We start from the raw sequence: 56545 nt of genomic DNA on the forward strand, positions 1-56545 counted from the left end.
GGGCGCTCGAAGGCCGCGGCCACCTCGCGCAGGATGAAGATGGTTTCTTCTTCCAGCGCGTCCAGGTGGCGGTTGCTGAGCTGGTTGAGCACTTGGGAGTCAACACGGGCGTTCATTCGATGTTCCAGTCAAATCTGGCTCCAGCGCTTGTGGGGCAAGCGCAGGCAGCTATCGTTTTTAGTGGGCCAGGTGCAGGCCGCATTCGCGGTTGTCTTCGCCCTTGGTGGGGTCCACGTAGTCAAAGTTGTTGGGCAGGCCGTGCTGCTGGCAGTACTCGTGCAGCTGTTTGGACGACCAGTGCAATAGCGGCGCGACCTTGATCAGGCCGTCGGGGTTGATGCTCACGGGCTCCATCTGCGCGCGCACGGCGGTGTCGGTGGCGCGCAGCGCGGTGAACCACACCCGGGGTGCCGTTTCGCGCAGGGCGCGGGCGAAGGGTTCGAGCTTCACCTCTTCGGTGAACGCGGCGTGGCGCGGGTCGTCCAGCGCGGGCGTCGGGCCTTCGACGGCCTCGCGGTGGGCGCGCGAGCGGCGCGGCAGGTAGATCTTCAGGTTGAGCCCCAGCTGCTTCGTCACCGCGTCGGCAAAGCGGTAGGTGGCCTCGGTGTTGTAGCCGTTGTCCATCCAGACCACGGGCACGCCCGGCTGCACGCGGGTGACCAGGTGCAGGATCACGGCCTCGAACGGGCGGAAGTTGGTGGTGACGATGGGCGTCTGGCCCAGGCCCAGCGCCCAGGCCACCAGGGCGGCGGCATCGTGGCCGTGCTCGGCGTTGACGCGGGCGAGTTCGGCGGCGTTGACCGCCGTGGTGGCGCTCATGCGGCCTCCCGGGCGAACAGCGGGCGCGGCTCCAGCACGTCGCCCTGGTAGAAGGCGGCATAGCGCGCGAACTGGCGTTCGGCCGCGGCCGGGTCCACGCCGGGCGCCAGCACCGCGCTGCTGAAGCCGCTGCGGTGCATGTGCACCAGTTGGTCGATCAGCACGTCGCCCGTGGCGCGGATATCGCCCGCAAAGCGGTAGCGACGGCGCAGCAGCAGGGCCTGGCTGTAGGCACGGCCGTCGGTGAACTTGGGGAACTGCAGCTCGATGCGCTGCACGCCCTCCAGCGCGCCTTCGGCGGCCAGCGCGGCCAGGTCGGCGTCGTTGGTGATCTGCAGGGTTTTGAGGTCGTCAGCGCCCAGGGACAAAGCGCCAGCAGCTATGATTTTCATAGTGTTCGAGATCTTTCGGATGGGGTCAGGCCACGGCTTCTTCGGCCGCCTTGGGATGGCGCGCGCCGTTGGCGGCGGCCTTGAAGGGGTCCTGGCCCACGCGGCGCAGGGTGTCGATGAACAGCTCGTTGCCCTTGCGCAGCGCGCGGTAGGTGTCCAGCAGCGCCTCGATCACGTCGGGCACTTCGGCGGCCGAGAACGACGGGCCGACCACCTTGCCGCCGATGGCCGGGCCGGACAGCTGCGTACCGTCGGAGCCGCCCAGCGTGATCTGGTACCACTCCTTGCCGTCCTTGTCCACGCCCAGGATGCCGATGTGGCCGCTGTGGTGGTGGCCGCAGCTGTTGATGCAGCCGCTCATGTGCAGGTCGATGGGGCCGATGTCGAACAGTTCGTCCAAATCCTGGTAGCGCTCGGTGATCGCCGCGGCGATGGGCAGTGAACGCGCGTTGGCCAGTGAGCAGAAGTCGCCGCCCGGGCAGGCGATCATGTCCGTCAGCATGCCGATATTGGGCTGCGCCAGGCCCAGCTTGCGTGCGGCGTCGTACAGCGCGGGCAGGTCGGCTTCGTGCACCCAGGGCAGCAGCAGGTTCTGCTCGTGCGTCAGGCGCGCCTCGCCGGCGCTGAATTGGTCGGCCAGCTGGGCCAGGGCGTCCAGCGTGTCGCCGTCGGCATCGCCGGGCGCAAAGCCCACGCGCTTGAACGACAGTGTCACCGCCTTCAGGCCGGCCATGCGGTGGCCGCGCACGTTCTGCTGCAGCCAGCGCTGGTACAGCTGGCCGGAGGTGTTCACGCCATGCGGGCGGCCGGCAGGCCGCAGCGGTGGCACGACGAAATGGCCGGTCACGCGGTCCAGCTCTGCCTGGGTGATGGTGTGGGGGGCGCCGTCCTGCTCCAGGATGGCGCGGTATTCGGCCTCCACCGCGTCGATGAACTGCTGGCCTTCGCTCTTGACCAGGATCTTGATGCGCGCCTTCCACTTGTTGTCGCGGCGGCCGTAGCTGTTGTACACGCGCACGATGGCTTCGATGTAGTTCAGCAGCTGGTCCCACGGCAGAAATTCACGCACCACGGTGCCGATGACGGGCGTGCGCCCCATGCCGCCGCCCACCTTGACGGCAAAGCCCACCTCGCCGGCCGCGTTCTTCAGCGCCTGCAGGCCGATGTCATACCAGCCGGTGGCGGCACGGTCTTCCGCGGCGCCGTTGAAGGCGATCTTGAACTTGCGCGGCAGGTAGGTGAACTCGGGGTGCAGCGAGCTCCACTGGCGCGTGATCTCGGCGAACGGCCGGGTGTCCACGATCTCGTCTTCGGCGATGCCGGCGTAGGCCTCGCAGGTGATGTTGCGGATGTCGTTGCCGCTGGTCTGGATGCCGTGCATGTGCACGCTGGCCAGCAGGTCCATCACGTCGGCCGCGCGGGTGATGGGAATCCAGTTGAACTGCACGTTGGTGCGCGTGGTGAAGTGGCCGTAGCCGTAGCGCAGCGGGGGCGCGGCCAGTGTCAGGCCCGGCTGGGCGGCCTGCAGCTGGTCCTGCGTGGCCTGGGCATGGGCCAGCAGCTCGGGCGTGGGGCGGTCGTATTCGCGGGCGATGTGGGCCAGCATGCGCAGCTGAGCGCTGTTGATGTCGCCATAGGGCACGGCGATGCGGGCCATGGGCGCGTAGCGCTGGATGTACCAGCCGTTTTGCAGGCGCAGGGGCAGCAGTTGCTCGTCGGTCAACTCGCCGCGCTGCCAGCGTTCGAGCTGATCGCGGAATTGCTGGGCGCGCAGGTGGACGAACTGGCGGTCGAATTCGGTGTACTGGTACATGGCAGGGCCGTGGGCGTTTCAACACAGGTGCCGCCGGGCCCCGAATGGCGCCCGCAGCATCGATGGGCGCACTTTAAAAGTCTGTCTTATAAAGACAAACTATTTTTTAATGCTTCATATATTCCGTTATTTGTATATGAAATGCATGTCGGGTTCACTGTGGCTCATACCCTAGCCAGCGCTCGCTGCTCAACGCACGCGCCAGAGGGGCGTCCAGCGGCAGGGGCTCACTGTGCAGCCGCGCGGCGATCAGTTCGCCGCACAGCAATGACAGCGTGAGCCCGCGCGCGCCCATGGCAGTGCACAGCCACAGGCCGGGTTGGCGCACCGAGTCCACCGGCCCCACGATGGGGCGGCGGTCCAGCGCGCCGCAGCGCACGGCCGCCCAGGTGCGCACGGGGCCGTCCGGCGTGGTGGCAGCCTGGGTGAAGGCGGCGTCCATGGCAGTGCCCAGGGGGGGCAGCAGCGCGTGCAGTTTGGCCTGGTTGGTGGCCAAGCCCTTGGCGTGGTCGTCAGGGCTGGGGGGCAGGGCGGTCTTCAGGCGCTCGAACGTGGAGCCCAGCACCCAGCCTGCGCCGTCCTGCAGCGGCACACGGGGCACCAGGTTGCCGTTGCCATTGAGCGGCTGGGGCGGCCAGGGAGCGCCCGCGGGGGCCTGGGCATGCAGGCCCCAGGCCAACTGGCCGCGCAGCGGATTCATGGGCCAATGCGCGTGCGTGAGCGGGCCGGTGTGGTGCCCGGCGCAAACCACGGCAAGTTCCGCCTCGGCCAGTACGTGCCCTTCGGCGTCCAGTGCCTGCCAGAGGGGCTGGCCGTCGACGGTGGTGCGGCGCAACTCCGCCACCGCCGCGCTGCCGCGCCAGCGGATGGCCGGGTCGTTCAGCAGGTGGGCGATGAGCTGGGGAGGGCGCACCCAGCCTGCGTGCTCGTGCCAGCAGGCCACCGTGTCTGCCGATAAGCCGTTGGCCTGCAGTTGTGCGGGTGTTGCGGGGCGACTCCAGTCCAGGCCAGGCCCTTCGCTCCAGGCCAATCCTGTGGTGCCGTCCACACGGTGCTCCAGCGTGCCGCACGCGCTCCAGACGGTGCCGCGCGTCTCGGCTGGAAGCTGCGCCAGCGTATTCAGCGTGGTGCGTACCCCCGCGCGCGACAGGCGCGAGATCAGGTTGTCGTCCTGCGAGACGTTGGGCGCGAACACCCCCGCCGGCAGGCCGGATGCACCGGCGGCAGGGTGATCGGCCCGGTCCAGCACCTGTACCTGCCAGCCACGGTGCGCCAGGCTGGCCGCCACGGCGGTGCCCGCCAGTCCTGCGCCCACCACCAGGCAGCGGGCCGGGGCGGCCACCGTGGCGTCTGGCAGCACGGGCTGGCCGGCGCGTGGCTCCCAGCGGGGCGCGTAGGTGGCCTGCAGGTTGTCGCGCTTGGGGCGGACACCCGGCACCTTCTGCACCTCGAAGCCGCACTGCACCAGCCCGTCCCGCACGCCGCGCGCCACCGTCCACGTCGCCAGGCGGGTGCCGCGACGGCAGCAGCGCGCCACGGCCTTGAGGGTGTGGATGTCCCACATTTGCGGGTTGTGCTGGGGGTCGAAGCCGTCCAGGTACACCGAATCCGCCGTGGGCTGCTGCTGCCTCAGCAGGGCTTGCGCGTCACCGATGTACAGCGTGAGCAGCACCTGCCCGCCGTCGAACGAGAGCCGGTGCACGCCCGGCAGCAAGCCCCAGTACTGCGCCGCCAACTGCTGGGCCAGCGATTGCAGTGTGGAATCGATGGGAGCGGCGCGCAGCAGATCGGCCGCGCTCACGGGCCAGGCCTCGCAGGAAACGAAGTGCAGCCGCTGTGGCCGGTGGGGGTCGGCGCGCCACGCGGCCCAGGTCACGAGGAAGTTCAGGCCCAGGCCGAAGCCGGTTTCCAGCACGCGCCACTGCGGCTGGTTCTGCCAGGCCTGGGGCAGGCCGCAACCGGCAAGAAATGTGCCGCGGGCTTGTTCCAGGCCGCCTTGCTCGCTGTGGTACCGGTCTGAGAAGCGCGGGCTGTAGGGCGTGCCGTCTTCCAGCCATTCAATCGGTTCGGACATGGTGTTGGGAGGCGCGAAAAGATTACAGAAACAGTGTCATTCCCAGCGCTGCTGGTACGAGAACACCGGCAGGCGCCAGTGGTAGTGCAGTGCCAGCAGCCGCAGCGCCAGGCCGGCGGCGAAACACACCAAAGTGCTGAGGTTGTTTTCCACTTCCATCGTGCGCAGTCCCAGAAACAGCAGGCACACGGCCAGGGACACGCTGGCGTACAGCTCGCGCCGAAAGACCACGGGCACCTGGTTGCACAGCACGTCGCGCAGGATGCCGCCGCTGATGCCCGTGAGCATGCCGGACATCACCACCACCACGGGCGGGTAGCCCAGTTCCAGGGCCACATTGCATCCGATCAGCGAGAACGCGATCAGCCCCATGGCGTCCAGCAGCAGGAACACGCGCTTGATCCGGTGCAGGTAGCGCGCGACCACCGTCGTCAGCAGGCCTGCGGAAATCACCAGGTACACGTATTCCGGGTGCTGCGTCCAGCCGATCGGGTAGTGGCCCAGCACCATGTCACGGATGGTGCCGCCGCCCAGCGCGGTCACAAAGGCGATCACGCTGACACCGAAGATGTCCATGTTGCGCCGGCCTGCGGCCAGCGCGCCAGACATGGCCTCGGCCGTGATGGCCACAAGGTAGATCACCAGCAGGGTGGTGAACTGTGAGAACTGGAACGAGTCCAGCAATGACACCGACGGCAACATGAATATCTCCTCAGGGAGCCGGGCCTGGGCCGCCTGCCAGGCGCCGTGGGCTACAACGGCAACGCCCCCGCCACAGTGATGCGACGGGGGCGACTGCAAAGAGGCGCTGCTTTGGCGCAGCGCTGCGTCATGCGCCAGGCGGGACGCAGCCAGCCTCAGCGTCTGCGCCGTGCCAAAGAAGTGGTTTTAGCGAAACCGCTTCTTGCAGCGCTGCACTGCGTTACGCGCTGGGCGGCACATAACCCGCCGCAGCGTCTGCGCCGCTGCCGAAGAAGTGGTTTTCCATCTGGCGGGCGAGGTATTGACGGGCGCGCGCGTCGGCCAGGTTCAGGCGGTTCTCGTTGACCAGCATGGTCTGGTGCTTGATCCAGTCGGCCCAGGCTTGCTTGCTCACGTTGTCATAGATGCGTTTGCCCAGATCGCCGGGGTAGGGCGCAAAGTCGAGGCCTTCGGCTTCCTTGCCGAGCTTGATGCAGTGGACGGTACGTGCCATGGAGCGATTCCTTGCTGAAACTTCAGACGTCAATGGAATAACGAACTGAAATCTTATTGGTTTGGATTTTGAAGGGCGACTTCCAGAATGCCTTGCATCGGTGAACCGCACCGACGCACCCTGCAACGAAAGCCCTTCATGAACAATCGCCGCGACTTTATCAAGTTTCCCCTGGCCACCGCCCTGACGGCGGTCATGTCCCTGACGTCTTTGCCGTCGTTCGCCCAGCCCGCGCAGTTCCTCAACGTGTCCTACGACCCCACGCGTGAACTCTATGTGGCCTACAACCAGGCCTTCGCACGCCACTGGAAGGCCAAGACGGGGCAGGAAGTGCAGTTCAAACAGTCGCACGGCGGCTCGGGCAAGCAGGCGCGTTCGATCATCGATGGCATCGACGCCGACGTGGCTACGCTGGCCCTGGGCGGAGACGTGGATGCGCTGGCCCAGCACGGCCTGCTGGCGCCCGCTTGGCAAAAGCGCCTCCCGCACAACTCGGCGCCCTATACCTCCACCATCGTGTTTCTGGTGAGGAAGGGCAACCCCAAGGGCGTGAAGGATTGGGATGACTTGGTCAAGCCCGGCGTGCAAGTCATCACCCCCAACCCCAAGACCAGCGGCGGGGCGCGCTGGAACTATCTTGCCGCCTGGGAATTCGCTAAGCGCAAGTACGGCAGCGACACTCAAGCCAAGGATTTCGTGTCCAAGCTCTACAAAAACGTGCCGGTACTCGACACGGGTGCGCGCGGCTCGACCATCACTTTCGTGCAGCGCGGTGTGGGCGACGTGCTGCTGGCCTGGGAGAACGAGGCGTTTCTTGCGCTCAAGGAGTTCGGCAAGGACAAGTTCGAGATCGTCGTGCCATCGCTGTCCATCCTGGCCGAACCCACGGTGGCGGTGGTGGACAAGGTGGTGGACAAGAAGGGCACGCGCGCGCTGGCGGAGGAGTACCTTGCCTACCTCTATTCCGACGAGGGGCAGGACATTGCTGGAAAGAACTTCTACCGTCCAACCAGCGAGAAGGCCAAGGCCCAGTACGACAAGCAATTCCCCAAGCTCACACTGGCCACCATCGACCAGGCTTTCGGTGGCTGGGCCAAGGCCAATCGGGAGCATTTTGCGGACGGCGCACTGTTTGACCAGATCTACAGCCGGCGTTGATCCGTCTTTGGATGAAAATCGGCGCTAAGCGTTGATGAGTAAGCGCTATAAGCTATCAAAAATATAGTTTGCAAAGCGCCCCGCGCTCCTTTGGCGAAGTGTGGGACGTGGGTCCGGGCCTCGGCGCGAGGGACAGCACACCCATGGCGGGGCACGCCGTGCCGCGGCAGGCGCCAACCCTTCGCGCGCGACTGCACTACCATGCCGCCCATGCTGACCGTTCACCACCTGGAAACCTCGCGCTCCCAGCGCATTCTGTGGCTGCTGGAAGAACTGGGCGTGCCCTACGACATCCGCCGTTACTCGCGTGACCCCGCGACCAGGCTGGCGCCCCCAGAGCTCAAGCGGGTGCACCCGCTGGGCAAGTCGCCCGTCATCACCGAAGGCGACATGGTGGTGGCCGAATCTGGCGCCATCATCGAGTATCTGGCCGAGCGCTACGGCGCACAGGCGCCGGCGGATCTGGCCCATCTGGAACCCGCGCGCGGCACGGCAGAACAGCGCCAGTGCAGGTTCTGGATGCACTACGCCGAGGGGTCCCTGATGAATTGGCTGGTGATGAAGCTGGTGTTTGACACCATTGCGCGCCAGCCCATGCCGTTTTTTGTGCGCCCCATCGCGCGCACCCTGTGCGCCAAAGTGCAGCAAAGACTCATCGGCCCGAATGTGCAAACCGCGCTGGCTTTCATGGACGCGCACCTGGCACAGCACGACTGGTTCGCCGGGGGCCACCTGACCATGGCCGACTTTCAGATGAGCTTTGCCGTGGAGGCGGCCCTCGCGCGCGGGGGCGACGAAACGGCCTGGCCGCACCTGGTGGCCTACCGCCAGCGTATGCGGGCGCGTCCGGCCTACCAGCGGGCGCTGGAGCAGGGCGGCCCCGTGGTGATGCAGGCCTGAGGGGCACTGCCGCGCCATCAGCCAGACCAGTCCTTCCCGTCCCATGCAAGCCAGCGCCCTTGTGTGGCTGCGGCGCGATCTGCGCTGCCATGACCACGCCGCCCTTTACCACGCACTGCGCCGTTTCGAGCGCGTGTACTGCGTCTTCGTCTTTGACACCGACATCCTCGATGAGCTGCCGACCCGGTGCGATCGGCGGGTGGAGTTCATTCACGCCAGCGTGTGCGCATTGGATGAGGACCTGCGCGCGCTGGCGGCGCGCAGCGGCGCCCCCGGTGGCGGCCTGATCGTGCGCCACGGTACGGCGGTGCAGTGCATCGTGCAATTGGCCCGCAGCCTGGGCGTGCGCGAAGTGCTGGCCAATCGCGACTACGAACCTGCAGCCCTGGCCCGCGACCGACGCGTGGCAGACGGCCTGGCGGCGTGTGGCATCGCGTTCAGCGACTACAAGGACCAGGTGCTGCTGGAGCAGGGCGAGGTGCTGAACCAGCAGGGCCAGCCCTACAGCGTCTTCACGCCATACAAACGCACTTGGCTGCAGAAGCTGGATGCCTTCCAGACCAAGCCTTATCCCGTGGAGCGCCACTCACATCACCTGGCCGTGCCCCCGGCGGGGGAGCGGCTGCCCACGCTGGCGGATCTGGGCTTCGTGGCCACCAACCTGGCTGATTTGCAGCTGCCTGTGGGCTCGCGCGGCGCGCAGCAGTTGCTGCAGGATTTCCTGCCGCGCATGGCAGCTTACAAGCTGGCGCGCGACTTTCCTGGGCGCAAAGGCGTGTCCTACCTGTCGGTGCATCTGCGCTTTGGCACCGTGTCGATCCGCCAACTGGCCTCACTGGCCGCGCGACAGGCCGCGCTAGGCTGCGAAGGCGCGCAGACCTGGCTGTCCGAACTGGCGTGGCGCGACTTCTATTTCATGATTCTGTGGCACCACCCGCACGTGGTCACCCAGGCATTTCGCCCCGAGTACGACCGCGTCCAGTGGGATGACGCGCCTGAGTACTGGCAGGCATGGTGCGCGGCGCGCACTGGCTATCCGTTGGTCGACGCCGCCATGCGCCAACTGCTGCAAACGGGCTACATGCACAACCGGCTGCGCATGGTGGTGGCGAGCTTTTTGACCAAGGATTTGGGTATCGATTGGCGCCGTGGCGAGCGCTTCTTTGCCCAGCACCTGAACGACTACGACCTGGCTGCCAACAATGGCGGCTGGCAATGGGCGGCGTCAACCGGCTGTGACGCTCAGCCCTGGTTTCGCATCTTCAACCCGGTGGCGCAGTCGCAGAAGTTTGACCCCGATGGCAGGTTCATCCGCCGCTATCTCCCGGAGCTGGCGTGTGTTCCTGATAAGCACCTCCACTTCCCTGCAAGCATGAAGCCGCTGGAATTGCAGGCCTGTGGACTGCGTTTAGGCATCGACTATCCACTGCCGGTAGTGGACCACGCCAGAGCACGGGAGCGTACCCTGATGCGGTTCCATTTCTTGGGTCGCGGGCGAGAGGCATCCTGAAAGGCGGGGAACCCGGATGTTTCATCTTGGGATCCGTGAGGAAGCATGTTTTTTCAAGGGAACAGTCAGATCTTTGAAAAAGTGTCTATGCAGCATCTATAATGGAGGGCTCCGGAGAGGTGGATGAGCGGTTTAAGTCGCACGCCTGGAAAGCGTGTGTGGGCTAATCCCCACCGCGGGTTCGAATCCCGCCCTCTCCGCCAGTCGTTCCAAGGGTTAGCAGGTACTCATCTGCTAACCCTTTTTCGTTGCGGCTCCTCTGATAACGAGGGCCGCAGCAGAGGCAGCACCCCGGCAAACCATATAAGGTTGGCGTGTGAACCAAGCTATCCCATGGCGACGGGCAGCGTGACCCCGTGGCCAACACCCTGGTTCCGCTGGGCGTGCAGCGGACCAACGGGGTTGAGTTAACCTTTGCCAGCGAAGTGGCGCCCACTTGGCAGATCTGGGCCGGTTATGCCTTCTTGGATGGTGAGATGACCACCTCGCCTGCGACGGATGCGGGCCAGCCTGTACAAGGCAAGCGGCCCACGCTGACTCCCCGGCACAGCGCGAACCTGTGGGTGACCAGGCACTGGGGCACGGTTTGGCCTGGGCGGCGGCCTGAACTATGTGGGAGCGCGGTTCGCCAACCCCGGCAACACGGTTACCTTGCCTGGCTACACCACGGTGGATGCCATGGCCTAACTACCGCCTGGGCGCCTGGGATGTGCAACTCAAGCTGAACAATCTGTTCGATAGTTTTGTCAAACAGAATTTTCAAGCGGCCTGATCGCCGGAAAGCCAGTCCCCATGCGGGTTTAGCGCCCGTGCCACGCTGCCCAAGATGCCCTGCCTGTCTGGTCTAGGAGCCGGATAAGAGCCAAGGGAAAGAACGCCACCGGACAAGCATGGCGTGTTCCAGCGCAGCAGTTTCCCCAAGTCCCCTTTTCCTTTGATGCCCATGTTGGGCGTCCCGGCGTGCCGCCGTCGGGTGTGCGGGCTGCGCCCCGCGCTTCGTGCCGAATCGCGGCCATCCGGCTTTTCCCCCTGACGCCTTCGGCCCTCGGCCGCCGCTATGGAAATTTCCCCGACAGTGTCTGGGAAATCTTCCCCGACGCTTTTGCTCCACGGGCCTGCGCGCTCCGCTTGCCCCAAAAGCCGACTTTGTGCAGTGGGCGGGGTGTAGGCGGTCTTGCTGTCTCCTTCACCGTATCACGTCGTTCTCGCTGTCAAAGGCGGCGCGCGCCATGCGCGCTTGCGTCCTGGCGGCCGTCTTTGACCTTCTGACAGCTTGCGCTGCGCCGTGCTGACCACGGTTCCGGGCAATTCCGCCCGAGCAACCGGAGCACGATCATGTCGCAACTGTCCTTTTCCTCGTTCGATGATGCTTTGCTGGTGCGTGACTCTCACGGGCGCTATGCCCTGGCGTCTGCGGATCAGATTCTGGAAGCCGCGCGCCTGGTCATTGACCAGAAGATGCAGCGTGGTACTTCGTTCACTTCACCGGCGGCCGTCAAGGAGTACCTGTTTGCCAAGCTGTCCGGCTTCGAGCATGAGGTGTTCGCGGTGCTGTTCATGGACACGCAGCATCGGCTGATCGAATACAGGGAGATGTTCCACGGCACGATCGACTCGGCCGAAGTGCATCCGCGTGAAGTGGTCAAGGAGGCGCTTCGGCTCAACGCGGCGGCGCTGGTCATCAGCCACAACCACCCGAGCGGAAATCCCGAGCCAAGCGCAGCCGACAGGGTGCTGACGAAGCGGCTTCGGGAGGCGTTGTCGATGGTGGATGTGCGCGTACTGGATCACATCATCGTCGGCGGCACGAAAACGACATCATTTGCCGAACGTGGCCTGATCTGATCCAGGGGGCTTCGGCCCCCTTTTTTGCTGCGACCGCTACCTGCTATGCCATCGCCCGCAGCCAGTCCAGCAAATCGGCCTGCGGGCCGTCGGGCTGCAAGGGCTGCGGCGACAGCAGGCAGTAGCGCGAACCGTCCTCGACAAAGCCCAGCGGCGCAGTCAGCACACCGCTGTCAAGGTCGTCGCGCACCAGATGCCACGGGCCGATTGCCACGCCCAGGCCGGCCACGGCCGCCTGCAAGCTGAAATAGAAGTGCTCGAAGGTTTGTCCCGCCGCATCCTGTACGGGCTGGCCTGCGGCTACCGCCCATTCCGACCATGCGCCCGGCCGCGTGCGCGAATGCAAGCGCGGCGCGCCGGTCTTGAGCGCGGCGCTGGCCTTTTTCGTGGAGAACCAGGTCGCCACCTTGTCCGGTCGGCAGACCGGGCCGACCTTTTCCGCGAACAGAGATTCGGCGTGGTAGCCCTCGGGCCAGGGGAAGTCGTCGCGGCGGATGGCCAGGTCGATGCCGCTGGCGAAGGAGAACGGCCCGCCGCCGGCGACCAGATGCACGTCGATCCCTGGATGCCGGGCCTGGAAGGCTGGCCAGCGCGGGATCAGCCAGCGCATCAGCAGCGTTGGCTCGCACGACAGCACCCAGCGCCGCCCCTGGCGGGCGCTGGCGCGCAGCTCGCCGACGGCCTGGCGCATCAGATCCAGCCCGTTGCCCACGGCCCGCGCCAGGGTGCGGCCGGCATCGGTCAGGAACACGCGCCGGCTGCGCCGCTCGAACAGGGCCACGCCCAGCTCGTCTTCGAGCAGGCGCACGGCGCGGCTGACCGCGCCGTGGGTCAGGTGCAGTTCGTTGGCCGCGTGGCTGAAGTTCTCCAGCCGGGCCGCCGCCTCGAAGCAGCGCAGCGCGAGCAGCGAAGGCAGGCGCGCATCGTTCGATGGTGAATCAGGCTCACCATTAATGTCAGAAATCATCGTTATTCACTGGGCCTTATTGTCGATAGCATCGCCTTAATACGTTGCTTTTCGACAGGATACGCCATGACCGAACTGATAGCTGTCATCACAATCACCTTGCTGGCCGTCATCAGCCCTGGGCCGGACTTTGCGATGGTCACGCGCAACAGCCTGATGCTGTCGCGCCGCGCCGGTGTGCTGACGGCCCTGGGCATCGGCCTGGGCGTGCTCGTCCACGTCACCTATACGCTGGTCGGCGTGGGCCTGCTGATCCAGCAGTCGTTGTGGCTGTTCAACGCCATCAAGCTGGTCGGTGCCGTCTATCTGATCTATCTCGGCGTGAAGATGCTGCGGGCCAAGCCTGCCGGCCCGCTGGCTGACAGCACCGTGGCGTCGCTGTCGGATGCGGCGGCGCTGCGCACCGGCTTCCTGACCAATGCGCTGAATCCGAAGACCACGGTGTTCATCGTTAGCCTGTTCATGCAGGTGGTACGGCCGGACACGCCGCTGGCGGTGCAGATCGGCTACGGCGCGTTCATCTCGGTGGCGCACATGGCCTGGTTCAGCCTGGTGGCCTTGTGCTTCTCCGCCGGCGCCGTGCGCGATCGGCTGCTGGCCGTGCGCCACTGGATCGACCGCGCCTTCGGTGGGCTGCTGGTCGGTTTCGGTGTCCTGTTGGCGGTAGCGCGCGGATCGCGCTGATCGTCTGGGATTTCCGAGACAGTGTTTCGGAAATTCAGCATGCCAAGGTTTGTGCATGACGTGGGGCGGTCTTGCTGTCCCCTTCACCGTATCACGTCGTTCTCGCCGTCAAGGGCTGCGCGTGCGAGCACGCTTGCGGCCCGTGGCCGTCCTTGACCCCTGACGGCTGCGCTGCGTCGTGCTGGCGACGGTTCCGGGCAATTCCGCCCGTGCAACCGGAGACCGTCATGAACGACAAATCGCACGTTTTCCTCGAACAACACGTTTGCCTGGTCTGCGGCGCTCGCTTCGACACCGGCGCCATCCTGCTGGACAAGCGCCTGCGCGCGAGCATGGAGCGCCACACGGCGACAGGCTGGGGCTTGTGCCCTGAACATCAGAAGCTGTCCGACGATGGCTTTGTCGCGCTGGTCGAATGCGATCCGCAGCGCAGCCGCGCTGCGGCGGGCGCCGCTCGCATGAAGCCCGATCAGGCGCATCGGACTGGTCGCCTGGCGCACCTGAAACGCGAGGTGTTCGCCGATGTGTTCAATGTGCCGATCGAGGACAAGCAGCCATGCGTGTTCGTTGAACCCGGCGTGATCGAGCAGTTGCAGGCGATGACCGCGCACTGATCGCGCGGCATTGATCCGGCGCGTTGTCCTTCGGGATGACGCGCTATTTTTTTGCTGCGTCCGCGTCCTTTGCACCTTCATGCAACGCTGCCTCGAAAAAGCCAGATGGTGTCTGGCGAATCTGCCATGCCGATGTGCATGGACGGAGAGGCGGTCTTGCTGTTCCCTTCATCGTGCCACAGCGTTCGCGCCGTCAAGGGCTGCGCGCCGATGGCGCTTGCGTCCTGGCGGCCGTCTGCGCCCCCTGACTGCTTGCGCTGCGCCGTGCCCCGGAAGGGTCGGGCAATTCCGCCCGGTAATCTTTCAGGAGTTCATGCCATGAGCAGCCATCACGATTGGGTCATCGAAGTCTCGGCGCAGCACGACGCGCGCAAGCCGTTCGCGCCGGAGAACGGTCAACCGCTGCGCTTCAAGGTCGGCGATGCGGTGATCTACACCAATGACTTCGGCGTGCAGTTCCATCGCCGCGTCACCGGGTTCTATCGGCCTGCCGGGCCTTGCGGGCTGTACGCGCTCGGCCGGCGCTACTTCATCAATTCGACCTCGCCCTGGATGCCGGTCGCGGAATCCAGCCTGCGCCCTGACGACGCGGGTTGATGCCTTCGCGCCCCTGCCGGGGCGCTGCGCGCTTCGCTTGCACTCCAGGGGAAGGCCATGCGGCCATCCCCGCCGCGCTGCGCTTGGCGCCCCTCAATGCAGCCGAACCGGCTCGCGCCGGATCGGCACTGTACGGCGTCAGTCGTACATCCTGTCCGGGCGCTCTCGCCGTACTCCGCGTTCGTTGGCTTCCAGCCAGTCGAATAGCGCGTCAATGTCGTGATCCAACTGGAACAGCGATGCCTCGGCCATCATGTGCCAGGTGGCGCATTCGTCGGCATGGTGCGCGTTGTTCACCACGGCATTGAGCTGCTGATGCAGGGCAAGGAGGCGTTTCTTCTCCGCTGCGACTGTCGCGCGGTCGGTCGTCCAGACCATCGAGGGCAGAAAGATGCCTTGGGGTGGCGTGCCGGGCGTTGAAGCATCGGCAGAGGGTGGTGTTGTCATGGGAAGCCCAGGAAGTGATGAAGCCCCCACGATAGGCAGCAGCTTGTCTTTACTCCAGTCGAAATTCGCCCAAAAACGCCCCGATTTCGACATCAGCTCCGACAACAACGCAAAGGCGGAATGGGCGTCCCCGGCCAGGAAACATGGCCGGTCGCGCTGTCGTGCTGCGCATCGAGCCTCGCTACGCGAGTCTCGCCCCTGACGGGCTTCCATCGTTCCCTCGCTCCGCTCGGCTGACGCCTACGGCCCGGCTTCCAGCTTCGGGCCTGCGCGCTTCGCTTGCGTGCGGTTCAGCACACCAGGGCGGCCGTTGCCTTGTCCAGCCATCTCTCCTGACTCCATCACCTTGTTCGCGACCGTAGCCCGCTCCCGTGTGCCGTCAAGGCGCGCAGGGCCGTGTCCTCGGCTGCGCCTGCGGGCCGCACCAACCCTGCGCTTGTTTCCTTGACGGCCCCCGTCCGCGCGCTCCTTTGGCCGCGGGCGATGAACTCAGGAAAGACGGTGGCAACAGGGCCAACCGGGTTCCTCGTGCCAACCGCACCGAACAGCCGAAAGGCTGGGCTCCGAATCTAGGAATCCGGTGTGCGGTGTGAACAGCAAACCCTTTTCGTCAGGAGAAAGACCATGCAACTCGCATCCCGTTTCGCTTCCCGCTCCCCTTCGCTGCGCAGCGACTACCCGCTGTCCGATGACCAGATTCACCGCGTGGCCCCGTCCATCTTCGCGGATGCCCCGCACGAAAGCCGCTCGCAGCGGTACGCCTATATCCCCACCGCCGCCGTGCTGGCCGAGCTTCGCAAAGAAGGATTCCAGCCCTTCATGGTGACGCAAACCCGCGTGCGCGACGAAGGCAAGCGCGAGCACACCAAACACATGCTGCGCCTGCGGCACGCGAGCCAGATCAACGGAGCGGAAGCCAATGAAATCGTGTTGTTGAACTCGCACGATGGCACCAGCAGCTATCAGATGCTGGCCGGCATGTTCCGGTTCGTGTGCAGCAATAGCCTTGTGTGCGGCGACACCGTGGCCGATGTGCGCGTGCCCCACAAAGGCGACGTTTCCGGGCATGTCATCGAAGGCGCTTACGAAGTCTTGCGCGGTTTCGACCGGGTGAAGGATTCCCGCGATGCCATGCGCGCGATCACCTTGGATGAAGGCGAAGCCGAAGTGTTCGCCCGTTCCGCGCTGGCTCTCAAGTACGACCCTACCGACAACAAGCCCGCGCCCATCACCGAATCACAAATCCTGATGCCGCGCCGGTTCGACGACCGCCGCCCGGACTTGTGGAGCGTGTTCAACCGCACCCAAGAAAACCTGACCAAAGGTGGATTGCATGGGCGCAGCGCCAACGGTCGCCGCCAGCAAACCCGCCCGGTGCAGGGCATTGATTCCGATGTGCGCCTCAATCGCGCCCTCTGGATGCTGGCCGATGGCCTGCGCCAGTTGAAAGCCTGATTCCCCACGCGGCAGGGGCAGGCAGCAGCCCTAGCCGCTTTCTTCGCTGCTGCATCCCTGAACCGATAGGAGTTATCACCATGAACGCCATTACCCAAACCGAAGCCCGCGCCATCCAAGCCCCTGCGCTGGAAGCAGCCGACCCGACCAAGAATCTGATTCTGGTTCCGCTGTCGCGGCTGGTGTCGCGCGCGACCGGGCGCAACGTGCGCAAGACCCCGCGCATGTCCATTCCCGAACTGGCCGCATCCATCCAGCGTGTGGGCCTGCTGCAAAACCTGATCGTGATCGCCGCCGCCGATGGCGAGCATTACGAAGTGGTCGCCGGTGGCCGACGCCTCGCCGCGTTGAAGCTGCTGGCGAAGAAGCACCGCATCAGCAAGGAATGGGACGTGCCTTGCCTGCTGGTGGCCGATGGCACCGCCCGCACGGCCAGCCTGACCGAGAACGTGCAGCGCGAAGCCATGCACCCCGCCGACCAGTTCGAGGCATTCGCCGCGCTGGTGGCCGAAGGCCGACCCATCGAGGACATAGCGGCAGATTTCAGCGTGTCCCCGCTGGTGGTGCAGCGCCGCTTGAAGCTGGCGAACGTCTCGCCCCGGCTGCTGGCCGACTACCGCGCCGAAGCCGTGACGCTCGATCAGTTGATGGCCCTTGCCATCACCGACGATCACGCCGCGCAGGAGGCCGCGTTCTACGATGCGCCGACATGGCAGCGCAGCCCGCACAACCTGCGCGACCGCCTGACCGAACGGGAAATCGACGCCTACCGGCATCCGCTGGTGCGTTTCGTCGGGCTGGACGGCTACCAGCAGGCAGGCGGCGGCATCCGCCGCGACCTGTTCGCGGAAGGCGACAAGGGCGTGTATCTGACCGATGCCGCGCTGCTGGAACGGCTGGCGCAAGACAAGCTGGCAGGCATCGCCGCCGAGGTGCAGGCCGAGGGTTGGGCTTGGGTGGATGCCACGCCGAGCATGACCCATGCCGACCTGCAAGCCTTCCAGAGTGCGCCGAGGGAACGCCGCAGCCCGAACAAGCGCGACGCGCAGCGTATCGAGAAGCTGCAAGCCAAGATGCAGGAAGTGGCCGAAGCCGTGGATGCCGCGCTGGACGACGAGGACGAGGAAAAGGCCGATGCCTTGCAGGAGGAAGGCGAGCGCCTGGGCGAGCAGTTGCAGGCGCTGGAAGATGGCTTGCTGGACTATGCGGCCAACGTGAAGGCCGCAGCCGGTGCCATCGTCAGCATCGACCGCGACGGGCAGGCCGTGATTCATCGCGGGCTGCTGCGCGAAGCCGAGGCCAAGGCGCTGCGCACGCTGGAACGGCTGCGCCACGGGTTCGGCAGCGAAGGCGAAGCCGACAACGACGACGAAGGAGAGGAAGCGGACAACGCCCCCAAGACCGCCGCCATGTCCGACCGACTGGCGCAGCGGTTGAGTGCCCACCGTACCGCCGCGCTGCAAATCGAAGTCGCCCGGCATCCGCAAGCCGCGCTGGCCGCCGTGGTACATGGCATGGTGCAGACCGTCTTGCAGGAAAGCTACTACGGCCACGATCTGCCGCTGGGTGTGAGCCTGAAACAGCAAGACCGGCTCGAAAGCCTTGCCCCGGACGTGTCGGAATCGCCTGCCGCCGTGGCGCTGCGCACCTTGCAGGAAGTCGCGGGCGAAGCCTTGCCGGAGGACAGCGCCGAACTGTTCGCCGCGCTGCTGGCGAAGCCGCAGGATGAACTGGTGCGCCTGTTGGCCGTGTGCGTGGCGTCCACGGTGGACGTGGTGACGCCCCGCGCTACGCCGCACCAGCCCGGCGCAGAACTGGCGCAAGCGGTGGGGCTGGACATGGCGGCATGGTGGAAGCCGACCGCAGACGGTTACTTCCAGCATGTGCCGAAGGCCGCGATTCTGGAAGCCGTGGAACAGTACGCCCCGGCGCACGTCACCCGGCTGGCGAAGTTGAAGAAGGCCGACATTGCCAGCGAAGCCGAACGGCTGGCCGATGGCACCGGCTGGATGCCCGCCATCTTCTGCGCCGAAGCCCCGCAGCAGGACGCGCAGGAGGTGGTGACGGACGAGGAAGCCGAACAGCCGGAGGAAGTCGCCGCCATGGCGGATGAGCAGCCGCAGGCCGAGGCACTGGCCGCGTGATCTTGCACCACAGATAGCGCCCCGGCTCCGGCCGGGGCGCTTCATGCCGAGGATTCCCCCATGAGCCACGACACCACGAACCGCCCCCGCATGGCCGCGACCTACGCCCCCGGAACGGTACGCGCCCGCCGCTGGCATGGCGATGGCGACGTGCGCGGCTACCGTCCGCCTCGCGGCTGGACGGCGCGCGCCGACCTGACAGACCTGCATCCCATCACGGGCCGCGCCTTGCCGCGTGCCGTGTGGTGGATCATCGAAACCAAAGAATAGGGAACAGCCCCGCGCCCAAGCCGTTCCGTCTTGGGCGCGGGGAATGCCAAAAAATCCGGGCGCGGCGGTGGCCGCGCCCGGTGTTCAAGGCCCAAAGCCAGAGCGCCCCTGCGCCGCCTTCGGGCAGGCCGCGCAGGGGCGGCGCACAAGTAGCCTTGTGCGCGGGAAACCCTCGAAGCCCATAAGTGCGTCGGCGCACAACGCCGACGACATTCCGAATGCGCCCCGCCCCAATGGTCGGGGCTTGTGGGCCTACGCCCCGGCTTGCTGCCGCAGGTTGCACGAAAGCGTGCCGTCCTCGACGCTGGCGGTTCGTCACCTGTACGTCACGAAGGACGGTTCACCGACACGCCACCCGGCCTTGCAATGGAGCTTCCACGCCACGCCTCAAGCAAGAGGCCGCCTGCTACGTCAGGGGCGCTTTCACCTTGTCGCTGGGCGTTGTCCTTGCCCGTGCCAGGGCGCAAGCCGGTGAAGCCGTCGCGCGGGGAGCCGAGCCGGCCATGTTTCCTTTCGGAGCGGGTCGGCCCAAGGCGTCCTGTCTGTTTGTGAATCCTGGCGGTGGCCGGGCTTCTATGGCTGCAACCTTCCAGCGAAAACAATTTCCCCTGCGCTGTGCGCATTCCTCGCGGGACAAATTCTTTTCGCTTCCAGGCGCTCCACTGCGTTGCGCCCGCAAGCGGTGCAGCCAGCCCGTCCCCCGCCGGTCGGATCACAACAGGACGCGATGGGCGCGAACCCTGTTCAACCGAAAGGAGATTCATCATGGCAAACATCGGCACCTTCACCGCAGAGAAAGACGGCTTCACCGGCACGCTTCGCACCCTGACCCTCAACGTCAAGGTCAAGCTGGTTGCCAACGACAAAGGCGAGAACGAAAACGCCCCCGACTTCCGCCTTCAGGCGGCCGGCCACGACATCGGCGCGGGGTGGAAGAAGACCAGCGAAGCCGGGCGGCCCTACGTGTCAGTGTCCCTCGACGATCCTTCGTTCCCGGCGACGGTCTATGCCCGCCTGATCGAGAACGAGGACGGCACGCACGACCTGATCTGGTCGCGCAGCAAGCCCAAGGCGGCCTGACGGCCGCCCACCGCGCCCCGTCCCTTGCGGCGGGGCGCGATGCTGCTGATCGCAGCGCCGCACGCACAGGGTTTCGGCAGTTGTCTCATGCGCCGCATGTTCAGGGCCGGCATCGCATCGGTGATGGTCGAATGGCTCGAAGCCCGTGGCGACAAGCGCAAGATGGCGTGTCGGCGCTGAAAGCGCCGCCGGGCTTTCGGGCTGCGCCCCGTGCCGACTTCGCCGTCACGGCCATGCGGCTTCAATCCCTCACGCCTTCGCGCCTGCGGCGCTGCGCGCTCCGCTTGCGGCTATGTCTCGAACGCCGCGATCTGGCTTTCCGTCTCGGCCATCAGCACCGCCGTACTGCAATCGAGTGCGCGGGCGATTTTGAAGATGATCGCCAGCGTGGGCATGTGTTCGCCACGCTCGATCTTGCCCATGTGCGAACGCTCGATGCCGGCCAGGTGCGCCAGCGATTCTTGCGCAATCCCTCGCTCCATCCGTAGCGCACGCACCGCCGCGCCGAAGGCTTGCGCCAGGTCGGCATCGAAGGTGGTAACGCCGGCCGGTCGGCCTGGCTGAACGGATCGCTTCTGCATAGACAGAAGCGTCGAATCAAAGGACAATTAAAACCACGTTATCTTTAACTCATTGGCGAAAAAACGGTGTTCCGTGCTTTTACGGAAATCCGTATCTACGGATTCCAACAGAACCGGGGAATCGCATCCGTGTCTTTCCGGCTTCCTACAATTGCGCTTCTGCGCTTGCGTTCTTCCAAGGATGCGATGGCTTGCGCATCCGTGCTTGCGCACGAAAGCACGGAGACGGTTTGGCGGTTCCGTGCTTCGACGCACAAGCGCATCCGCGCATCCTCGGTTTCGTGGAGGTTCCGGCCATGACCCTGCCACTTGTCACCGCTGACGAACGTGCCCGGCTGCTCGCCCACGGAGCGGCGCTCGCCGCTGGCCAGCACCTCGACCCGCTGCCCGTAGTGCGGCTGTTCACCCCCGACGCGCATGTGACCTGGCTGCTGGTGTCGCTCGACCCTGCGGATGACGACACGGCCTACGGGCTGATCGACCTCGGTATCGGGATGCCCTCGCTGGGCACGGTCAAGCTCTCCGACCTAGCCGGCATCGTCGGCCCGCGCAAGCTGCCGGTGCGGCGGGATCGGTATTTCCAGGCGCTGCGCCCACTGTCGGAGTACGTCCGGCTGGCGCAGGAGAACGGCGCGATCACGGACTGATGAAGGCCAGCGCAGCCCGGCCAGCCGGGGCGCATTGTGACTATTTCGGTCTTACCCAAGACCTGTACGGTCTCAATCGGCATTGATGCACCGAAGCGGTGCCAGCATGATGCAAACAGTCATGATCTTTGGCGCGGCCTGCGGCACGGTATCCGGTGCCGCGCACCATTTCCGGGTTGCGCAGCCGTCGCATTCAGACGATTGCCGCAACACGCCGGAGCCAAACGGTCTTGACACCGACAGTTACAGCTTAACCTTTTTTGATGACGACCTGATGGCGTTTCGATAGCTCCCGCACGGCGGAATCCGTGGCGACGCACCCCAAGCACAGGGAGGTCTCGCCATGACTGATCGCAGCGCCGAACACTGGTATCCGACAGCGGCTTATCTCTACGTCCTGCACCTCGACGGCCCCGCACTGGCGTGGGAATACTTGCGCCGAAACCCCGGCTACCGCCGCGACTGGCGGCGCCGTCGCCGGCGGCCGGACGCGGCGCTGGCTTGGGGCCTGCGCCTGCTGGAAGATCCCGCTCTGGATGCGCGCGACGCGCATCCGGCCTGGTTCCCCGATCATGATGCCGTGGTGCAGCTTGTTCCCGATGCCGACCCGCCGCCCGAAGCCGCTGCCTTCGAGTTCTGGCGCGTGCCTGGCCGCAAGCAACTGATCCATGATGGCAAGCGCCTGGTGCTGGTGTCGCACTGGCCCGGCTGCTGCCTGCGGCTCGCGCTCGCGCCCGGCCTGGAAGACGGCATGGCCTACCTGTACGCCACCCGTGCCTGCGCCGCGCCTTGCGCGCGCTACCGCACGCTGGCGACCGAGCTGGATGCGCTGTCCGCCGCGACCGTGGCCGCGCCTGCGGCAGCGGCGCGCTCCCGGCCCACGCCGGCCGCGGTGCTGGAACTGCACACCTTGCAGGCGCTCGACGCGACCCTGGCGGGCGCGTCCTTGCGCGAAGTCGCCGAAGGACTGTTCGGCGCGGATGCCGTCGTGGCCGACTGGCACAAGGACAGCGCCTTGCGTGCCCGCGTGCGGCGGCTGGTCAGGCGTGGCGAGGCGCTGATGCGCGGCGGCTATCGCAGTCTGGCGCAGGTCTCGCCAGTTGCATCGTAGTAAGGGGGGACGTTTTGCAGTCCCTGCAATTCGTCCCTTAGCAAGAAGCCCATCTTTCTTGAAAGTGCCTCTATCCGGCCGCGTGGTGTGGCCGGGCTTGATGGAGGTACATCCCATGCGACCCGCTCCCTTGCGGCCTGCCGCCGCTGCTGTCCCTGCGCCCGCGCAGCCCCAACGCTACCTGACCAACGACGAGGCCGCCGACTACCTGCGCCTGTCGCCGCGCACGCTGGAGAAGCAGCGCGTGATCGGCGGTGGCCCGAAGTTCCGCAAGTTCGGCCGCCGCGTCATGTATGCGGTGAGCGACCTCGACGCCTGGGCCGATGCGCGCAGCTACGCGGCCACTTCCGACCCGGAATATGCCGAACGGCATGCGGGCGACTACCGTGACGGCCGCTGACCATCGGCGCGTGGGTGGCCTTCGCCATGTCCAGCCCGCCAGGGCAAGCCTTGCAGCAGCGCGAACAGCTCGACCTGTTCCGCGCGCTGCCGGGCGACATGGCGCCACGCGACAGCCAGGACTTGATGGCCTTTCCGTTCTTCTCGCTGGCGAAGTCGCGCCGCACGGCGCCGATCGACTTCCGGGCAGGCGGCATCACCATCCGCGTGGAGGGGACGCAGGAGCATGGCATAGCGACCATTTGGGATGCCGACATCCTGATCTGGGCGGCCTCGCAGATCGTGGAAGCCCGCGACGCGGGCATCCCGACCTCGCGGCTGATGCAGGTGCGCCCTTACGAAATCCTGCGCTTCATCGGGCGCGGTACGTCGCTGCGCGACTACCAGCGCCTCAAGGCCGCGCTCGACCGGCTGCAATCGACCACGGTGGCCACGTCCATCCGCGAAACCACGGGAAGGCGACTGCATCGCTTCTCGTGGATCAACGAGTGGAAGGAACTGGCCGATGCCAGCGGCACGCCGCTGGGCATCGAGCTGATCCTGCCGGACTGGTTCTACGCGGGCGTGGTGGACGCGGCCCTGGTGCTGACCATCGACCCGACGTACTTCCGGCTCACTGGTGGCATCGAGCGGTGGCTGTACCGCCTGGTGCGCAAGCACGGCGGACGGCAGGAACACGGCTGGCAATTCGATTTCCAGCACCTGTACCGCAAGTCGGGCAGCGTGGCGCGTTTCTACGACTTCGCCGCCGACCTGCGCGCGCTGGTGGCGCGGCAGTCGCTGCCCGGCTACGTCCTGGGCATCGAGCGGATGCCTGGCGAGAAAACCGAACTGCTGACCTTCCGGCCCGTGCTGCATACGGCACGGGGATAAGTGCGGGAAAACCTGTTAATTCACTCGTGCTATCAGGCAACAGTGGACTCGTGCTATCAGGCAACAAATCCTCGTGCTATCAGGCAACAAAATCGGCCGCAAACCCGCGCCGCTGCTGGGTTTTCTCGCCCCTTAACTTCCCTAACAGTAAATACATAACTTTTAGTAGAAGCGCGCCGTTTCGGTGGACAACCACCCAACGGCACGAAATGCAGGAGCGAAAGACCGGCTTTCCAGCAGGGAGGGCCGCGCCATGATCCTTGCTCTGCTCAACCAGAAAGGCGGCGTCGGCAAGACCACGCTCGCCACGCACATCGCCGGCGAGCTGGCGATGCGCGGCCAGCACGTCATCCTGCTCGATGCCGACCCGCAGGGTTCATCGCTGGATTGGACGCAGCGCAGAAGTCAGCAAGGCTTGCCGCGGCTGTTCAGCGCCGTCGGCCTCGCCCGCGAAACGCTGCATCAGGAAGCGCCAGAACTCGCCAGGCGGGCCGATCACGTCATCATCGACGGCCCGCCGCGCATCGCGGCCTTGGCGCGCTCCGCACTGCTGGCGGCCGAGCGCGTGCTGATCCCGGTGCAGCCCAGCCCCTACGACGTGTGGGCCAGCGCCGAGATGGTTTCGCTGATCCGCGAGGCACAGGTGTTCCGGCCTGCGCTGCGCGCGGCCTTCGTCATCAATCGGCGCGTCAGCACCACCATCATCGGGCGTGAGGCACGGCAATCGCTGGCCGAACAGCCGTTGCCCGCGCTGCGCTCGGAGGTGCATCAGCGCATCGTGTTCGCCGACAGCGTGGCCGCTGGCCGGCTCGCCCGCGAGACAGCGCCCGACAGCGCCGCCGCCCGCGAAATCACCGCCCTGGTGGATGAACTGCTGCGGTGGCCGACATGACGGCGAAGCCACCACCACGCGGCAAGCGTGTCGGCATCGGCGCACGTCCGCCCGCGAATCCGCACGCAGAAGCGTGGATTCGCCAGGGCGATGCCGATGCGCTGGGCAAAGGCGACCTCTACACCGCGCGCCTGACCCTGGACATCACGCCCGCCATGCGGGCGCGCATCAAGGTGTCGGCCTTCACGCAAGGCGTGACCGTGGCCGACCTGCTGCGCGGCCTGCTGGAGCGGGAGTTTCCCGATCACCACAGGGAGAACACACCATGACCGCATCCGCTTTGCCTGCCGCGAACGCGGCACCGGCTATGCCGCTGCCTGCGCTTTCGGCACTCGCCGGACAGGCCGGCAACGTGCCGCTGACGCGCGTTTCGCTGGCCTACATCGAGGCCCGTTTCAAACTCTACCTGCGCTTTGGAGAACCTGCGCGCACACTCCAGCTAGACCGCTGGCGGCGCTGCGCAGTGTTCCTGCCGGGCGCGATGCTCTGCCGCATCCGCTGGCAGGCCAACGATTACGGCACGATCCGATGGCAGCTCATGGTGATGCAAACGTGCACGCCGCTCGATGCCGTGCAGCGCATCCCAGGCGTGCAGCCAGGCGCGCGCCTGCTGCTGCACGCAGAAGGCGATGCCAATGTGCGCGCCGTGCTGGAACGCATCGACGCCATCGAAGCGCTGGGCATCGCCGCCATCGACGTGTCGCCCGCGTACTGGCGCACGCTGGGCAACCGTCTGGCGGCCCGCCTTGCGCTGCCCGAATACACCGCCGAGCGGCACGCCGCTTGGCTGGCCGGGAAGGTGCTGCCATGACGGCCCCGACCAACACGGGCGGCGCGTCGGCCGTTGCGCCGCGTCCTCGCTTGTACCCACGTTCACGTTTGCGCGCTCGCGTCGTCGTGGCGACACTGGCCGCCATCGGTCTCGCTGCGCTGGCCTGGGCGGCTTTCGTGCAACCACCGCCGCGCCTGATCTACAACCCGTCCGACAGCGTGGCGGTCGGCTGGTATCGCATAGAACCGTTCGCCCCGCGCACCGCCTCGCTGCCACGTCCGTTGTCCGTGGACAGCATCGTGCTGGTGCCACTGCCCGACAGGGCCGCCATGCTGGCTGCGCAGCGCGGCTACCTGCCGACGCGCGTGCCGCTGCTCAAACGTGTGGGCGCGGTCGCGCCGCAACACGTCTGCATCGTCGCCGGGCAGGTACGCATCGACGGCGTGCCTGCGGCCGCCGTGCTGCCTGCCGACCGGCTGGGCCGGCCGCTGCCATCCTTGCAGCTTTGCCGCCGCCTCGAACCGGGCGAGCTGTTCCTGTTGAGCGTGACCAACCCGGCATCGTTCGACAGCCGGTATTTCGGCCCGGTCAGCGCATCCGCCGTGATCGGCGTCGCGCATCCGGTCTGGCTGGAGACACGCCCATGATGGCCGCCAATTCGCTGCGCTCCGGCGTGCCATCGGGCATGTCGTTCTACTGTTCGTCGCCGTGTCGTCGCGCCTGCCGTGCCGGTGCATTCGCACCGCACGTCGCGCTGCCTTCGGCGAAGCCGTCCAACGTGCAGGCGTCTTGCCTCGAACGCGCCCGGCCTGCGGCCTTCATGGCGTCAGTTCGCGCGTTCGCCGGCGCGCTGGCTGCTCCCGCAGCAGCGCCGCCGGGCCGCCGGTGCCTGGAGCGACAGCGGAAGGCAAAGGCGGAAGGCAAGATTGAAGGGTGCGGCACCAGGGTGCGCGCAAAGCCAGTCTGCACGTGGGGGTGGCGCGGCACGCGCCTTATGGCGGCTTCGTGCCGCGACAGCAGCCAATGCCTTGCAGCCATTGGAGAATCCGCGTGCCTCGCCCGCCAGGGTGCGACGGGCTTGCCTGGAGCCACGCCATGAACCAGCGCGGAAACTCCCCCGGTGACGACCATTTCCGCATCCGGCCCGGCAAGCCCAAGCAGCGCGGCGACACCTTTGTTTCGCAGGTGCTGCGCCAGGCCGGCAAGGCGGCCAACGCGACCGGCGGCAAGCGGGGCAAGGCGCCCGGTTCACGCCTGGGACGCGGCCATGTGGCGGCCCGCTTCACCGGCCAGTCGCTGACGGCAAACTCACGCCGCGCCACGGTCAAGGTGCGGCTGGTGTATCTCCAGCAGGCCAGCGGCCGCTCCACCGTCCAGCACCTGCGCTACATCGAGCGCGAGGGCGTGGACAGGCAGGGCGGGCCGGGCCATGCCTACGGGCCGGCGACCGACGAGGCCGACACCGCCGCCTTCGAGGAACGCGGCCGGGGCGACCGCCATCAATTCCGCTTCATCGTCTCCCCCGAAGACGCGGAACAACTCGACGACCTGCGCACCTACACCCGGCACCTGATGCAACGGATGGAGGCCGACCTGGGCACGCGACTGGACTGGGTGGCGGTCGATCACTGGAACACCGACAACCCGCACACCCACGTCGTGCTGCGCGGCAAGGACGACACCGGCAAGGATCTGATCGTCTCGCAGGACTACATCACGCGCGGCATGCGCGAGCGGGCGATGGAACTGGCGACCGAGTGGCTGGGGCCGCGCACCGAGCTGGAGATACAGCGTACCCTGGCCCGCGAGGTGGAACAGGAGCGATGGACAAGCCTGGATCGCACCTTGCAGCGTGAAGCCGTCGATGGCCTGGTTCACACGGAACGGCTTGCCGAACCCAGGCTGCAACGCCGGCGCCTGCTGCTCGTCGGTCGCCTGCAACACTTGCAGCGCATGGGACTGGCGACGGAAACGGCGCCGGGCACCTGGGCCATTCATGCAGAAGCTGAATCCACCCTGCGGGCGATGGCCGAGCGCGGCGACATCATCCGCACCATGCAGCGGGCGATGGGCGGCAGGCAGCGCGAGCTGGCCGTGTTCCAGCCCGGCCAGGACGATGGCGAAAACGGCCACACCATCGTGGGCCGTGTCGCAGGCAAAGGGCTGGCCGACGAGTTGTACGACCGAGGCTATCTGGTCATCGACGGCGTGGACGGCAAGGCGCACTACGTGGCGCTGCCGCCGCGCACCGAGCTGGAGCAGTACCCGGCCGGCGCCATCGTGGAAGTGAAGGGTTCGACCGAGGTTCGCGCCGCCGACAAGAACATCGCCGCGCTGGCGAGTGATGGCCTGTACCGTGCCGACCATCACCTTGCCATCGAACAGGGCCGGGCCAAGCCCGGACGCGACCCGCAGGAGGTTGTCGCCGCCCACGTCCGCCGGCTGGAAGCCCTGCGCCGGGCCGGCATCGTGGAGCGCGTGGCCGAAGGGCTATGGAAGGTGCCAGACGATCTGGCCGAGCGTGGTCGCCAGTACGACGCGCAGCGCCTGGGTGGCGTGGCGGTGGAGCTGAAATCGCATCTGTCCATCGAGCGGCAGGCCCGCGTCATCGGCGCGACCTGGCTTGACCAGCAACTGATCGGCGGCGACCGTGGGCTGGGCGACCTGGGCTTTGGCGGCGAGGCCAAGCAGGCCATCCAGCAGCGCGCCGACTTCCTGGCCGAACAGGGGCTGGCCGAGCGGCGCGGGCAGCGCATCATCCTGGCGCGCAACCTGCTTGGCACGCTGCGCAACCGGGAACTGGCGCAGGCCGCCAAGGACATTGCCGCCGAAACCGGACTGGCGCATCGCCCGGCGGCGGATGGGCAGCGGGTCGCCGGTATCTACCGGCGCTCGGTCATGCTGGCGAGCGGGCGCTACGCGATGCTCGATGACGGCATGGGGTTCAGCCTGGTGCCGTGGCGACCCGTGATCGAGCCACGGTTGGGGCAGCAGATCGCGGCGACGGTGCGTGGCGGCGGGGTGTCGTGGGAGATCGGAAGGCAGCGAGGGCCGACAGTTGGATGATCAATGCTCAGCCGGTAATCCATTCGCCTGGCTCGGCCCGCGGACGCTGAGGTCGATCACGTTGACGGCAAGCGGTCAATTGATTTCGCAGACTGGTCGGTGTCCAGGCTGTCGAACGACGGCGCTCAGCCTCGCCATATCGGGATCATTAACGAGGCAAGAGCAGTTCCAGAAACAACTTCTTGTGAAGCTCGTGCATTTTTTTCAGCGACAGGCCCGTTTCTTCAGCGCGCTCGCCCAGCAGCACGCATTTGGCCAGCCAATACACGACAGGGCAAAGCACGATCTCGAAATGTTCTGTCAGCGCGCTTTGACGCATCACTCCCCGGCGTACGCATTCGTCGACCAAGGCCTGCGAACTCGCGCGCATCTTCAACAGGATGTTGGCGTGCCATCGTTCGATGAGGCCGGGTACCCGCTTGCTCTCCGCGATCAGCAACTGGAAGGTCGGAACGGCAAGCGGACTGTCCAGGCGTGCATAGAGCTTGTCGATGTAGGCCTCTGCTATCTCCTGGATCGAGCCATTGGCCTCGGACAGAAACACGCTGAAAGAATCTTCCGTCGTAGGCAAGGCTGCCATCAACAGTTCTTCGAAGACCTGATCCTTGCTGCCGAAGTGCGCATAGACCCCTGACTTCGACATGCCTGCGCGTATGGCGATTCCCTCGACAGTGGTCTTGGTAAACCCATGTGCGAGGAACTCGATCAGTGCAGCATCCAGGATTTCCCGCTTTCGCTCGGCTCCTGGCAAATAACGGCGCCGCCGACCGCCTCGGTGAGACGAGCTACTCAAGATATCTCCCGGCCTAGGCCTGCTTCAACACGCTGCGAAATTGTTGCGGCAATTCTAACGCGGCTCGCCTGGCGCAGTCTCGCCATTCTGCTTTCAGAGCTGCAATCAAGGCAGCACGGAGCTTCACTTCAACGCCCACCCGTGCCGCACCCCTTGTCGTAGAGCGGCCCATGCGTACGCCCACGTGACCGATCGAGCCGCGGATAAGCGCTTCGCATTTGGGGAATTGATGCTATAGTCCAAAACGACGCACGGGTCGTTTCTTGCGTAATTCATTGATCGTCATAGGAAGAGGACGCGTTTTGATGGCGAATGAAGGTGAAGTCTCGATACAGATGGATGCGTTGGCCCGCGCTGTCCAGGCCGCTGCCAGCGCGTCCATCTCGCCGCAGTCTCTCCTGCTGGCGTGGACGGATTGGGCTTCGCATCTGGCCTCCTCGCCGGGCAAGCAGTCCGAGTTGATGTCACTGGCGGCCGAACAGGCGTCCGCGCTTGCCGGCTATCTGCGCGAATGCCTTCTGGCCGGCACGGGAGAAGCCCGCGATTGCATCGAGACACCGGTGCAGGATCGGCGCTTCGCTGCCCCGGAATGGCGCCATTGGCCGTTCAACCTGTTGCATCAGGTCTTTCTGCTCAACCAGCAGTGGTGGTCGCAGGCCACCCATGGCGTATCCGGCGTGGACAAGCACCACGAGAACGTGGTGGCCTTCGCGGCCAGGCAGTGGCTGGACATGCTCTCTCCCGGCAACCACCTGCTGACCAATCCAGAGGCGCTGGCACGTACCGTCGCCGAGGATGGCGCGAACCTGCAGCGCGGCCTGGCGCATCTGCTTGACGACATCGAGCGCTCGCTGGCCAAGCTGCCGCCCGCAGGAGCGGAGGCGTTCGTGGTCGGTCGCGATGTGGCCGCCACGCCGGGCAAGGTGGTGCTGCGCAACCAGTTGATGGAGCTGATCCAGTACGCGCCCTCGACCGAAACGGTGCACCCGGAGCCGGTGCTGGTGATCCCCGCCTGGATCATGAAGTACTACATCCTCGATCTTTCTCCGCACAACTCCCTGATCAAGTATCTGGTAGGCCAGGGCTATACGGTGTTCTGCATCTCCTGGAAGAACCCGGGCCAGGCCGAGCGCGATCTGGGCATGGACGAGTATCTGGAGCAGGGCTTCCATGCAGCGCTGCAGGCCGTCAACGCGATCGTTCCCAAGCGCAAGGTGCACGCCACCGGTTATTGCCTGGGCGGGACGCTGCTGGCGATTGCCGCTGCGGCGATGGCGCGCGATGGCGATGAGCGTCTGGCCTCGTTGAGCCTGTTCACGGCGCAGACCGACTTCAGCGAACCCGGCGAACTCGGGTTGTTCATCGACGAAAGCCAGGTGTCCATGCTGGAAGCGCAGATGGCCGAGGCCGGTTATCTGCGCGGCGACCAGATGGCCGGCGCCTTCCAGATGCTGCGCTCCTATGACCTGCTTTGGTCGAAGATGGTGCAGGAATACCTGCTCGGCGACCGCAGGCCGATGAACGACCTGATGGCCTGGAATGCCGATCTGACCCGGATGCCGGCGAAGATGCATTCGCAGTACCTGCGGCGGCTGTTCCTGGACGACGATCTCAGCGAGGGGCGCTACCCGGTCGGCGGCCGTCCGGTCTCGCTGGGCGACATCGGTCTGCCGACGTTCGCCGTCGGCACGCTCACCGACCACGTCGCGCCCTGGCGCTCGGTGTACAAGCTGCATTACCTCACGCCCACCGAGATCACCTTCGCGCTGACCAGCGGCGGGCACAACGCCGGCATCGTCAGCGAACCGGGCAGGCCCAGACGCAGCTACCGGATCGGTACGCGTGCGGCCGGCGCCAGCTACGTGCCCCCCGACCGTTGGCTGGAGCAGACGCCGGTACAGGACGGGTCGTGGTGGCCGGCCTGGATCGCGTGGCTGCAGGAACGCTCGGGAACGCCCGTCAAGCCGCCCGCGATCGGGGCGCCCTCCAAGGGCTACAAGCCGCAGTACGCGGCGCCGGGCCACTACGTGCTGGAGACATGACATGAACGATATGCCAGCCGTCGCCACAGGTGGCAAGCGCCGTCCGCCGCCGCTGCGGGCCCGGCCGATCCTGGCCAGCACCGCGCTGGCGCTGCTGGCCGGCTGCGCCAGCCTGGCGCCGGAGTATGAACCGCCCGTCGCGCCGGTACCGCAGAGCTATGCGTCCGCCGTGGGCGCATCGACGCCAGGGCGCGAGGATCTGCCGCCCTGGCGCGACTACTTCACCGATCCGCTGCTGCAGCGCCTGATCGAGACGGCGCTGGGCAACAACCGCGACCTGCGCGTCGCCGCGCTCCGGGCCGAGGAAGCCCGGGCCGCATTCCAGATCCAGCGCGCCGATCAATTCCCGGGCCTGGGCCTGGGCGTGCAGGGCGCGCGCGCGCGGGTGCCGGGCGATCTCAACTACTATGGGCAGTCCGTGGTCGGCAGCGAATACCGCGCCGAAGTCGGCCTGAGCAGTTGGGAACTGGACCTGTGGGGCCGCATACGCAACCTGAAGGATGCGGCACTGCAGCAGTGGCTGGCCACCGATGCCGGCCGTCAGGCGGTCGAACTGGCGCTGATCGTCCAGGTCGCCGATGGCTACCTGGGGCTGCGTGAACTGGACGAGCGCGTGGCGATCGCGCGCCGCACCGTGGATTCGCGCGCGGAGTCCTACCGCATCTTCCAGCGCCGCCAGGAAGTCGGCTCGACCTCCCGGCTGGACCTGACCCAGGTGCAGACCCTGTTGACCCAGGCGCAGGCGCTGCTGGCCCAGCTCGAACGCGCGCGCGCCAGCCAGTACCACGCACTGGCCCAGTTGGTCGGCGCCGATCCCGGCGCACTCCCAGCCCGCGCGCCGTTCGACGAGGACACGGTGCTGGCGGCGCTGCAGCCAGGGCTGCCTTCGGACCTGCTGGTCCGTCGCCCAGACCTCATCGCCGCCGAGCATCAGCTGCGTGGCGCCCATGCCAACATCGGCGCCGCGCGCGCGGCGTTCTTCCCGCGCATCGCCCTGACCGGCAGTTGGGGCACGGCCAGCGCCGAGCTCGATGGCCTGTTCGATTCCGGCAGCCGCGCGTGGACCTTTCTGCCGACGCTGTCGCTGCCGATCTTCGACGCGGGCCGTCGCCGCGCCAACCTGGAGCTCAGCGAAGTGCGCCGCGACATCGCGGTGGCCCAGTACGAGAAATCCATCCAGACCGCGTTCCGCGAGGTCGCCGACGCGCTGGCGGCCCGCCACTGGCTGGCCGAGCAGTTGCAGGTGCAGACCGTCGCGCGCCAGGCCCTGGCCGAACGCTCCCGGCTGGCCCAACTGCGCTACGACAACGGCTCGGCCGCCTATCTCGAAGTCCTCGACGCGCAGCGCAACCTGCTGGACGCCGAGCAGCAACTGGTGCAGGTGCGCCGTGCGCTGCTGTCCAGCCAGGTCGCGCTGTACGGCGCGCTCGGAGGCGGGCCTGGCCAGCGCTCCGGTGGCGCTGAAGCAGGCCTTTCCACCCATTCGCAACGGGCGTCGGACATACCATGAGCAAAGCATCGTCCCTTTTTTCCAAGAAACGCATCGTCCCCGCCACGCTGGTCGTCGCCGTCGCGGTGCTGGCCTGGTGGGGCTGGCAGCGCTGGTCCGACCACGGTCCGGGCGAGGGATTCGCCAGCGGCAACGGGCGCATCGAGGCCACCGAGATCGACGTGGCCACCAAGTTGCCCGGCCGGGTGGAGGAGATCCTGGTGCGCGAGGGCGACTTCGTGCAGGCCGGGCAGACGCTGGCGCGGATGCAGACCGACACCCTGCGCGCCCAGTACGACCAGGCCGAGGCCGGGCGGCAACAGGCCGAGCACGGCGTGGCCGCGGCCCAGGCGCAGATCGCGCTGCGGCAGAGCGAGGTGGCCACCGCGCAGGCGCTGGTCGCCCAGCGCGAGGCCGAGCTCGATGCCGCGCGCCGCCGGCTGGCACGTTCGGAGACGCTTTCGGTGGAGGGCGCCTCCTCGGCCCAGGAACTGGACGACGACCGCGCGCGGGCACGCGCCAGCCAAGCGGCGGTCGCGGCGACCCGGGCCCAGGCCGCCGCTGCTCAGGCGGCCGTGCGCGCCGCCGAGGCACAGCTGGTCGGGGCGCAGTCCACGGTCCGCGCGGCCGAGGCCGCGGTGGCGCGGATCCAGGCCGACATCGACGACAGCGCGCTCAAGTCGCCGCGCGCCGGCCGGGTGCAGGTGCGCGTGGCGCAGCCGGGCGAAGTGCTCGGCGCCGGCGGGCGCGTGCTCAACCTGCTCGACCTGTCCGACGTCTACATGACCTTCTTCGTGCCCGAGACCAGCGCCGGCCGCATCGCCATCGGCAGCGAGGTGCGGATCGTGCTCGACGCCGCGCCGCAATACGTGATCCCGGCCACGATCTCCTTCGTCGCCAGCCAGGCCCAGTTCACGCCCAAGACGGTGGAGACCGCCAACGAGCGCCAGAAGCTGATGTTCCGCGTGCGTGCGCAGATTCCCGAGGATCTTCTGCGTCGGCATCTGGAGCAGGTCAAGACCGGAGTGCCCGGGGTGGCCTGGATCCGGCTCGACAGCGACCAGGCCTGGCCCGCCGATCTGGTTGCCAATGTGCCGGTGGAGTAAGCGGACATGACCAAGCCGAACGCGCCCACCGTCGTGCAACTGCAGGGCGTGCGCTTGGACTACGGCAAGGTGTCCGCGCTGGATGGCGTCGATCTGGACATTCCCGCCGGCCGCATGGTCGGCCTGATCGGCCCGGACGGGGTCGGCAAGTCCAGCCTGCTGGCGCTGGTGTCCGGCGCCCGCCGGATCCAGGCCGGCCGCGTCGAGGTGCTGGGCGGTGACATGGCCCGGCGCGGCCACCGCAACGCGGTCTGCCCGCGCATCGCTTACATGCCGCAGGGCCTGGGCCGCAACCTGTATCCGACGCTGTCGGTCGAGGAAAACCTGCAGTTCTTCGCCCGCCTGTTCGGCCACGGCGCGGCCGAGCGCCGCCGCCGCATCGACGAGCTGACCCGGGCCACGGGCCTGTATCCGTTCCTTTCGCGCCCGGCCGGCAAGCTCTCGGGCGGCATGAAGCAGAAGCTCGGGCTGTGCTGCGCGCTGATCCACGACCCCGACCTGCTGCTGCTCGACGAGCCGACCACCGGCGTCGACCCGCTGGCGCGGGCGCAGTTCTGGGACCTGATCGCGCGGATCCGGCGGCAGAGCCCGGAGATGAGCGTGGTCGTGGCCACCGCCTACATGGACGAGGCGCAGCGCTTCGACTGGCTGGTGGCGATGGACGACGGCAAGGTGCTGGCCACCGGCACGCCGGCCGAACTGCTGGCGCGGACCGGCTCGGCTTCGCTGGAAGAGGCCTTCATCGCCCTGTTGCCGGAAGAAAAAACCCGCGACCACCAGCCGGTCGTGATCCCGCCATTGAGCGGCGATGACGGCGACATCGCCATCGAGGCCCAGGACCTGACCATGCGCTTCGGCGACTTCGTGGCGGTCGATCATGTGTCCTTCCGCATCCGCCGCGGCGAGATCTTCGGCTTCCTCGGCTCCAACGGCTGCGGCAAGTCGACCACGATGAAGATGCTGACCGGCCTGCTGCCGGCCAGCGAGGGCCGCGCCTGGCTGTTCGGCAACGAGGTCGACCCGCACGACATCGACACCCGCCGCCGGGTGGGCTACATGTCACAGGCGTTCTCGCTGTACTCCGAACTGACCGTGCAGCAGAACCTGGTGTTGCATGCGCGCCTGTTCAAGGTGCCCGAGGACGACATCCCGGCGCGGGTGCAGGAGATGGTCGAACGCTTCGGCCTGGAGGCGGTCGTGCACAGCCTGCCCGCCAGCCTGCCGATGGGCGTGCGCCAGCGCCTGTCGCTGGCGGTGGCGATGGTGCACAAGCCGGAGCTGCTCATCCTCGACGAGCCGACCTCGGGCGTGGACCCGGTCGCGCGCGATGCGTTCTGGCGCCTGCTGGTGGAGCTGTCGCGGCGCGACCGGGTGACGATCTTCATCTCCACCCACTTCATGAACGAGGCCGAGCGCTGCGACCGCATGTCGATGATGCATGCGGGCAAGGTGCTCGACAGCGATGCCCCGGCCGCGCTGGTGGCCAAGCGCGGTGCGCAGACACTGGAAGAGGCCTTCATCGGCTATCTGGTCGAGGCCGGCGGCGGCACGCCCGGGCAGACCGGCGACGACGCGGCGCCCGCGCAGCCCCGCGCCGATGGCCATCGCGACGCCCGTCGCAAGCCTTTCAGCCTGCAGCGCATGATCAGCTACGTCTGGCGCGAAGCGCTGGAACTGCAGCGCGATCCGGTGCGCGCCACGCTGGCGCTGGTCGGTTCGCTGCTGCTGATGTTCGTGGTCGGCTATGGCATCAGCCTGGACGTGGAGGATCTGCGCTACGCGGTGCTCGACCATGACCAAACCAGCCTCAGCCGCAGCTACGCGATGAGCCTGGAAGGCTCGCGCTACTTCATCGAACGCGCGCCGCTGGCCGACTACGAGGAGCTGGACCGACGCATGCGCAGCGGTGAGCTGGCGCTGGCCATCGAGATCCCGCCGGGCTTCGCCCGCGACGTGCTGCGTGGCAACAGCGTCCAGGTCGGTGCCTGGTTCGACGGCGCCATGCCCACCCGCGCCGAGACCATCCAGGGTTACCTGCAGGGCATCCACCTGCATTGGCTGGCCGAGCAGGCGCGCGAGCGCTTCGGCATGCAGCTGGCCAGCCCGATCGCCATCGAATCGCGCTACCGCTACAACCCCGACGTGCGCAGCCTGCCGGCGATGGTGCCGGCGGTGGTGCCGCTGTTGCTGCTGATCCTGCCGGCGATGCTCACGGCGCTCGCCGTGGTGCGCGAGAAGGAGAGCGGCTCGATCACCAACCTCTACGTCACCCCGGTCACCCGCAGCGAGTTCCTGCTGGGCAAGCAACTGCCCTACGTGGCCCTGGCGATGCTCAACTTCCTGGCCATGGCGCTGCTGGCGGTCACCGTGTTCGGCGTGCCGATCACCGGCAGCTTCCTGGCGCTGACGCTGGCGGCGCTGATCTTCACCACGGTATCCACCGGTTTCGGGCTGCTGGCCTCCACGGTCACCCGCAGCCAGATCGCCTCGATGTTCCTGGTGGTGGTGGGCACGGTCATTCCGGTGACCCAGTTCGCCGGTCTGGTCGACCCGATCTCCTCGCTCGAAGGCGTCGGCCGGGTGGTGGGCGAAACCTATCCGGCCAGCCACATGATCGCGATCAGCCGCGGTGTGTTCAGCAAGGCGCTGCACCTGCGCGACCTGGGCGGCGCGCTGTGGCCGCTGCTGCTGGCCGTGCCGGTAGTGCTGGGGTTGGCCATCGCCCTGACCCGCAAACAGGAGCGCTGACGTGAAACTCCCCCACCTGGCCAACGTCTATCGCCTGGGCATCAAGGAGCTGTGGAGCCTGGCGCGCGACCCGATCCTGCTGGTGCTGATCGCCTACGTGTTCACCGTGTCGATCCACACCGCCGCCACGGCCATGCCCGAGAGCCTGCACAACGCGCCGATCGCCATCGTCGACGAGGACCGCTCGGCGCTGTCGCAACGCATCGCCTCGGCGTTCTATCCCCCGCAGTTCTCGCCGCCGGCGATGATCTCGCTGGGCGAGGTCGATCCCGGCATGGACTCGGGCGCCTACACCTTCGTGCTCGACATCCCGCCCAATTTCCAGCGCGACGTGCTGGCCGGCCGGCAACCCGCGCTGCAGCTCAACATCGATGCCACCCGCATGAGCCAGGCCTTCACCGGCAACAGCTACGTGCAGCAGATCATCAACCTGGAGGTCAACGAGTTCGTGCGGCGCCAGCGCGGCAGCACCGCGATGCCGATCGAACTGGCGCTGCGCGCGCGCTTCAATCCGTCGCTGGACAAGACCTGGTTCGGCGGGCTGATGCGGATCATCAACAACGTCACCATGCTCTCGATCATCCTCACCGGCGCGGCGCTGATCCGCGAGCGCGAGCACGGCACCATCGAACACCTGCTGGTGATGCCGGTCACCCCGGCCGAGATCATGCTGTCCAAGGTCTGGTCGATGGGGCTGGTGGTGCTGGTGACCGCCTTCGTCTCGCTCAACCTGGTGGTGCGGGGTCTGCTGGGCGTGCCGATCGAAGGTTCGCTGGCGCTGTTCGTGGTCGGCGCGGCGCTGTGCCTGTTCGCGACCACCTCGCTGGGCATCTTCCTGGCCACGCTGGCGCGCAACATGCCGCAGTTCGGCATGTTGATGGTGCTGGTGCTGGTCCCGCTGCAACTGCTGTCGGGCTCGATGACCCCGCGCGAGAGCATGCCGCAGTTGGTGCAGGACATCATGCTGGCCGCGCCCACCACGCATTTCGTGGAACTGGCCCAGGCCATCCTCTACCGCGGCGCCGGCATCGGCGTGGTCTGGAAGCCCTTCCTGGCCCTGGCGCTGATCGGTTCGGCCCTGTTCGCGCTCGCGCTCACCCGTTTCCGCAGGACCATCAGCCAGATGGCCTGAATCCGTCCCTGACTCGGGACTTCCACTCAGTGAGGCACTACCCATGACCACCGAAACGCTTCCCCTGAACCTCCTCAAGGCCAACGCCGAACTGCAGTTGCGCCTGACTCGCTTGCTGCAGGAAAGCAGCCATCAATGGCTGGACTCGGTGAAGGAGGCCAGTTCGCAGGGGATCGCGGAAACCTCGGCCGAGATCGAAGGCGTGCTGCGTTCGGCAAACTGGCAGGCACTGGCGTCGTTGCCGCCTGAAGCCTTCTGGCGTCAGTTCCAGGGCCGCGTTGCGCACGTGCAGACGTTCCAACAGGTCGCGATCAAGAACCAGGCGGCCTTCACGTCGGGACTGCAGCAGGCCATCGAGAGCTGGCACAAGGCCGTGAGCAGCGCGCTCGGCAGCGACAACTCCGCGTCGCCCTTCGCCGACGTCTTCAAGCAGTGGAATGCCTTGTGGTCGCAGACGACCGAGGCCACCCAGCGCAAGGCGCCCAAGGGAGACTGATCGGAATGGGCAGCACAACACATACTGCGCTGGTCACTGGCGGCATGGGAGGGCTGGGCGAGGCCGTCGCCCGCCATCTGCACGATGCCGGACATACGGTGCTGGTCACCCACGCCCGCAGCGACGAAGCCGCCAACCTGTGGCTGCGCAAAGAGGCCGATGCCGGTTACACCTTCCAGTGCTACGACGTGGATGTGGCCGACTGGGCTTCGACCCAGGCCATGGCCGAGCGCATCGCCGCCGACGGGCATGTGGTGGACATCCTGGTCAACAACGCCGGCATCACCCGTGACGCGACCTTCCGCAAGCTGAGCAAGGAGAACTGGGACGCGGTGCTCCGGGTCAACCTGGACTCGATGTACAACGTCACCAAGGTGTTCATCGACGGCATGCTCGAACGCGGCTGGGGCCGCATCATCAACATCTCCTCGATCAACGGCTCCAAGGGCCAGTTCGGCCAGACCAACTACTCGGCGGCCAAGGCCGGCATTCACGGCTTCACCAAGGCGCTGGCCCAGGAGGTGGCGCGCAAGGGCATCACCGTCAACACCATCTCGCCAGGCTACCTGGCCACGCAGATGGTGATGGCCGTGCCCGAGGACGTGCGCAACCAGATCATCGCTGGCATCCCGGTCGGTCGCCTGGGTGAACCGGACGAGATCGCCGCGCTGATCGGCTTCGTCGCCGGCGATGCCGCCGGCTTCCTCACCGGCAGCAACCTGTCCATCAACGGCGGCCAGCACATGTACTGACGCCGCGCCCGCCGCGGCGCCGGTCGCGCCGGCGGTCAGGCGCCCTCCCGCAAAGAAAAGGACATGAGATGAGCAACGACATTGCAATCCTGGCGGCCACCCGCACCGCCATCGGCAGTTTCCAGGGCACGCTGTCCGGCCTGCCGGCCCACGCCCTGGGCGCGGCGCTGATCCGCGGCATCGTCGAGAAGACCGGCATCGCGCCCGCGGAGATCGACGAGGTCGTCCTGGGCCAGATCCTCACCGCCGGCAGCGGCCAGAACCCGGCGCGCCAGGCCGCGATCGCGGCGGGCCTGCCGCACACGGTGCCGGCGCTGAGCCTCAACAAGGTCTGCGGCTCGGGCCTGAAGGCCGTGCACCTGGCCGCGCAGGCGATTGCCCTGGGCGACGCCGACCTGGTCCTGGCCGGCGGCCAGGAGAGCATGAGCCTGGCGCCCTACGTGCTGCCCAAGGCGCGCACCGGCCTGCGCCTGGGCCATGCGCAACTGGAGGACAGCCTGATCCGCGACGGCCTGTGGGACGCCTTCAATGACTACCACATGGGCATCACCGCCGAGAACCTGGCCGAGCGCTACGGCATCACCCGCGCGCAGCAGGACGCCTTCGCCGCCGACTCGCAGCGCAAGGCCGCCGAGGCCATCGCAGCCGGCCGCTTCCAGGACGAGATCACCCCGATATCAATCCCGCAGCGCAAGGGTGACCCGGTGCTGTTCGACACCGACGAGCAGCCGCGCGCCGGCACCACCGCCGAGGCGCTGGCCAAGCTGCGCCCTGCGTTCAAGAAGGACGGCACGGTCACCGCCGGCAACGCTTCCACGATCAACGACGGCGCCGCGGTGCTGCTGCTGGCCAGTGCGCAGAAGGCCGAGGCACTGGGCCTGCCGGTGCTGGCATGGATCCGCGGCTATGCCAGCGCCGGCGTGGACCCGGCGGTCATGGGCATCGGCCCGGTGCCGGCCACGCAGAAGACGCTGAACAAGGCGGGCTGGCGCATCGGCGATCTCGACCTGATCGAGGCCAACGAGGCCTTCGCCGCGCAGGCGCTGGCGGTGAACCAGGAACTGGGCTGGGACACGGCCAGGGTCAACGTCAACGGTGGCGCGATCGCGCTGGGGCACCCGATCGGCGCGTCCGGTGCGCGCATCCTGGTCACCCTGGTCCACGAACTGATCCGCCGCGATGCCCGCAAGGGCCTGGCCACGCTGTGCATCGGCGGTGGCCAGGGCGTGGCCATCGCCATCGAACGCTGATCCCGACGCAGGCCCCGACGACATGAGCGACGATCGCGCCCCCCACAAGACGACCGGGAACATCCCCGCAGACTGGCCGACCGACCCGCTGCGGCTGGGTGCCGCCGCGGCCGAATACACCATCGACGCCTGGCAGCGCGGCCTGCTGTATGCCGACGTACGCCGCCAGCGCGGCAACCAGTACCAGGCGCACCTGCGCGAGCGCGTGCCCAACGTGCTCGACTTCGAGGCCGAACTGGTGCTCTCCGGCCTGGACCTGCCGCGCCCGGTCAACTACGGGCTGGCGCGCATCGTGCCCGGCGCCGGAACCCCGGTCGACCCGGCCAAGCGCCCCTTCGTCGTGGTCGACCCGCGCGCCGGCCACGGCCCGGGCATCGGTGGCTTCAAGCCCGACAGCGAGATCGGTGCGGCGATGAAGGCCGGTCATCCGTGCTACTTCGTCGGCTTCCTGCCCGACCCGGTGCCGGGGCAGACGGTCGAGGACGTGATGCGCGCCGAGGCCGCGTTCGTGCGCAAGGTCGGCGAACTGCATCCGGGCAACGGCAAGCCCGTGGTGATCGGCAACTGCCAGGCCGGCTGGCAGGTGCTGATGACCGCGGCGGTCTGGCCGGAGCTGTTCGGGCCGATCATCCTGGCCGGCGCGCCGGTCTCGTACTGGGCCGGCGACAACCCGATGCGCTACGGCGGCGGCCTGACCGGCGGCAGCTGGTTGACCGCACTGACCAGCGACATCGGCGCCGGGCGCTTCGACGGCGCCTGGCTGGTGCAGAACTTCGAGCACCTGGACCCGGCCAACACCCTGTGGAAGAAGCAGTACCACCTGTACGCCAACATCGACACCGAGGCCGACCGCTACCTGGGCTTCGAGAAGTACTGGGGCGGCTACGTCTTCCTCAACGACGTGGAGATGCAGTACATCGTCGACAACCTGTTCATCGGCAACAAGCTGGCCACCGCCGAGCTGCTGACCTCCGACGGCGTGCGCGTGGACCTGCGCAACATACGCTCGCCGATCGTGGTGTTCTGCTCCTACGGCGACAACATCACCCCGCCCGGCCAGGCGCTGGGCTGGATCACCGACCTGTACCGCGACAAGGACGACCTGGTCGCCCACGACCAGACCATCGTCTACGCCACCCACGACAGCATCGGCCATCTGGGGATCTTCGTCTCGGCCAGCGTCGGTCGCAAGGAACACCGCGAGTTCGCCGCCAACATCGACATCATCGACCTGCTGCCGTCCGGGATTTACCGCGCCGAGGTCGAGGACCGTCCCGACGGCGTGCCGGCGGGCGAGCTCGACGACGCCGAGTACCTCATGCGCATCCGCGGCAGCAGCCTGGAGGAGGTCGGCCAGATCGTGCGACCCGATCCCGCGTCCGACCGCCGCTTCGCGGCTGCCGCGCGCCTGTCGGAGATCCACCTGGCGCTGTACCGCAACACGCTGCAACCCTGGATCCGGGCGATCTCCACGCCCTGGTCGGCGCGCTGGCTGCAGGCGCTGCAGCCGCTGCGGGTCGGCTTCGAGTGGTGGTCGGACCAGCATCCACTGGCCGTGCCGGTCGCCGCCGCCGCCGAACAGATCCGCAAGGAGCGTGCGCCGGCCGCCGCGGGCAACCCCTTCCTGCTGGCGCAGGAGCGCCTGTCCGAGACGATCGTGCAGGCGCTGGATCAGTTCCGGGACCATCGCGACGCCTTGCAGGGACGCCTGTTCGAGCTGATCTTCGGCTCGCCCCTGTTGCAGGCGCTGGCCGGGCAGACCCTGTACCAGCCGCAGCCGCCCAGGACGCATCCGGGCGATTCGCCCGAGCACCGCGCCTTCCTGGCCGGCGAGCTGGCACGGCTGGAGGCCGACCTGGACCGGGGCGGGCTGGCCGAGGCGGTGATCCGCGGCCTGTTCTTCGTGCTCAAGACCCGCGGCGAGGCCGACGGACGCCATTTCCGCCATGCCTGGGAACTGCTGCAGCCGCGCCTTGACCGCCCCGACCTGGGCGTGCCGGACCTGGCGAGGTTCCGCGAACTGGTGCGCCGGCAGGGCCTGCTGGTCTGGCGCGACGGCGAGGCCGCACTGGCGGCGATCCCGCGCCTGCTGGCCGGCACGCCACCCGACATCATCCACCGCGCCAGCGACATCATCGCCGGTCTGGTGGAACTGGCCGGCAGCCTGTCTGCCCAGGAGCAGGCCAGCCTGCGACGCGTGCTCGACCTGTTCGCACACGCCGCGCAAGCGGCGACCGCTGCGGCCGCGCCGGCCGCCTCGGTGCCGGTGACACCTGCCCATGCGCCCAGCGTGCCTGCGAAGGTCGGCAAGGCCGCCACCGCCAAAGCGGCTTCCGCGGCAAAGCACGCGCCGCGTCCCGGGACTGCGCAGACGCGAAAGCGCGGCACCACGGCAGGCGCTGCAGTCCCATCGGGGACTGCTGGCGAGCCCGCCACCCGTCCCGGCCCCTCCGGTTCGCCTGGGCGTCCCGGCAAGAAGGCCACCGGCAAGAAAGGAAACCGCCCATGACCGCGACAACCGGCCAGGCCGCCGGCAACGAAGGCCTGCTGCACCTGCTCGCCCACGTCGCGGGCAAGTCGGCGATCCGGGTCGCAGTGGTGCATCCCTGCGATGCCTTGAGCCTGTCGGCGACCCTGGAGGCGAGGGCGGAGGGATTGATCGAGCCCATCCTGGTCGCCCCGCGCCCGAAACTGGAAGCGGTCGCCGGGCAGGCCGGCCTGGAGCTGGCCGGCCTGGCCATCGAGGACGTGCCGCACAGCCACGCCGCCGCCGCGCGCGCGGTCGAACTGGCCCGCGAGGGACAGGTCGAGGCCCTGATGAAAGGCAGCCTGCATACCGACGAACTGATGTCGGCAGTGGTGTCCTCCACCACCGGGCTGCGTACCAAGCGCCGGGTCAGCCATTGTTTCGTATTGCAGACGCCGCAGTATCCGCGCCCCTTCATCGTCACCGATGCGGCCATCAACCTGGCCCCGGACCTGCTGCAGAAAGCCGACATCGTCCGCAATGCCATCGAACTGGCGCAGGTCATCGGCGTGGCCGAGCCCAAGGTCGCCATCCTGGCGGCGGTCGAGACCGTCAACCCGGCGATGCCGGCCACGCTGGACGCCGCCGCGCTGTGCAAGATGGCCGACCGGGGCCAGATCACCGGCGGCGTGCTCGACGGGCCGCTGGCTTTCGACAACGCGGTGTCGATCGCCGCCGCGCGTACCAAGGGCATCGCCTCGCCGGTGGCCGGGCAGGCCGACGTGCTGGTGGTGCCCGACCTGGAGAGCGGCAACATGCTCGCCAAGCAACTCATCTACCTGGGCAACGCGGAGAGCGCCGGCGTCGTGCTCGGTGCCAAAGTGCCGATCATCCTGACCAGCCGTGCCGACAGCCGCGAAACGCGCCTGGCCTCCTGCGCGATCGCCCTGCTGCTGGCGCACCGCTACCGGCAGATCCCGCCCTGAACAACGGCCCCCGATGCCGACGACGGTTCCATCAAACGAAGGAGATGACATGAAATACACATTCCAGGGTGACGTGGTGCTGGTCAGCGGCGCCGGCTCGGGCATCGGCGAGGCCACCGCCAGGCTGCTGGCCGCCAACGGCCTGCGTGTGGTGGTCTCGGACATCGACGCCGGCACCGCCGGGCGCGTGGCCGGGGCCATCGTCGCCGACGGCGGCACCGCCGTGGCCCACGCCGGCGACGTCTCGCGCCCAGAGGACGCCGAATCGGCGGTGGCGCTGGCCGTGCGCGAATTCGGCGCGCTGCAGCTGGCGTTCAACAATGCCGGCATCGGTGCCCCGTTCAAGCCGGCCGGTGAACTCACCACCGAGGAATGGCGCCGGGTCATCGACATCAACCTCAGCGGCGTGCAGTACGGCCTGCGCTACCAGATCCCGGCGATCCTGGCCGCCGGCGGCGGCGCCATCGTCAACATGTCCTCGATCCTCGGCCTGGTCGGCGACGCCGGCGCCCCGGCCTACGTGGCCGCCAAGCACGGCGTGACCGGCCTGACCCGCTCGGCCGCGCTGGCCTATGCCAGCCAGGGCGTGCGCATCAACTCGATCCACCCCGGCTACGTGGAGACGGCGATCCTGGCCAACCTGGACGGCGCCACGCGGCAGGCGCTGGTGGCCAAGCACGCGATCGGCCGGCTTGGCCGCGCCGAGGAGATCGCCCATGCCGTCGCCTTCCTGCTGTCCGATGGCGCCAGCTTCCTGGCCGGCAGCGCGCTGGTCGCCGACGGCGGCTACACCGCCGCCTGAACGCAGGCCGCATATCCATGTCCGAACCCACCCGAGACGTCCTGCTGGTGCTCAACTGCGGCTCGTCGAGCATCAAGTTCGCCGTGTTCGATGCCGGCGCCGTGCCGCTGCCGCGCAGGCCGCTGTGGAACGGCAAGGTGCAGGGCATCGGCGGGCCGGCGCCGGATTTCGGCGAGACCGACGTGGCGCCGTTCCCGATCGAACTGGGCCCGGACCACCCCTACCGCGACGCGCTGGCGCTGATCCGGCAGCGCGTCCTGGCCCGGCTCGACGGGCGCGGCGTGGCCGCGATCGCGCACCGCGTGGTCCACGGCGGTAGCAAGTACTTCGACCCGGTGCGCGTCGATGCCCAGGTGCTGGCCGACCTCAAGGGCTACATCCCGCTGGCGCCGCTGCACCAGCCGTTCGCGCTGGAGGCCATCGAGATCCTGCTGCGCGAGCGCCCGGACATCGCCCAGGTCGCCTGCTTCGACACCGGCTTCCACCACACCCTGCCAGTGGTCGAGCAGATGCTGCCGCTGCCCTGGGATGCGTGGCAGCGCGGACTGCGGCGCTATGGCTTCCACGGCCTGTCCTACGCCTACATGGCCGCGGTCCTGGGCGAGCGCCACGGTGCCGTCGCGCATGGACGCACCATCGTTGCTCACCTGGGCAGCGGCGCGAGCCTGTGCGCGATGCAGGATCTGCGGAGCGTGGCCACCACCATGGGCTTCTCGGCGCTGGACGGGTTGATGATGGGCACCCGTACCGGCGTGCTGGACCCGGGCGCGGTGCTGTATCTGATGGAGATCGAGAAGCTGTCGCTGGAAGAGGTCGGCCGCATCCTCTACCACCGCTCCGGCCTGCTCGGCGTGTCGGGAATCTCGGCCGAGCCGCGCGTGATCGTGCAGCACGAAGGCGACGATGGCGAACGCGGCGAGCGTGCCCGCATCGCACTCGCGCTGTACGTGCGCCGCATCGTGCGCGAGATCGGTGCGCTCACCGCCGTGCTCGGCGGGCTCGACCTGCTGGTGTTCACCGCTGGCGTCGGCGAGCACAACGCTTTTGTACGCGAGCGCGTCTGCCGCGCGCTGGGCTTCCTCGGCGTGCAACTCGACGACCAAGCCAACGCCGCCGACGCAGCGTTGATCTCCACTTCCGACAGCCCCGTGCGGGTCGCGGTGGAGCCGACCAACGAGGAGTGGATCGCCGCCGGCCATGCACTTCAAGTGGCCGGGTGAGTGGCGCCGCCATGCCCGTGAGCCATCGAGTCGGCAACCGTTTCCGGCGACTCCGGGCGATCTGCCTCGCGCTGGTGGTGCCGCTGCTGGCAGCCTGGGGCGCGTTGGCGCTGTGGTTCCAGGGTCCGGGGACACCGCCGGTACGCGGTTCGCTGGCCGCGCTGTGGTGTGTCGCCTGTGGCGTATCGCTGGGCCTGCGTCTTCGCGCACGCGCACCGCTCGCCATCCCGTTGCTGGTCCTGGCCACCGCGCTCCTGCTGGGCTGGTGGCAGACGCTGGCGCCATCGCACGAGCGCGACTGGGCCGATGACGTCGATCGCCTGCTGCGGGCAGAGATATCCGGCTCGCAGGTGGTGCTGCACGATGTCCGCAACTTCGACTGGCGCGACGAAGGCGACTACACCGCACGCTGGGAAACCCGCAGCTACGATCTCGACCGGCTGGTCTCCGCCGATCTGATCCTGTCGTACTGGATGGGGCCGCACGTCGCGCACACCCTGGTGTCGTTCGGTTTCGACGACGGGCGCCAACTCGTGTTCTCGCTGGAGATCCGCAAGGAACGCGGCGAGTCCTTCTCCGCCCTGGGCGGCCTGTTCCGCAAGTTCGAGGCCGTGCTGATCGCCGCCGACGAGAACGACATCGTCCGGGTGCGGACCAATGTGCGCGGCGAGGACGTCTACCTGTATCGGCTCGACCTGGCGCCGGAAGCGCTGCGCAGCGCCTTCCTTGGCTATCTCGAGCAGGCCGACGACATTCGCCGCCGGCCGCGCTTTTACAACACCCTGACCAGCAACTGCACGACCATCGTGTTCGGGCTAGCCAAGCGCCTGTCGCCGTCGTTGCCGCCGGACTACCGGCTGTTGCTGTCGGGGCATTTCGCCCGCTATGCCCACGATCACCAGGGCCTGGTGCCGGGGTACGACTTTCGGACGCTGCACGCGCGCGGCCACATTGTGGCGCGCGCGCAGGCTTTCGCGGGTACCGCGGAGGATTTCCCGAAAGCCATCCGGCATGGCGTTCCAGGCACGGAGCCTTCCCGATGACCCGGCATGCACGCTCCCTCCGCCTCGTGCTGCTGGCGACCGTGGTGCTGCCGCTGTTCAACGGTTGCGCCGTGTACCGCGAACTGCAGCCGGCGGTCAGATTCGACCCGATGAGCGCGGGCGAGTACATTGCGATGCAGCGCGGCGACATCCTCACCACCGGCAGGCTCAGTGCCGCAACCGTGCAGACGCTGCGCGTGGCGGGGCTCGATGCGTGCTGCAGCCAACCTTCGCTGGGCTGCATCGACGCGGCGGCGCAGCAGACCACGCTGTCCGACGAGCAGCGCCTGTCGGCGCTGTCCGAGCTTTGGCTGCAAGCGGCCATGCAGACGCCATCGGACGCTGCGCACGCCGAAGCGCGCATGCAGGCCTGGATGGAAAGCGCCCGCCACGCCTACGCCTATCTGTTCTTCACCCGGCGCGATCCCAGTGAACGCGCATTCGAGGATCGCCAGACTCAGGCACGCGACTGGTACAACCACGCGGTCCAGCAGGCCTCGACCCTGCTGTTCGACGTGCTGGACGAGCAGGGGCGCATCCATGCGGCGCAGGACGTCCCGCGCAACGATCAGCCAATCGCCTACGCCGGCTGGAATCTGCATCTGGACCTTAGCGGCATCCGTCTTCCCGAGGGCACACGACTGCCGCACGAACTCCTGCCCGCCAGGCAGTTGGCCTTCACCGGTCTGCGCAACACGTGGCGCCGCGACGGCTTCGGCGCCGAACTGGTCGCCTCGGTCGAACCCGCCGTTCGCCTGCCCGACAAAGCCGGGCGACCTGCGCCCTCCCTCGACGGCGACGGGGCCGCAGCGCGCGGCTGGAGCGAAATGCCGTCCCCCGGTGTCACCGCACTGTTTCGCTTCCAGGGCGATGACCTGGACGGCGTGCTCGGCACCCGGACGGTACTCGTCAGCGCCCATGACCCTTACCTGCAGGACAGCATCGCCTTGCAGGGCCAACGGGTTCCCCTGGCCGCCAACTTCACCGCCGGCTACGGCCTGTGGCTTGCTCGATCCGGCTTCAATCGGCAGTCCTTGCGCACCCTGTTCGGTCGCGGCGAGGGCATCGAGCGACCGCACCTGTACCTGCTGCAACCATGGGATCCGAACCGTCGCATCGTCCTGCTGCTGCACGGCCTGGCGAGCAGCCCGGAGGCCTGGGTGGACGTGGCCAACGAACTGCAGGCCGACCACGATGTGCGGGAGCACTTCCAGATCTGGCTGGCCTACTACCCCACCAACATGCCGATCGTCCTCAACCACGCGTGGCTGCGCGAGTCGGTGAGCAACACGCTGGCCCACCTGGATCCGCAGGGAACGGCCGCCGCCTCCCAGAACATGGTCCTGGTCGGGCACAGCATGGGCGGGGTCATCGCGCGGCTGATGGTGTCCTCGGCCGACCAGAAGCTGTGGAACTGGGCGGTCGAGCAAAGCGGATTGGACTCGGAGCGAATCGAACGACTGCGCCCGCGCGTGGACGCGGCCCTGCGCTTCGAGCCGATGGACAACGTCGGGCGGGCCGTCTTCATCGCCGCCCCGCACCGGGGCACCCCCGTTGCCGCGGACCGGTTGGCCCGGCTCGCCTCGCGAATGGTGCGCATGCCACTGACGGTGCTGGAAAGCCTGTCCGAAATGGCCCAGGGCGTCCCGCGCGAACAGGCACTGGAACGCCTCTCGCTGCTGCCCAACAGCATCGACAACCTGCGCGAGGACGATGCCTTCATGCGAGCGGCCGCCGACCTGCCGATCTCCGCCCGCGTGTCCTACCACTCGATCATCGCCCGCCGCGACCCCGCCGTCAGCCTGGCCGCATCCGACGACGGCCTGGTGCCGTATCGCAGCGCGCACCTGCCGGGCGCCCTGTCCGAAAGGGTGATCGACGCCGACCACAGCGTGCAGGGCACCGCGCAATCCGTCCTCGAACTTCTCCGCATCCTGCGCGAAGACATGGCCATGCATGGCAAATCGTTCCCACCACCGTAGCAGCGCTCCCTGTCCATCGTAGAGGTAGTCCCATGAGCATTCGGCATGTCACCCTGGTCGGCGCCGGCGTCCTCGGCGCGCAGATCGCCTTCCAGACCGCCTTCAAGGGTTTCGACGTCAGCGCCTATGTTCCCGACCAGGCCGCCCTGGACAAGGCCGGCAAGGTCATCGGCTGGCTGCAGCGGCGCTACCTGCAAGACATCGACGGCGCCGATCCGCAGGCGCTGGCGGCAGCGGCGGGGCGCATCCGCTGGACCACTGATCTGGCCGCGGCCGTCAAGGACGCCGATCTGGTCATCGAAGCCATTCCGGAACAGCTGGAGCTCAAGCGCAGGGTATATGCCGAACTGGGGCGCCTGGCACCGGCGACGGCGATCTTCGCCACCAATTCCTCGACCCTGCTGCCCAGCGCGATGGCCGACGCGACCGGCCGCCCGGAGCGCTTCATTGCACTGCATTTCGCCAACGAGATCTGGCTGCACAACGTGGCTGAAGTCATGGGGCACGCCGGAACCGACCCCGAAGTGTTCTCGACATTGGTTCGCTTTGCCAACGACATCGGCATGGTGCCGGTCGAAATCCATAAGGAAAAAGCCGGCTACGTGCTCAATTCGCTGCTGGTACCGCTGATGTCCGCGGCTTCCGAACTCCTGGTCGATGGCATCGCCGAGCATGAGGCCATCGACAGGACCTGGAAGATCGCCACGGGTTCGCCGAGAGGACCGTTCGAGATATACGACATCGTCGGCTTGGGCACCGCGTACCACATTTCCTTGGCCGGCGGGCCAAAGCAGCAGGCGTTCGCCCGTCTCCTCAAGGAACGCTACATCGACCACGGCAAGCTCGGCGTGGAGACCGGCGAAGGATTCTATCGTTACGAGTCCTGATCATGCGGGCACGGCCGTCACCAACGCTGCAGCGACTCACGTGATGCACCATGGAGGAAGAAATGGAACTTCGACACCTTCGCTGCTTTCTTGCGGTTGCCGAAGAACTCCACTTCGCCCGAGCCGCCGAGCGGCTGCATATCGAGCAATCGCCACTGTCACGCACCATCAAGGAACTGGAAGAAGAGCTGGGCGAACAACTGTTCGTTCGTACCAGCCGGAGCACGCGCCTGACCCGTGCGGGCAAGTTGTTCCATGAACATGTGCCACGCGTCTTCACCGCCCTGCAGCAGGCCCGCGACAGCGTCAAGGCGGCGGCCAACGGCTTCCACGGCCAATTGCGCATCGCCCTGTCCGATGGCATCACCCCGTCGCGTCTACCGAGCTTGCTGGCCCTTTGTCGGCAGGAGGAGCCAGAAGTCGAGATCCGTCTGTTCGAGGTGCCGCTGTCGCAGCAGATCAAAGGGATGAATGACGATCTGTACGACGTCGGCTTTGCGCAGTCCGACGAGGTAGGCGAAGGCATCGCAACAGTAGCGGTATGGAGCGATCCATTGATGGTGGCAGTTCCTGCCCGTCACCCGCTGCTCAGGCACAAGCGCATTCCGCTGGAAGAGGTGCTGCGCCATCCCCTGGTGCTGTGCGATCCGCAGGTTTGCGAGGGCTATGCCCGTCAGGTGGATCGCGTGCTGCGACGTGCGGACATGGAGCCATTGATTGCCGAGCGTGTGGCGTCGTTCGACCTGATGATGGCACTGGTCGCGGCGGGCTTTGCCTTGGGTCTGGCCGGAGCGCCACACATCACGGGCAGCCGCGAACCCGGTGTGGTCGCCCGTCCGCTGGCGGGGCGCTCCCCCATGCTGACCACTTACGTGCTGTACCGCGAAGGTGAATCCTCCGACGTGCTGGCGCGTTTCATCGAGCGGGTGCAGGCCATCGAATCACCAGAAGGCCACAGATCCACACCACCTGTTGAACCTGACCCCCAAGAGGAATTCGAGCCATGATCGTGAAGCTGATCGCGCCTGTTCTGATGTTGGCTGTGCTGTCTGCCTGCCGCCCGTCCGAGCCACCGAAGCAGGGAGCCAATATGCCGACCGTGGAAGAACTGGCCTCCGACCCCGAACGCTTGAAGGAACTGCGCCGCCAGTGCAAGACCGAGCGCCCGACGATGGGCGACGTGCTGTGCAACCGCGTGGCCGAAGCGACGAACAAGCGCTTCTTCGGCGACGGCAAGGTGCCTTACACGCCACCTGAAACGCCGCCGAAGTTCTGACCGTTAGCGGCTTGCTGCACATCCTGATTTTCTTTCTCGACACGCCGCAGCGCGCCCACGCCTGCGGCGTTTTGACTGGTCTCTTCCCTGCATGAAACCATGCTTTTTGCATCACCTTGCTGCCGATAACGGTCTTTGACCGGCACTGAATCGGCACCGATCCTGACGCCTGCGGCACGCCGATGTGCCGCGTTTTCCACGAGGAATCAGCGCAGGAGAAATCGGAGGCCAAGGTATGCAGGCTCAGGGCGTGTTGTTCGGGCAGATCGCCGCCGTCTTCGGCATCGTGATCGCCGGTGTGTGGGGTGCCACGCAATGGACAGCCGCTGCATTGGGCTATCAGCTACGCCTTGGCTCGCCCTGGTTCGACTTGTACGGCACGCCGATCTACTACCCGTGGAAGCTGTTCGAGTGGTGGTTCTTCTTCGACGCCTACGCGCCGCAGGTCTTCGACACCGGCGGCATGATCGCGGTGGGCAGCGGCCTTTTTGCCGTGGCGGTCGCCATCGCCATGTCGGTGTGGCGCTCGCGCCAGGCGCGCCAGGTGACGACCTATGGGTCTGCCCGCTGGGCCGATGCCGCCGACATTCGCAAGGCCGGGTTAACACAGCCCGCTGGAGTGTTTCTCGGCCAGCATGATGGCCACTACCTGCGCCACGAAGGGCCGGAGCACGTCCTGACCTTCGCGCCCACCCGCTCGGGCAAGGGCGTGGGTCTGGTGGTGCCGACGTTGCTGTCGTGGCCGGCATCTACCGTCATCCACGACATCAAGGGCGAGAACTGGCAGATCACGGCCGGTTGGCGTTCGCGCTTCTCGCATTGCCTGCTGTTCAACCCGACCGATGCGCAGTCGGCGGCCTACAACCCGCTGCTGGAGGTACGGCGCGGCGCGCATGAAGTGCGCGACGTGCAGAACATAGCCGACATCCTGGTCGATCCCGAAGGCGCGCTGGAGAAGCGCAACCACTGGGAGAAGACCAGTCACGCGCTACTGGTCGGCGCGATCCTGCATGTGCTCTACGCGGGCGAGGACAAGACGCTGCGCGGCGTGGCGAACTTCCTCAGCGACCCGGCTTGTCCCTTCGAGCTGACGCTGCATCGGATGATGACGACCAGGCACCTGGGCGATGCACCGCACCCAGTTGTCGCGTCCGCCGCGCGTGAAGTGCTCAACAAGTCGGACAACGAGCGATCGGGCGTGCTCTCTACCGCCATGTCGTTCCTCGGCCTGTACCGCGATCCCACGGTGGCCGAAGTCACGTCGCGCTGCGACTGGCGCATCGCCGACCTGATCGCATCCGAACATCCGGTATCGCTGTACCTGGTGGTGCCGCCTTCGGACATCAGCCGCACCAAGCCACTGATCCGTCTGATCCTCAACCAGATCGGGCGACGACTGACCGAATCGCTCGACGGTTCCGACGGTATCGAGCGCCGCCACAAGCTGCTGCTGATGCTCGATGAGTTCCCGGCGCTGGGGCGCCTGGACTTCTTCGAGACGGCGCTGGCCTTCATGGCCGGCTACGGCATCCGCAGCTTCCTCATCGCCCAAAGCCTGAACCAGATCGACAAAGCCTACGGCCAGAACCATTCGATCCTGGACAACTGCCATGTACGCGTGACGTTTGCCACCAACGACGAACGCACGGCCAAGCGCATTTCCGAAACGCTCGGTACGGCCACCGAACTGCGCGCGCAGCGCAACTACGCCGGCCATCGCCTGGCGCCGTGGCTCGGGCACCTGATGGTGTCGCGGCAGGAAACGGCGCGGCCGCTGCTGACGCCGGGCGAGGTGATGCAGCTTCCGCCCGATGAATCCGTGGTGATGGTGGGAAGCAGTCCGCCGATCAAGGCGAAGAAGCTGCGCTACTACGCCGACACCAACTTCAAGCGTCGCGTGTTGCCGCTGCCCGTACTCGCGGCCGGGCAGTACGCCGACGCGCCGCCGGCTCGCCCCGACGACTGGAGCGCCTTGGCGATTCCCGCCGTCCCCGCCGCGCCGGCCACGGCATCCGCCGATGCCCTGGGCGGCCCCGATGACGGCGGCCCGCGCCGCCAGCCGGAGCTGACCGAAGTCACCGAATACAGCCCCGAGCCACTGATCGCAGGCAACGACCTGGGGCTGCTCGATGACGACGACGACCTGCCGCTGCCTTACATGGCCTCTCTCCCCGGCCAGTTCGACCCGGCCATGCAGCGCACGGCCCGGCTGGCTTCCCTCGACCCCAACGACGGCATCGACTTATGAGCCAATACCGATTGAACCTGTTCATTCAGCACGAGCACGCAAAGCGCTTGGAAGAATTGGCCGCCAAGAAAGGCGTGTCGAAGTCGTCCATCGTTGCGGCGGCGCTGGCGTCCTGGCTGTCGCCGGACGCGGGCGACCAGCGTGAGGCCGCCATCGCCAAGCGGCTGGATCGCCTGTCGCGGCAGGCCGAGCGCCTGGAGCGTGACCAGAACATCCAGATCGAAACGCTCGCGCTGTTCGTCCGCTACTACCTGACTGTCAGCACGCCGGTGCCCGAAGCCCATCAGGATGCTGCCCGCGCGCAGGGTAAGGCGCGCTTTGAGCAGTTCGTCGAACAGCTCGGCCGCCACCTGCTGCGTGGCCGCAGCCTGGTGCGCGACGTGGTGGAAGAACTGCATCCCAACCCGATGCGGATGGATGACGCCGCGGCGCTGGCCGAAGCGCAGGAGCGTTCCTCATGAGCGCCGTCCCCCAGATCCCGCCCGAACCGCATTCGTCGGCAGCGGCGTCCCAGGATCGCCGCATCCAGATGCTGCGCACGGCGATGGGGCCAGTGATCGCTGCCGCGCTTGAAGACCCGGACGTGGTGGAGGTGATGCTCAACCCCGACCGGACATTGTGGGTGGATCGCCTGTCGTCTGGTCGGATGCCTGTCGGCGTCGAACTGCCCGAGGCCGATGGCGAGCGGATCATCCGCCTGGTCGCCGCCCATGTCGGTGCGGAGGTGCATCGCGGCCAGCCGCTCTTGACCGCCGAGCTGCCGGAGACGGGAGAACGCTTCGAGGGCATCTTGCCCCCGGCCGCGCCCGGCCCGGCCTTCGCGCTGCGCAAGCGGGCCGTGAGCATCATCGGCCTGGATCACTATGTAGCCGACGGCATCCTGACCGCCGGACACGCGGACTTCCTGCGCCGCGCCGTGCACGAGCGCCAGAACATCCTGATCGCGGGCGCGACCAGCAGCGGCAAAACCACGCTCGCCAATGCCTTGCTGGCCGAGATCGCCGCCACCGGCGACCGCGTGCTGGTGCTCGAAGACACCATCGAGCTGCAATGCGCGGCCCGCGACCATGTACCGCTGCGCACCCGCGTCGGCGTGGTGTCCATGACCGAGCTGGTGCGCGCCACGATGCGGCTGCGCCCCGACCGCGTGATCGTCGGCGAAGTACGCGGCGGCGAAGCCCTCGACCTCATCAAAGTGTGGGGAACGGGGCATCCCGGCGGCATTGCCACCATCCATGCCGGTTCCGCGTTGGGCGCGCTGCTGCGGCTGGAGCAACTGATCCTCGAAGTCGCGGTGAACCCGCCGCGGGCGCTGATCGCCGAAGCGGTCAACGTCGTCATCCACATCGCCGGGCGCGGCCGCAAGCGCCGCGTCGGAAGCATCGCCCGCGTCGTCGGCTTCGACGGAGTGGGCTATCGCCTGGCGGACGCCTTCGAAACACCGTTTCCCGAGCTGCCGCCACTTTCTTCCCCGTCCCCTCACCAACCTGGAGAACTGCCATGACGCAGATGCACGTTCGCGCTTTCCGCTTTTCCGTCAATCCGCTTCCCCGCCTGTCCAGCCTCGCCCGGCTGCGCAGTCTGACCCGTCCTGCGGGGCAAGGGCTGCTGCTGGCCGCGCTGCTGCTGTTTCTGGCCGGCACGGCCCAAGCCGCCGGTTCCTCGATGCCCTGGGAAGGGCCGCTGCAATCCATTCTGGAGTCGATTCAGGGGCCGGTGGCGCGCATCGTCGCGGTCATCATCATCATAGCCACCGGCCTGGCGCTCGCCTTTGGCGACACGTCGGGCGGCTTCCGCAAGCTGATCCAGATCGTCTTCGGCCTGTCCATTGCGTTTGCCGCGTCGTCGTTCTTCCTGTCGTTCTTCAGCTTCTCCGGCGGGGCGGTCGTATGAGTGCGGCCAACGATCTTCCGGGCTTTGAAGTGCCGCTGCATCGCTCGCTGACCGAGCCGATCCTGATGGGCGGCGCGCCGCGTACCGTGGCGATCGCCAACGGTACGCTGGCCGCCGCCGTCGGGCTGGGCCTGCAACTGTGGATTCCCGGCGTGGTGCTCTGGATCGTCGGCCATTCGCTGGCCGTCTGGGGCGCGCGCGTGGATCCGCAGTTCATGCAGGTCTTCGCCCGGCACATCAAGCACAAGCCGCTGCTGGACGCGTGAGGGAGATGCCGCGATGCTGAATCTTGCCGAATACCGCCAGCGGCCCGCCTTGCTCGCCGACTGGCTACCCTGGGCCGGGCTGATCGCGCCGGGTGTCGTCTTAAACAAGGACGGCAGTTTCCAACGCACGGCCCGCTTTCGCGGCCCCGACTTGGACAGCGCCACGCAAGGCGAGCTGATCGCCGCATCGGCGCGGCTCAACAACGCGCTGCGCCGACTGGGATCGGGCTGGGCCTTGTTCATCGAGGCCGAGCGCTGCGCAGCGGCTACCTATCCACGCTCCGAGTTTCCCGAACCACTGTCATGGCTGGTGGACGAGGAGCGCCGCGCCGCCTTCGAGGAGTCGGGCCATCACTTCGAGAGCGGCTATCACCTGACGCTCGCATACCTGCCGCCGGAGGAATCCCGCGCTCGCGCCGCGAAGATGCTCTACGAGAACGCACCCGGCGACGGCGTGGACTGGCGCGGTCGCCTCAGTGCGTTCGTGGCGGAAACCGATCGCGTATTCGACCTGCTCGACGGCGTAATGCCGGAAATCGCCTGGCTCGATGATGCCGAGACGCTGACCTATCTGCACGCCACCGTCTCGACGCGCCGCTACCGCGTGGGCGTGCCCGAAGTGCCGTTCCACCTCGACGCGCTGCTGGCCGATTCCGCGCTGGTCGGCGGTCTGGCGCCCGCACTGGGCGTCCAGCACCTGCGCGTGGTGTCGGTGCGCGGGTTCCCGACGTCCACCTGGCCGGGTCTGCTGGACGACCTCAATCGCCTTGGCTTCGGCTACCGCTGGAGTACGCGCTTCCTGTGCATGGACAAAGCCGAGGCGGAAAAGGAACTCGGCCGCCTGCGCCGCCAGTGGTTCGCCAAACGCAAGAACGTCGTCGCGCTATTGCGCGAAACGATCTTCCAGCAGGAAAGCCCGCTGGTCGATACGGACGCCAGCAACAAGGCCGCCGATGCTGATGCGGCTTTGCAGGAGCTGGGCAGCGATCAAGTCGCCTTCGGCTATCTCACCGCCACGGTGACGGTGCTCGACGCCGCCCCGGCCGTGGCCGACGAGAAGCTGCGCATGGTGGAGCGCGTCATTCAGGGCCGTGGTTTCGTGACGATCCCCGAAACGCTCAACGCCGTGGATGCGTGGCTGTCCTCGATCCCGGGCAACGCCTATGCGAACGTGCGACAGCCCATCGTCTCGACGCTGAACCTGGCGCACATGATGCCGCTCTCGGCGGTATGGGCCGGGCCGGAGAAGAACGACCACCTCGACGGCCCGCCGCTGATCGTGACGCGCACCGATGGCGCGACGCCGTTCCGGCTGGTCACGCACATCGGCGACGTGGGACACACGATGATCGTCGGCCCGAC

Annotated in this window: 56 protein-coding genes, 1 tRNA gene and 1 pseudogene (2 of these 58 cut by a window edge); 47 read left to right on the top strand and 11 right to left on the bottom strand. The window is 67.3% G+C overall.

The genetic code is table 11. From position 1 onward, the window contains the following. The 7 genes from cysD to BA022_RS03705 all read right to left on the bottom strand — a co-directional run. A protein-coding gene (cysD, locus tag BA022_RS03675) for a sulfate adenylyltransferase subunit CysD (protein WP_088886598.1) crosses the window boundary here: on the bottom strand, nt 1-116 show its 5' portion. Its footprint begins 817 nt before the window's first position; only the first 116 of its 933 coding nucleotides appear in the window; the start codon lies at nt 114-116; its stop codon lies off the left edge, out of view. A 61-nt stretch (nt 117-177) separates the two neighbouring features. Next, nucleotides 178-819 (bottom strand): phosphoadenosine phosphosulfate reductase domain-containing protein, encoded by a 642-nt coding sequence (locus BA022_RS03680; protein WP_088886599.1) that lies wholly within the window; start codon nt 817-819, stop codon nt 178-180. Continuing rightward, nucleotides 816-1211: a DUF934 domain-containing protein gene (locus BA022_RS03685; RefSeq protein ID WP_088886600.1), complete on the bottom strand. Its 396-nt coding sequence runs from the start codon at nt 1209-1211 to the stop codon at nt 816-818. Before BA022_RS03685 ends, BA022_RS03680 begins: the two co-directional genes overlap by 4 nt. Nucleotides 1212-1236: 25 nt before the next feature. Then, entirely contained in the window at nt 1237-3024 is a 1788-nt protein-coding gene (locus BA022_RS03690; RefSeq protein ID WP_088886601.1) for a nitrite/sulfite reductase, read from the bottom strand. 154 nt (nt 3025-3178) lie between these two features. Further along, nucleotides 3179-5098, bottom strand: coding sequence for a bifunctional tRNA (5-methylaminomethyl-2-thiouridine)(34)-methyltransferase MnmC2/FAD-dependent 5-carboxymethylaminomethyl-2-thiouridine(34) oxidoreductase MnmC1 (gene mnmC / locus BA022_RS03695; protein ID WP_088886602.1), 1920 nt, complete (start codon nt 5096-5098; stop codon nt 3179-3181). Nucleotides 5099-5134: 36 nt separating this feature from the next. Continuing rightward, the gene (locus BA022_RS03700) at nt 5135-5800 is read right to left on the bottom strand and encodes a trimeric intracellular cation channel family protein (RefSeq protein WP_011805061.1); all 666 of its coding nucleotides are present in this window, start codon (nt 5798-5800) and stop codon (nt 5135-5137) included. Nucleotides 5801-6020: 220 nt separating this feature from the next. Next, on the bottom strand, nt 6021-6293 hold the full coding sequence (locus BA022_RS03705) for an oxidative damage protection protein (RefSeq protein WP_011805062.1): 273 nt from the start codon (nt 6291-6293) through the stop codon (nt 6021-6023). A gap of 138 nt (nt 6294-6431) precedes the next feature. On the opposite strand from BA022_RS03705, the gene BA022_RS03710 reads away from it, so the two are divergent. The 6 genes from BA022_RS03710 to radC all read left to right on the top strand — a co-directional run bounded on the left by BA022_RS03710 (nt 6432) and on the right by radC (nt 11706). Further along, nucleotides 6432-7451 carry a sulfate ABC transporter substrate-binding protein gene (locus BA022_RS03710; RefSeq protein ID WP_088888503.1) on the top strand — a complete coding sequence of 340 codons (1020 nt, stop codon included), beginning with the start codon at nt 6432-6434 and terminating at the stop codon, nt 7449-7451. Nucleotides 7452-7661: 210 nt separating this feature from the next. After that, nucleotides 7662-8351 (top strand): glutathione S-transferase family protein, encoded by a 690-nt coding sequence (locus tag BA022_RS03715; protein WP_187306008.1) that lies wholly within the window; start codon nt 7662-7664, stop codon nt 8349-8351. A 43-nt stretch (nt 8352-8394) separates the two neighbouring features. After that, nucleotides 8395-9861 carry a cryptochrome/photolyase family protein gene (locus tag BA022_RS03720; protein WP_088886604.1) on the top strand — a complete coding sequence of 489 codons (1467 nt, stop codon included), beginning with the start codon at nt 8395-8397 and terminating at the stop codon, nt 9859-9861. 113 nt (nt 9862-9974) lie between these two features. Further along, nucleotides 9975-10064 (top strand) — tRNA-Ser (locus tag BA022_RS03725). Between the two features lie 180 nt (nt 10065-10244). After that, nucleotides 10245-10586 (top strand): TonB-dependent receptor domain-containing protein, encoded by a 342-nt coding sequence (locus BA022_RS03730; RefSeq protein WP_236884914.1) that lies wholly within the window; start codon nt 10245-10247, stop codon nt 10584-10586. Between the two features lie 610 nt (nt 10587-11196). After that, entirely contained in the window at nt 11197-11706 is a 510-nt protein-coding gene (gene radC / locus BA022_RS03735) for a RadC family protein (protein WP_033475433.1), read from the top strand. 43 nt (nt 11707-11749) lie between these two features. Here radC and BA022_RS03740 read toward each other — a convergent pair whose 3' ends face one another. Continuing rightward, nucleotides 11750-12673 carry a LysR family transcriptional regulator gene (locus BA022_RS03740; RefSeq protein ID WP_033475436.1) on the bottom strand — a complete coding sequence of 308 codons (924 nt, stop codon included), beginning with the start codon at nt 12671-12673 and terminating at the stop codon, nt 11750-11752. 66 nt (nt 12674-12739) lie between these two features. On the opposite strand from BA022_RS03740, the gene BA022_RS03745 reads away from it, so the two are divergent. The 3 genes from BA022_RS03745 to BA022_RS03760 all read left to right on the top strand — a co-directional run bounded on the left by BA022_RS03745 (nt 12740) and on the right by BA022_RS03760 (nt 14568). Continuing rightward, nucleotides 12740-13357: a LysE family translocator gene (locus BA022_RS03745; protein WP_033475437.1), complete on the top strand. Its 618-nt coding sequence runs from the start codon at nt 12740-12742 to the stop codon at nt 13355-13357. 227 nt (nt 13358-13584) lie between these two features. After that, nucleotides 13585-13971 carry a hypothetical protein gene (locus BA022_RS03750; RefSeq protein WP_033475439.1) on the top strand — a complete coding sequence of 129 codons (387 nt, stop codon included), beginning with the start codon at nt 13585-13587 and terminating at the stop codon, nt 13969-13971. 318 nt (nt 13972-14289) lie between these two features. Further along, nucleotides 14290-14568 (top strand): hypothetical protein, encoded by a 279-nt coding sequence (locus BA022_RS03760; protein ID WP_033475440.1) that lies wholly within the window; start codon nt 14290-14292, stop codon nt 14566-14568. Between the two features lie 138 nt (nt 14569-14706). Here the strand turns inward: BA022_RS03760 and BA022_RS03765 are convergent, their stop codons facing one another. Then, on the bottom strand, nt 14707-15015 hold the full coding sequence (locus BA022_RS03765; RefSeq protein ID WP_053462382.1) for a hypothetical protein: 309 nt from the start codon (nt 15013-15015) through the stop codon (nt 14707-14709). 624 nt (nt 15016-15639) lie between these two features. On the opposite strand from BA022_RS03765, the gene BA022_RS03770 reads away from it, so the two are divergent. The 5 genes from BA022_RS03770 (at nt 15640) to BA022_RS19275 (ending at nt 20144) form a co-directional block, all read left to right on the top strand. Further along, complete coding sequence (locus BA022_RS03770) at nt 15640-16470, top strand: DUF932 domain-containing protein (protein WP_088886605.1); 831 nt, start codon at nt 15640-15642, stop codon at nt 16468-16470. A gap of 80 nt (nt 16471-16550) precedes the next feature. Further along, a complete protein-coding gene (locus tag BA022_RS03775) occupies nt 16551-18614 on the top strand; it encodes a ParB/RepB/Spo0J family partition protein (protein ID WP_033474824.1) in 2064 nt (687 codons plus the stop codon). 60 nt (nt 18615-18674) lie between these two features. After that, on the top strand, nt 18675-18884 hold the full coding sequence (locus BA022_RS03780) for a hypothetical protein (RefSeq protein WP_033474825.1): 210 nt from the start codon (nt 18675-18677) through the stop codon (nt 18882-18884). Between the two features lie 765 nt (nt 18885-19649). Continuing rightward, the gene (locus BA022_RS03785; protein ID WP_033474826.1) at nt 19650-19964 is read left to right on the top strand and encodes a DUF736 domain-containing protein; all 315 of its coding nucleotides are present in this window, start codon (nt 19650-19652) and stop codon (nt 19962-19964) included. Between the two features lie 39 nt (nt 19965-20003). Further along, nucleotides 20004-20144, top strand: coding sequence for a hypothetical protein (locus tag BA022_RS19275; protein ID WP_154583261.1), 141 nt, complete (start codon nt 20004-20006; stop codon nt 20142-20144). A gap of 110 nt (nt 20145-20254) precedes the next feature. Here BA022_RS19275 and BA022_RS03790 read toward each other — a convergent pair whose 3' ends face one another. Next, nucleotides 20255-20545, bottom strand: coding sequence for a helix-turn-helix domain-containing protein (locus BA022_RS03790; RefSeq protein ID WP_033474827.1), 291 nt, complete (start codon nt 20543-20545; stop codon nt 20255-20257). A 296-nt stretch (nt 20546-20841) separates the two neighbouring features. Here BA022_RS03790 and BA022_RS03795 point away from each other — a divergent pair, with 296 nt between their 5' ends. From BA022_RS03795 to BA022_RS03850, 10 genes are all read left to right on the top strand, one after another. Beyond that, on the top strand, nt 20842-21192 hold the full coding sequence (locus BA022_RS03795; RefSeq protein WP_033474905.1) for a DUF2958 domain-containing protein: 351 nt from the start codon (nt 20842-20844) through the stop codon (nt 21190-21192). 106 nt (nt 21193-21298) lie between these two features. Beyond that, nucleotides 21299-21481 (top strand): hypothetical protein, encoded by a 183-nt coding sequence (locus BA022_RS03800; protein ID WP_088886606.1) that lies wholly within the window; start codon nt 21299-21301, stop codon nt 21479-21481. Between the two features lie 54 nt (nt 21482-21535). Continuing rightward, on the top strand, nt 21536-22303 hold the full coding sequence (locus tag BA022_RS03805) for a DUF2285 domain-containing protein (RefSeq protein ID WP_033474828.1): 768 nt from the start codon (nt 21536-21538) through the stop codon (nt 22301-22303). Between the two features lie 115 nt (nt 22304-22418). Next, nucleotides 22419-22703, top strand: coding sequence for a helix-turn-helix transcriptional regulator (locus BA022_RS03810; RefSeq protein ID WP_033474906.1), 285 nt, complete (start codon nt 22419-22421; stop codon nt 22701-22703). A 26-nt stretch (nt 22704-22729) separates the two neighbouring features. Further along, entirely contained in the window at nt 22730-23575 is an 846-nt protein-coding gene (locus BA022_RS03815) for a replication initiator protein A (protein ID WP_033474907.1), read from the top strand. Between the two features lie 253 nt (nt 23576-23828). After that, nucleotides 23829-24467 carry a ParA family partition ATPase gene (gene parA, locus BA022_RS03825; protein WP_033474829.1) on the top strand — a complete coding sequence of 213 codons (639 nt, stop codon included), beginning with the start codon at nt 23829-23831 and terminating at the stop codon, nt 24465-24467. Beyond that, on the top strand, nt 24464-24736 hold the full coding sequence (locus BA022_RS03830) for a hypothetical protein (protein WP_033474908.1): 273 nt from the start codon (nt 24464-24466) through the stop codon (nt 24734-24736). Before parA ends, BA022_RS03830 begins: the two co-directional genes overlap by 4 nt. Continuing rightward, nucleotides 24733-25278, top strand: coding sequence for a DUF2840 domain-containing protein (locus BA022_RS03835; RefSeq protein WP_033474830.1), 546 nt, complete (start codon nt 24733-24735; stop codon nt 25276-25278). Before BA022_RS03830 ends, BA022_RS03835 begins: the two co-directional genes overlap by 4 nt. Further along, nucleotides 25275-25886 carry a S26 family signal peptidase gene (locus BA022_RS03840; RefSeq protein WP_033474831.1) on the top strand — a complete coding sequence of 204 codons (612 nt, stop codon included), beginning with the start codon at nt 25275-25277 and terminating at the stop codon, nt 25884-25886. Before BA022_RS03835 ends, BA022_RS03840 begins: the two co-directional genes overlap by 4 nt. A 448-nt stretch (nt 25887-26334) precedes the next feature. Beyond that, on the top strand, nt 26335-28305 hold the full coding sequence (locus tag BA022_RS03850) for a relaxase/mobilization nuclease domain-containing protein (RefSeq protein ID WP_033474832.1): 1971 nt from the start codon (nt 26335-26337) through the stop codon (nt 28303-28305). A 148-nt stretch (nt 28306-28453) separates the two neighbouring features. Here BA022_RS03850 and BA022_RS03855 read toward each other — a convergent pair whose 3' ends face one another. Then, entirely contained in the window at nt 28454-29056 is a 603-nt protein-coding gene (locus tag BA022_RS03855; protein WP_033474833.1) for a TetR/AcrR family transcriptional regulator, read from the bottom strand. Between the two features lie 347 nt (nt 29057-29403). Between BA022_RS03855 and BA022_RS03860 the strand changes: the two genes are divergently transcribed. The 23 genes and pseudogenes from BA022_RS03860 to trbE form a co-directional block, all read left to right on the top strand. After that, a complete protein-coding gene (locus BA022_RS03860) occupies nt 29404-31140 on the top strand; it encodes a PHA/PHB synthase family protein (protein WP_033474909.1) in 1737 nt (578 codons plus the stop codon). Between the two features lie 10 nt (nt 31141-31150). Continuing rightward, nucleotides 31151-32650: an efflux transporter outer membrane subunit gene (locus BA022_RS03865; protein ID WP_053462640.1), complete on the top strand. Its 1500-nt coding sequence runs from the start codon at nt 31151-31153 to the stop codon at nt 32648-32650. After that, complete coding sequence (locus BA022_RS03870; protein WP_033474834.1) at nt 32647-33735, top strand: HlyD family secretion protein; 1089 nt, start codon at nt 32647-32649, stop codon at nt 33733-33735. The genes BA022_RS03865 and BA022_RS03870 overlap by 4 nt, the downstream gene beginning before the upstream one ends. A 6-nt stretch (nt 33736-33741) precedes the next feature. After that, nucleotides 33742-36483 (top strand): ribosome-associated ATPase/putative transporter RbbA, encoded by a 2742-nt coding sequence (gene rbbA, locus BA022_RS03875; RefSeq protein ID WP_033474835.1) that lies wholly within the window; start codon nt 33742-33744, stop codon nt 36481-36483. Nucleotide 36484: 1 nt separating this feature from the next. After that, entirely contained in the window at nt 36485-37615 is a 1131-nt protein-coding gene (locus BA022_RS03880; protein ID WP_033474836.1) for an ABC transporter permease, read from the top strand. Between the two features lie 43 nt (nt 37616-37658). After that, a complete protein-coding gene (locus BA022_RS03885) occupies nt 37659-38111 on the top strand; it encodes a phasin family protein (protein WP_033474837.1) in 453 nt (150 codons plus the stop codon). 5 nt (nt 38112-38116) lie between these two features. Continuing rightward, a complete protein-coding gene (phbB, locus tag BA022_RS03890; RefSeq protein WP_033474838.1) occupies nt 38117-38863 on the top strand; it encodes an acetoacetyl-CoA reductase in 747 nt (248 codons plus the stop codon). A gap of 68 nt (nt 38864-38931) precedes the next feature. Next, the gene (locus BA022_RS03895; RefSeq protein WP_033474839.1) at nt 38932-40113 is read left to right on the top strand and encodes an acetyl-CoA C-acetyltransferase; all 1182 of its coding nucleotides are present in this window, start codon (nt 38932-38934) and stop codon (nt 40111-40113) included. Between the two features lie 22 nt (nt 40114-40135). After that, on the top strand, nt 40136-42622 hold the full coding sequence (locus tag BA022_RS03900; RefSeq protein ID WP_081044024.1) for a DUF3141 domain-containing protein: 2487 nt from the start codon (nt 40136-40138) through the stop codon (nt 42620-42622). A 23-nt stretch (nt 42623-42645) separates the two neighbouring features. After that, nucleotides 42646-43566, top strand: a pseudogene (locus BA022_RS03905) (bifunctional enoyl-CoA hydratase/phosphate acetyltransferase); the annotation flags it as partial. Between the two features lie 49 nt (nt 43567-43615). Beyond that, complete coding sequence (locus BA022_RS03910; protein ID WP_033474840.1) at nt 43616-44368, top strand: SDR family NAD(P)-dependent oxidoreductase; 753 nt, start codon at nt 43616-43618, stop codon at nt 44366-44368. Nucleotides 44369-44385: 17 nt separating this feature from the next. Next, complete coding sequence (locus tag BA022_RS03915; protein WP_033474841.1) at nt 44386-45588, top strand: acetate/propionate family kinase; 1203 nt, start codon at nt 44386-44388, stop codon at nt 45586-45588. An 11-nt stretch (nt 45589-45599) separates the two neighbouring features. Beyond that, nucleotides 45600-46631: an Lnb N-terminal periplasmic domain-containing protein gene (locus tag BA022_RS03920; protein WP_033474842.1), complete on the top strand. Its 1032-nt coding sequence runs from the start codon at nt 45600-45602 to the stop codon at nt 46629-46631. Then, complete coding sequence (locus BA022_RS03925; protein ID WP_033474844.1) at nt 46628-48613, top strand: esterase/lipase family protein; 1986 nt, start codon at nt 46628-46630, stop codon at nt 48611-48613. Before BA022_RS03920 ends, BA022_RS03925 begins: the two co-directional genes overlap by 4 nt. Before the next feature lie 32 nt (nt 48614-48645). Then, nucleotides 48646-49500 carry a 3-hydroxyacyl-CoA dehydrogenase gene (locus tag BA022_RS03930; protein ID WP_033474845.1) on the top strand — a complete coding sequence of 285 codons (855 nt, stop codon included), beginning with the start codon at nt 48646-48648 and terminating at the stop codon, nt 49498-49500. Nucleotides 49501-49562: 62 nt separating this feature from the next. Then, nucleotides 49563-50507 carry a LysR family transcriptional regulator gene (locus tag BA022_RS03935; RefSeq protein ID WP_033474846.1) on the top strand — a complete coding sequence of 315 codons (945 nt, stop codon included), beginning with the start codon at nt 49563-49565 and terminating at the stop codon, nt 50505-50507. Next, nucleotides 50504-50776, top strand: coding sequence for an EexN family lipoprotein (locus tag BA022_RS03940; RefSeq protein WP_033474847.1), 273 nt, complete (start codon nt 50504-50506; stop codon nt 50774-50776). Before BA022_RS03935 ends, BA022_RS03940 begins: the two co-directional genes overlap by 4 nt. Nucleotides 50777-51011: 235 nt before the next feature. Next, entirely contained in the window at nt 51012-53024 is a 2013-nt protein-coding gene (locus BA022_RS03945) for a conjugal transfer protein TraG (protein ID WP_033474848.1), read from the top strand. Further along, entirely contained in the window at nt 53021-53485 is a 465-nt protein-coding gene (locus BA022_RS03950) for a CopG family transcriptional regulator (protein WP_033474849.1), read from the top strand. Before BA022_RS03945 ends, BA022_RS03950 begins: the two co-directional genes overlap by 4 nt. Further along, complete coding sequence (gene trbB / locus BA022_RS03955; RefSeq protein WP_033474850.1) at nt 53482-54528, top strand: P-type conjugative transfer ATPase TrbB; 1047 nt, start codon at nt 53482-53484, stop codon at nt 54526-54528. Before BA022_RS03950 ends, trbB begins: the two co-directional genes overlap by 4 nt. Next, a complete protein-coding gene (locus tag BA022_RS03960; protein WP_033474851.1) occupies nt 54525-54917 on the top strand; it encodes a TrbC/VirB2 family type IV secretion system protein in 393 nt (130 codons plus the stop codon). The genes trbB and BA022_RS03960 overlap by 4 nt, the downstream gene beginning before the upstream one ends. After that, entirely contained in the window at nt 54914-55183 is a 270-nt protein-coding gene (locus BA022_RS03965) for a VirB3 family type IV secretion system protein (protein ID WP_033474852.1), read from the top strand. The genes BA022_RS03960 and BA022_RS03965 overlap by 4 nt, the downstream gene beginning before the upstream one ends. Before the next feature lie 13 nt (nt 55184-55196). Further along, nucleotides 55197-56545, top strand: partial view of a conjugal transfer protein TrbE gene (gene trbE, locus BA022_RS03970; RefSeq protein WP_033474853.1) — the 5' portion only. Its footprint extends 1102 nt past the window's final position; the window shows 1349 of its 2451 coding nt (coding positions 1-1349); its start codon is at nt 55197-55199; the stop codon falls past the right edge of the window.

Origin of the sequence: Diaphorobacter nitroreducens, from assembly GCF_002214645.1 — a bacterium.
GTDB classification, from domain to species: domain Bacteria; phylum Pseudomonadota; class Gammaproteobacteria; order Burkholderiales; family Burkholderiaceae_C; genus Diaphorobacter; species Diaphorobacter nitroreducens.

Coding starts and splice junctions, on each gene's coding strand:
- BA022_RS03680 (WP_088886599.1), bottom strand. CDS start 819: ATGAGCGCCACCACGGCGGTCAACGCCGCCGAACTCGCCCGCGTCAAC.
- BA022_RS03685 (WP_088886600.1), bottom strand. CDS start 1,211: ATGAAAATCATAGCTGCTGGCGCTTTGTCCCTGGGCGCTGACGACCTC.
- BA022_RS03690 (WP_088886601.1), bottom strand. CDS start 3,024: ATGTACCAGTACACCGAATTCGACCGCCAGTTCGTCCACCTGCGCGCC.
- mnmC (WP_088886602.1), bottom strand. CDS start 5,098: ATGTCCGAACCGATTGAATGGCTGGAAGACGGCACGCCCTACAGCCCG.
- BA022_RS03700 (WP_011805061.1), bottom strand. CDS start 5,800: ATGTTGCCGTCGGTGTCATTGCTGGACTCGTTCCAGTTCTCACAGTTC.
- BA022_RS03705 (WP_011805062.1), bottom strand. CDS start 6,293: ATGGCACGTACCGTCCACTGCATCAAGCTCGGCAAGGAAGCCGAAGGC.
- BA022_RS03710 (WP_088888503.1), top strand. CDS start 6,432: ATGAACAATCGCCGCGACTTTATCAAGTTTCCCCTGGCCACCGCCCTG.
- BA022_RS03715 (WP_187306008.1), top strand. CDS start 7,662: ATGCTGACCGTTCACCACCTGGAAACCTCGCGCTCCCAGCGCATTCTG.
- BA022_RS03720 (WP_088886604.1), top strand. CDS start 8,395: ATGCAAGCCAGCGCCCTTGTGTGGCTGCGGCGCGATCTGCGCTGCCAT.
- radC (WP_033475433.1), top strand. CDS start 11,197: ATGTCGCAACTGTCCTTTTCCTCGTTCGATGATGCTTTGCTGGTGCGT.
- BA022_RS03740 (WP_033475436.1), bottom strand. CDS start 12,673: ATGATTTCTGACATTAATGGTGAGCCTGATTCACCATCGAACGATGCG.
- BA022_RS03745 (WP_033475437.1), top strand. CDS start 12,740: ATGACCGAACTGATAGCTGTCATCACAATCACCTTGCTGGCCGTCATC.
- BA022_RS03750 (WP_033475439.1), top strand. CDS start 13,585: ATGAACGACAAATCGCACGTTTTCCTCGAACAACACGTTTGCCTGGTC.
- BA022_RS03760 (WP_033475440.1), top strand. CDS start 14,290: ATGAGCAGCCATCACGATTGGGTCATCGAAGTCTCGGCGCAGCACGAC.
- BA022_RS03765 (WP_053462382.1), bottom strand. CDS start 15,015: ATGACAACACCACCCTCTGCCGATGCTTCAACGCCCGGCACGCCACCC.
- BA022_RS03770 (WP_088886605.1), top strand. CDS start 15,640: ATGCAACTCGCATCCCGTTTCGCTTCCCGCTCCCCTTCGCTGCGCAGC.
- BA022_RS03775 (WP_033474824.1), top strand. CDS start 16,551: ATGAACGCCATTACCCAAACCGAAGCCCGCGCCATCCAAGCCCCTGCG.
- BA022_RS03780 (WP_033474825.1), top strand. CDS start 18,675: ATGAGCCACGACACCACGAACCGCCCCCGCATGGCCGCGACCTACGCC.
- BA022_RS03785 (WP_033474826.1), top strand. CDS start 19,650: ATGGCAAACATCGGCACCTTCACCGCAGAGAAAGACGGCTTCACCGGC.
- BA022_RS19275 (WP_154583261.1), top strand. CDS start 20,004: ATGCTGCTGATCGCAGCGCCGCACGCACAGGGTTTCGGCAGTTGTCTC.
- BA022_RS03790 (WP_033474827.1), bottom strand. CDS start 20,545: ATGCAGAAGCGATCCGTTCAGCCAGGCCGACCGGCCGGCGTTACCACC.
- BA022_RS03795 (WP_033474905.1), top strand. CDS start 20,842: ATGACCCTGCCACTTGTCACCGCTGACGAACGTGCCCGGCTGCTCGCC.
- BA022_RS03800 (WP_088886606.1), top strand. CDS start 21,299: ATGATGCAAACAGTCATGATCTTTGGCGCGGCCTGCGGCACGGTATCC.
- BA022_RS03805 (WP_033474828.1), top strand. CDS start 21,536: ATGACTGATCGCAGCGCCGAACACTGGTATCCGACAGCGGCTTATCTC.
- BA022_RS03810 (WP_033474906.1), top strand. CDS start 22,419: ATGCGACCCGCTCCCTTGCGGCCTGCCGCCGCTGCTGTCCCTGCGCCC.
- BA022_RS03815 (WP_033474907.1), top strand. CDS start 22,730: ATGTCCAGCCCGCCAGGGCAAGCCTTGCAGCAGCGCGAACAGCTCGAC.
- parA (WP_033474829.1), top strand. CDS start 23,829: ATGATCCTTGCTCTGCTCAACCAGAAAGGCGGCGTCGGCAAGACCACG.
- BA022_RS03830 (WP_033474908.1), top strand. CDS start 24,464: ATGACGGCGAAGCCACCACCACGCGGCAAGCGTGTCGGCATCGGCGCA.
- BA022_RS03835 (WP_033474830.1), top strand. CDS start 24,733: ATGACCGCATCCGCTTTGCCTGCCGCGAACGCGGCACCGGCTATGCCG.
- BA022_RS03840 (WP_033474831.1), top strand. CDS start 25,275: ATGACGGCCCCGACCAACACGGGCGGCGCGTCGGCCGTTGCGCCGCGT.
- BA022_RS03850 (WP_033474832.1), top strand. CDS start 26,335: ATGAACCAGCGCGGAAACTCCCCCGGTGACGACCATTTCCGCATCCGG.
- BA022_RS03860 (WP_033474909.1), top strand. CDS start 29,404: ATGGCGAATGAAGGTGAAGTCTCGATACAGATGGATGCGTTGGCCCGC.
- BA022_RS03865 (WP_053462640.1), top strand. CDS start 31,151: ATGCCAGCCGTCGCCACAGGTGGCAAGCGCCGTCCGCCGCCGCTGCGG.
- BA022_RS03870 (WP_033474834.1), top strand. CDS start 32,647: ATGAGCAAAGCATCGTCCCTTTTTTCCAAGAAACGCATCGTCCCCGCC.
- rbbA (WP_033474835.1), top strand. CDS start 33,742: ATGACCAAGCCGAACGCGCCCACCGTCGTGCAACTGCAGGGCGTGCGC.
- BA022_RS03885 (WP_033474837.1), top strand. CDS start 37,659: ATGACCACCGAAACGCTTCCCCTGAACCTCCTCAAGGCCAACGCCGAA.
- phbB (WP_033474838.1), top strand. CDS start 38,117: ATGGGCAGCACAACACATACTGCGCTGGTCACTGGCGGCATGGGAGGG.
- BA022_RS03895 (WP_033474839.1), top strand. CDS start 38,932: ATGAGCAACGACATTGCAATCCTGGCGGCCACCCGCACCGCCATCGGC.
- BA022_RS03900 (WP_081044024.1), top strand. CDS start 40,136: ATGAGCGACGATCGCGCCCCCCACAAGACGACCGGGAACATCCCCGCA.
- BA022_RS03910 (WP_033474840.1), top strand. CDS start 43,616: ATGAAATACACATTCCAGGGTGACGTGGTGCTGGTCAGCGGCGCCGGC.
- BA022_RS03915 (WP_033474841.1), top strand. CDS start 44,386: ATGTCCGAACCCACCCGAGACGTCCTGCTGGTGCTCAACTGCGGCTCG.
- BA022_RS03920 (WP_033474842.1), top strand. CDS start 45,600: ATGCCCGTGAGCCATCGAGTCGGCAACCGTTTCCGGCGACTCCGGGCG.
- BA022_RS03925 (WP_033474844.1), top strand. CDS start 46,628: ATGACCCGGCATGCACGCTCCCTCCGCCTCGTGCTGCTGGCGACCGTG.
- BA022_RS03930 (WP_033474845.1), top strand. CDS start 48,646: ATGAGCATTCGGCATGTCACCCTGGTCGGCGCCGGCGTCCTCGGCGCG.
- BA022_RS03935 (WP_033474846.1), top strand. CDS start 49,563: ATGGAACTTCGACACCTTCGCTGCTTTCTTGCGGTTGCCGAAGAACTC.
- BA022_RS03940 (WP_033474847.1), top strand. CDS start 50,504: ATGATCGTGAAGCTGATCGCGCCTGTTCTGATGTTGGCTGTGCTGTCT.
- BA022_RS03945 (WP_033474848.1), top strand. CDS start 51,012: ATGCAGGCTCAGGGCGTGTTGTTCGGGCAGATCGCCGCCGTCTTCGGC.
- BA022_RS03950 (WP_033474849.1), top strand. CDS start 53,021: ATGAGCCAATACCGATTGAACCTGTTCATTCAGCACGAGCACGCAAAG.
- trbB (WP_033474850.1), top strand. CDS start 53,482: ATGAGCGCCGTCCCCCAGATCCCGCCCGAACCGCATTCGTCGGCAGCG.
- BA022_RS03960 (WP_033474851.1), top strand. CDS start 54,525: ATGACGCAGATGCACGTTCGCGCTTTCCGCTTTTCCGTCAATCCGCTT.
- BA022_RS03965 (WP_033474852.1), top strand. CDS start 54,914: ATGAGTGCGGCCAACGATCTTCCGGGCTTTGAAGTGCCGCTGCATCGC.